Raw genomic sequence first — 55,751 nt, forward strand, 5'->3', positions numbered from 1 at the left:
GGGGGGGGGCCGCCCCCCGCGCCCCGCCCCCCCGGCCGCCCCCCCCCGGCCCCCGCCGGGCGGGGGGGGGGGGGGGGGGCCGCCGCGGGGCGCCCCCCCCCCCCCCCCCGGGCGGCCCCACGGCGGTGGCCAGGTACAGGCCCGACACCAGCCAGGACGTGGCGTCGGCGCCCACGCCGAAGTGGTGGGCGATGGGCACGAGCGCGATGGCGATGATCGAGGAGTTGATCGGGTTGAGCAGCGAGCCGACCGAGACCGCCGTGACGAAGCGGGGGCCGAAGGCGGCCTGGCCGGGCTCGCTGTCGGGCCGCGGCGGCGCGGTCACAGCTGGTACTTCTCCTCTAGCTTCTCGTAGATGTCGATCTTGTAGTCGATGGCGGCCAGGTCGTCCTTGAGCTGGTCGATGCGCTTGGCCACCTCCTCGCGGTGGGTGAGCAGGATCTGCTTGCGCTCGGCGGTGGTGCTCTCGCCGGCGCGGACCAGCTCGGCGTAGCGGCGGACGTCGGCGATGGACATCCCGGTGCCGCGCAGCCTGGTCAGGAAGCGGATCCAGGCCAGATCACGTTCGGTGTAGCGGCGGTGCCCGTTGCCGCCGCGCGGCGGCGTCTCCCGCATCAGGCCGGCTTTCTCGTAATAGCGCAGCGCGTGGGCGCTGAGGCCGGTCTCGGCTGCGACTTCCGCGATCGTCAGGCTCTGACTCATACCGATCATTGTCGCCCTTCGAGCGCGATCCAAGTCAAGTGCATTCGCTGGAATTCCGGTGAATGCGGGTTCGGACTTGACGGAATGGGACCGGCTACCTCCATACCGCCCGGTCACCGCCAGGCGGCGCGTTGACGCGTTTTCCGGCGGCTGAACATGATTCATCCGTAGCGCCGGACGAAATGGTGGTGCCAATGGCGAAGAGCGAATTCGTGAGATTCCTCGGCGACCTCCGGGAGAATCCGCAAAGACGCGCTGAGTATAGCGCGAGAAATCTCAGTCAATTGTTGTTCCACGCCTCCGACGAGGGCTTCCGGTTCACCGCCGAGGAGCTGGTGTCGGTGGTCGGGGCCCTGGAGATCGAGGTCATCGTCGCCAAGGACGGCGAGTCCGTCGACGGCGGCAGCACGCTCTGGCGGCACATGTGGGGCAGGCGTTACCTGGACTACCTGCTCGATCACGTGGTGGCCAGGTTCGGCGAGGAGGAGCTGCGCGGGTTCGCGGCCGACGAGAGGCGGCCGGTGGCATGAGCGGGACGAACCTGATCGCGTTCCTGCGCCTGGCGGGCTCGCGCCCCGACGTGCTGGAGTCGCTGAAGGCCAAGAGCAAGGCGGAGGTCATCGCCGCCGCGGCCGGGCACGGGCTGCCGTTCTCCGAGGCCGACTTCAACGGCGTGGTGTGGGAGCTGGAGGAGCGCCTGGCCGACCTGCGCGGCGACGCCTTCGACGCCACCTTCCCGCTCTGGCGGACGATGTGGGGGCAGCACTACCTGGAGTTCCTGGTCGGCGACCTGCTGCCCGCGCTGGAGCGGGCCCGGCTGCTGGAGCCGTCGTGAGCGCCTACGACTACATCGTGGTGGGCGCGGGCAGCGCCGGGTGCGTCCTGGCCAGGCGGCTGCTGGACGCGCTGGGCTGCCGGGTGCTGCTGCTGGAGGCCGGCGGCCCGGACGACGCCGAGTGCGTGCACCGGACCGACGTCCCGTCGATGACGTCGATGTGGGGCTCGCCGGAGTTCGTGTGGGACTACGCCAGCACCCCGCAGCGGGAGCTGGGCGGCCGGGTGGTGCCCATCCCGCAGGGCCGCGTGACGGGCGGCGGCAGCTCGGTCAACGCCATGATGTACGTGCGGGGCAACCGCCGCGACTTCGACGGCTGGGCCGCGCTGGGCAACGACGGCTGGTCCTACGACGAGGTGCTGCCCTACTTCAGGCGCTCGGAGGACTACCCGGGCGGCTCGCCTGAGTACCGGGGCGGCGGCGGCCCGCTGAAGGTCGTGGACTACGGCTCGCCGTCGGACGCCTCGCGCGCGTTCGTCCGGGCGGCGATCGCCCGCGGCCGCGCCGACGGCACGGGCGACTACAACGGCCCGCGGCAGGAGGGCCTGGCCTTCTTCTACCAGTCCACCCGGGACAAGGACGGCCGCCGGTCCAGCACGTCGGAGGCGTTCCTGGCGCCGGTGCTCGGCGAGCCGGGTCTCACGCTGGAGACCGGCGCCGTCGTCACCCGCCTCACGTTCGAGGGCGGCCGGGCCGCCGGCGTGGAGTACGTCAAGGACGGCCGTGCGCAGCGGGCCACGGCCGCGCAGGAGGTCGTCGTGGCCTGCGGCGCGCTGGGCTCGCCGGCGCTGCTGTTGCGCTCGGGCCTCGGCCCGGCCGCGCACCTGCGCGAGCACGGCGTCGAGGTGGTCGCCGACCTGCCGGGCGTGGGCGGCAACCTGCAGGACCACGTGCTGTTCGGCATCGGCTACGAGAGCCTGCGCGAGCTGCCCTTCCCCGAGCTGCTGGCCGAGGCGGGGCTGTTCACCAACGTCCTGGGCGGCGACGGGCCGGACCTGCAGTTCTTCTTCGGCCCGGTGCAGTTCATCGACGACCGGTACAGGACGGACGGCCCGGGGTTCACCTTCGCGCCGATCCTGCTGCAGCCGCAGAGCAGGGGCGAGGTGCGGCTGCGCCCCGGCGACCCGCTGCGTCCGCTGATCGACCCGCACTACCTGGAGGCCGCCGCGGATCTGCGGCTGCTGACCGAGGCCGTCGTCCTGGCCAGGGAGCTGGTCTCGGACGCGGCCTTCGACTCCCTGCGCGGGCGGGAGCTGGCCCCCGGCCCCGGCGTGACGAGCCAGGCCGCCCTGGCCGAGTACGTGCGGGCCAGCGCCTCGACCGTGTGGCACCCGGCCGGCACCTGCCGGATGGGCCGCGACGACGAGGCGGTCGTCGAGCCCGACCTGCGGGTCCGTGGCGTGGACGGGCTGCGCGTGGCCGACGCCTCGGTCATGCCGGTCATCACCCGGGGCAACACCAACGCGGCCACGATCATGATCGCCGAGAAGGCCGCCGACCTGGTCGCCGCATCGGCGCGGAGGTGAGCTGAGATGACACAGAGCTTCGACTTCGTCGTCGTCGGCGGCGGCACGGCCGGGTCGGTCATCGCCGCCCGGCTGAGCGAGCTGCCCGGGGCCAGCGTGCTGGTCCTGGAGGCGGGCGACACGAAGGTCACGGACGCGGTCGAGGACCCGAGCCGGTGGAACGAGGTGCTGCTGACCGAGCTGGACTGGGCGTACATGAGCGAGCCGCAGCCGGGGCTCGGCGGGCGCCAGGTCTACTCGGCGGCGGGCCGCGGCCTGGGCGGGACCTCGAACGTCTACCACATGATCCACACGCGTGGCCGTCCGGCGGACTTCGACGCCTGGGCCTACGACGGCTGCCCCGGCTGGTCCTTCGCCGACGTCCTGCCCTACTTCCAGCGCCTGGAGGGCCAGCGGGACGCGACCAACCCCACGGCGGGCCACGACGGCCCCATCAAGATCGTCAACGCCCGGGACATGGGCAACCCGGTCTCCCAGACGTTCGTGGACGCCTGCGTGGAGCTGGGCTACCCGCAGGTCGAGGACTTCAACGCCGACAGCTTCGGGGTGAGCTGGCACCACGTCGACATCGACATGGACATCGACGCCGGCAAGGGCACCCGCTGCGGGGTGCGCGCCTCCTACCTGGAGCCGGCGCTGGAGCGGCTGAGCGTCGAGGTGGGGGCGCTGGCCACCCGGCTGCTGTTCGAGGGCGAGCGCTGCGTGGGCGTGGAGTACCTCAAGGGCGGCGAGCTGCGGACCGTCCGGGCCGCGCACGAGGTGATCGTCAGCGCGGGCGCGATCCAGTCGCCCAAGCTGCTGCAGCTGTCCGGCATCGGCGAGGCCGGGGCGCTGGCCGCGCTCGGCATCCCGGTGGTCGCCGACCTGCCCGGCGTGGGGGCCAACTTCCACGACCACCCGCTGGTCATCGGCCCGATCGGGTACATGGAGGAGGCCGCGCCCGACCCGCGCGGGCAGGTCACCGAGGTCGGCCTGTTCTGGGGGTCGGAGCCGGGGCTGCCGGTGCCCGACATGGAGATCTGCCTGGTGCACCGGGCGCCGTTCGGCGACCAGTTCTTCGCCAACGTCATCAAGCGGGTGGAGACCGGGCAGCCGCTGACGCCGGTGCGCGAGCTGGTCGACCCGAAGATCGTGCTCACCCTGCCGGGGCTGGTCCGCCCGCTGTCACGGGGCAGCGTACGGCTGGCCGGCACCGACCCGACGGCCTACCCGCGGGTCAGCGCGAACTACTTCGCCGAGCGCTCGGACCTGGAGCGCACGGTGACGATGGTGCAGATCGCCCGCGACATCTACGCCAGCTCGGCCTTCCGGCGCGACTGGGGGCTGACCGAGGTCGCCCCCGGCCCGGACGTGCGCACCCGGGCGCAGCTCACCGCCTGGGTGACGGAGAACGTCGGCTCGTACTACCACTTCGCCGGCTCCTGCAAGATGGGCTCCGACAGCCTGGCCGTGGTGGACACCCGGCTGCGGGTGCGCGGCGTCGAGGGGCTGCGCGTCGCCGACGCCTCGATCATGCCGACGATCGTCTCGGCCAACCCCCACACCACCACCGTGATGATCGGCGAGCGCGCGGCCGAGTTCGTCGCGGCGGACTTCCTCCCGGCCCGACAGGAGGCCACCCGATGATCCACCAGTTCATCTTCGGCGCCCCCAAGCCCGGCTTCACCGTCCAGCAGTTCCAGGACTACTGGGTGAACGTGCACGCGGTGAAGTACGCGAGCAAGATCAAGCAGATCAGGCAGTACCTGGTCGACACCCGCATCCCCTTCGACGGCGACGTGGGCCGGCCGGCGCTGCCGCACCAGGGCATCGCCGAGATCTGGCTGGCCGGCGCCGAGGAGCAGCTCGCCTCGCTGCAGAGCGAGGAGTTCCTCCAGGGCGCCCGGCTGGACGAGCCCAACTGGGCGGCGTTCTGGTCGACGATCGTGGTCGACACCGTCGCCCACGAGCTGGTGCCCGGCCCCAGGCCGCGGCCGGACAGCTGGGTGAAGGTCACCACGCTGATCAAGCGGCGGCCCGGTATGCCGCTGGACACCTACCGCAAGCAGTCCCTGGAGTCCTACGCCGCCGCGGTGGCCGGGCTGCCGGGCCTGCGCAGGCACCTGCACTGCCACACCGTGGACGGCGCGTACACCTTCGGCGAGGCCGGCTTCGACGCCGTGGACCAGCTCTGGTTCGACGACGTGGACGCGCTGCGCGCCGCGCTGGCCTCGGCCCACCACGCCCGCCGGGTCAAGCCGGAGCTGGAGGCGATCGCCGACCCGGCCCACGTGTTCTCCATGACCTGCAAGGAAAACTGGATCATTCCCGGGGAGTCGGCATGACCAAGCGCGTTCTCGTGATCCTCTCGGAGTTCGGCTACTGGGGGGAGGAGCTCGTCGGCCCGCTGTCGGCCTTCGACGAGCGCGGCTACGACGTCGTGTTCGCCACGCCGACCGGCAAGCAGCCGCACGCCCTGCCGCCCAGCATGGACCCCGACTACGTCGACCCGCCGCTCGGCCGCTCGGTCACCACGCCCGAGGTGGCCAAGCTGACCCGCGACCTGGACGAGTCGGGCCGCCTGGCCAACCCGCTCAACCTGTCGGCCTGGGCGCCCGAGCGTCCCTACACCAGCAGCCCCGACTACCTGCGCCGGCTGGAGTCCTACCACCGGGCGGTGGCCAAGCTGGAGGCCGAGCTGGTGCCCTACGACGCGGTGCTGATCGTGGGCGGCAGCGGGCCGATCGTGGACCTGGCCAACAACGAGCGGGTGCACGAGATCGTGCTGGCGTTCGTGCGGGCGGGCAAGCCGGTGGCCGCGGAGTGCTACGGCGTGGCCTGCCTGGCCTTCGCCCGCGACTGGGAGGACCGCAAGAGCATCATCTGGGGCAAGCACGTCACCGGCCACTGCAAGGAGTACGACTACAAGGACGGCACCGGGTTCCTCGGCGTGCCCGACTTCAACATGGGGCCGCCGCCGTACCCGCTGGAGTACATCCTGCGGGACGCCACCGGGCCGCAGGGCCGCTACATCGGCAACTTCGGCAGGGAGACCTCGGTCATCGTGGACTTCCCGTTCGTCACCGGACGCTCCACGCCCGACTCGTTCCTGACCGGGCAGAAGATCGTCGAAGTGCTCGAGGGCGGCCTGCGCCGCTTCGGCTGGTGATGGCGGGCCATGGCCAGGGACGGCAACACCGCGATCATCGAGCAGTTCCTCAGCGACGGCATCACGTACATGTTCGGCAACCCGGGGACGGTCGAGCAGGGCTTCCTCGACGCGCTGGAGGGCTTCGAGGACTTCCACTACATCCTCACCCTGCAGGAGACGGTGGCGGCCGGCATCGCCGACGGCTACGCCCGCGCCACGGGCGGCCCCGCGCTGCTGCAGCTCCACAGCGGCGTGGGGCTGGGCAACGCGATCGGCATGCTGTACCAGGCCAAGCGGGGGCACTCCCCGCTGGTGGTGGTCGCCGGTGAGGCCGGGGTCGGCTACGACGCGATGGACGCCCAGATGGCCGCCGATCTCGTGGCCATGGCCCGGCCCGTCACCAAGCACGCCATGCGCGTGATCGACCCGGGCTCGGTGCTGCGGGTGCTGCGCCGGGCGGTCAAGCTGGCGATGACGCCGCCGCGCGGCCCGGTGTTCGTGGCGCTCCCGCTCGACGTGCTGGACCAGCCCAACCACGAGCCGGTCCAGCCGTCGGTGGTGCCGCACTCGGCCGCGCTGCCCGCCCCGGAGCTGGTCCGCCGGGCCGCCGAGCTGCTGTCCGGCGCCCGGTCGCCGATCATCCTGGCCGGCGACGGCGTGTCGGTCTCCGGCGCGCAGGCGGAGCTGACCCGGGTGGCCGAGCAGCTCGGCGCGGACGTGTGGGGCGTGGAGTTCTCCGAGGCGAACATGGACGGCCGCCACCCGCTCTTCCGCGGCCAGCTCGGCCACATGTTCGGCCAGGTCAGCGCGGACGCCGTCAAGGACGCCGACGCCGTGCTGGTGGTGGGCACGTACCTGTTCCCCGAGGTGTTCCCGTCGCTGAGCAGCCCGTTCGGCAAGGACGCGCGGATCGTGCACATCGACCTGGACTCGTACGAGATCGCCAAGAACCACCCGGTCACGCTGGGCCTGGTGGCCGACCCCCGGCTCACGCTGGCGGCGCTGTCGGCGGAGCTGGAGGGCACGCTGAGCCGGGCCGACCGGCAGGCGGCGGCGGCCCGGCTGGCCCGGCGGACGGCCGCGCAGCAGCAGCGGGTCGGCCCGGCGCCGGCCGAGGACTCGATACTCGACGCGTTCATGCGCGAGCTGGCGGCGCGGACCCCCGAGGACGTGATCGTCTTCGACGAGGGGCTGACCGCCTCCGGCGTGATCGGCTCCTACTTCCCGCCGCGCGGGCCGGGGAGCTGGTTCCTGACCCGCGGCGGCTCGCTCGGCGTGGGCATCCCGGGGGCGATCGGCGCCAAGCTCGCCCACCCGGACCGCACGGTGATCGGCTTCACCGGCGACGGCGGCAGCATGTACACCTTCCAGGCGCTGGCCACCGCCGTCCGGTACGACATCGCCGCCAAGTTCGTGATCTGCAACAACCACAGCTACCGGCTGCTGGACAACAACATCGAGGAGTACTGGCGCGGCCGGGGCATCCCCGGTCACCGCTTTCCTCGCTCCTTCGACCTCTCCCATCCCGACCTCCAGTTCACCGACCTGGCCAGAGGCTGCGGCGTGGACGGGCTGCGGGTGGAGAAGGCCGACCAGATCGAGGAGGCCGTCGAGCGGCTGCTCGGCCACGACGGCCCCTTCCTCATCGACCTCGTCACCGAACCGGGGAGGCCATTGTGAGCGGCATCGAGCCACGGGCCGGCGCGGCGCTGAACGGCCGCAAGGTCGCCGTCCTGATGGAGAGCGACTACGTGGAGCCGGAGATCTTCTACTACGAGCGGCGCTTCGCCGAGGCCGGCGCCGAGGTGCACTTCATGACCCGCCTGTGGGGGCAGCCGTCGATCACCTTCACCGGCCACGAGTGGCGGGTGCCGTTCACCGTGGACCGCGGGTTCGAGGGCATCAGCGACCGTGAGCTGCGCTCCTACGCCGCGGTGATCGTGCCCTCGGGGATCGTCTCGGACCGGCTGCGCTACACCGACGACGTCAACCGGCTGGCGCCGGCCACCGCGTTCGTGCGGCGGGCGCTGGAGGAGCCGTCGATCATCACGGGCGTGATCTGCCACGGCCTGTGGCTGATGGCCGCCGCCCCCGAGACGATGCGCGGGCGCAAGGTCGTCGCGCACAACAACCTCGTGGGCGACGTGCGGAACATGGGCGCCGAGTACGTGGACCAGGACGTGGTCATCGACGGCAACCTGATCACCGGGCGCAGCGTGTACCACTGCCATCTGTTCGCCCACACCATCATCGGCCAGCTCGCCGAGACGCTGTAGGAGCAACGATGAACTTCACCTTCATGGACACCGTGGCCGGGCGGGTCGAACGGTTCGACGCCGGCTCCGGCTCCTTCCGGCTGGCGACCATCGACGGCCGCACGGTCGAGGTGCGCCTGGACGGCGAGGTCTCGGCCGAGGTGCTGCGCAACCTGGGCGAGCCGTACGTGGACGCGGGCGACCACGTGCGCGACATGCTGACGCCGGGCCGCCACCTGTTCGTCTACGGGATCTTCTACCCCGAGGGCGAGGAGCCGGTCTTCTCGGCCAAGCGGCTGATCTTCCTGGGCCGCGGCGCCGGCGAGTACCGGTTCGAGCAGCCCGACTGGTGGATCAACCAGCTCGACGAGATCGCCGCGTTCTACCGCCGCGCCCAGTTCGGGCAGGGGCCGGTCGACTTCCGCGACTACCGGACGATCCTGCGCCTGGGCGGCGACAAGACCGCCAGCCACGTGCAGGAGACCGACACGATCTCGCGGCTGGTGTACGGCATGGCCTCGGCGTACCTGCTGACCGGCGACGACGCCTACCTGGAGGTCGCCGAGCGCGGCACCCGCTACCTGCGCGAGCACATGCGCTTCGTGGACCCCGAGAACGACGTCGTGTACTGGTACCACGGCATCAAGGTGGACGGCGAGCACGAGAAGAAGCTGTTCACCTCGGAGTTCGGCGACGACTACGACGCCATCCCGATGTACGAGCAGATCTACGCCCTGGCCGGCCCGACGCAGACCTACCGCGTCACCGGCGACAAGCGCATCGCCTCCGACGCCGACGCCACGCTGCGGCTGTTCGAGAAGTTCTTCCGCGACCACCGGCGCGGCGGCTACTACTCGCACGTCGACCCGATCCTGCTCAGCCCGCACCACGAGTCGCTCGGGCCGAACCAGTCGCGCAAGAACTGGAACTCCATCGGCGACCACGCCCCGGCCTACCTGATCAACTACTACCTGGCCACCGGCGACGAGCGTCACCTGGAGATGCTGGAGCGCACCTTCGACACGATCGTCGAGCACTTCCCTGAGCCGTCGAGCCCGTTCGTCAACGAGCGCTTCCACGACGACTGGAGCCACGACCTGACGCACGGCTGGCAGCAGGACCGCGCGGTCGTCGGGCACAACCTGAAGATCGCCTGGAACCTCATGCGCATGCACGGCGCCCGCCCCAAGGACGCCTACCGCGACCTGGCCGAGCACCTGGCCCGAACCATGCCGGCGGTGGGCAGCGACCAGCAGCGCGGCGGCTGGTACGACGTCGTCGAGCGGCACCGGGCCGAGGGCCAGCGGTGGCACCGCTTCGCCTGGCACGACCGCAAGGCGTGGTGGCAGCAGGAGCAGGCGATCCTGGCGTACCTGATCGTGGCCGGCGAGCTGGGCGGTGAGGACCACCTGGAGCAGGCGCGGCAGGCGGCGGGCTTCTACAACGCCTTCTTCCTCGACCACGACGAGGGCGCGGTCTACTTCAACGTGCTGGCCAACGGCCTGCCGTACCTGCTCGGGACCGAGCGGTTCAAGGGCAGCCACTCGATGAGCATGTACCACTCCTCCGAGCTGTGCTATCTGGCGACCGTGTACACGCGGCTGCTGGTCACCCGGCAGCCGCTCACCCTGCACTTCAAGCCGGGCCCGGACGCCGACCGCATCCTGCGCGTCGCGCCCGACCTGCTGCCGGCCGGGCGGGTGCTGCTGACCGAGGCCGAGGTGGACGGCAAGCCGTACGAGGTGCTGGACCCGGTGGCGATGACCGTGGAGCTGCCGGAGTCCACCGAGGCGCTGCGCGTCAAGGTGACGCTGACCCCGGTGCAGGAGTGAGCGTGCCGGCCATGGAGATCACGACGGACACGATCGGCCCGGTCACCGTGATCGGGCTCACCGGCCAGCTCGACAGCAGGTCGGCCCCGGCGGCGCAGGAGCGCATCCTGTCGCTGCTGCCGGACAGCCGGCCGGTGCTGCTCGACCTGACCGGCGTCAGCTACCTGTCCAGCGCGGGCCTGCGCACGATGCTGCTGGTCTACCGGCAGGCGCGGACCCTGGACAGCTTCATCGCCCTGGTGGGCCTGTCGGCCGAGCTGCGCGGGGTGATGGCGGCGACCGGGTTCCTGCGCTTCTTCGTCGTCGCCGACTGCGTGGCGGACGCGCTGGAGATCGTCCGGGCCGCCGAGCCCCGGGAGGAGGCCACATGAGTGTGGAGACGCAGGGCGTGCCGGGCCGGATCGACTCCTTCCCGACGGCCGAGCTGGAGGGGTTCGGGGTGCGGGCGGGCCATCCGATGCCGTTCGGCGCCACGCTGGTGCCCGGCGGGGTGAACTTCTCGGTCTACTCCAGCGGCGCGAGCGCGGTCTCGCTGGTGCTGTTCCGGCGCGGGGAGCGGGAGCCGTTCGCCGAGCTGCCCTTCCCCGGCGAGTACCGGATCGGCGGCGTGTGGGCCATGACCGTGTTCGGCCTGGACCACGAGGGCGTCGAGTACGGCTACCGCGTCGCCGGCCCGGAGACGCCGGGCCCCGGCGACCGGTTCGACCCGGGCAGGATCCTGGCCGACCCGTACGCCAGGGTCATGTCGGGCCGCGACGTGTGGGGCGCCGACGTCGACTGGGACGACCCCTACCCCTACCGGTCGGTGCTGGTCTCCGACGACTTCGACTGGGAGGAGGACCGGCCGCTGCGCGTCGCGCCGGAGGACCTGGTCGTCTACGAGCTGCACGTGCGCGGCTTCACGGCGGACCCGTCCTCGGGGGTGTCGGCGCCGGGCACGTACGCGGGGCTGATCGAGAAGATCCCCTACCTGAAGGCGCTCGGCGTCAACTGCGTGGAGCTGATGCCGGTCTTCGAGTTCGACGAGTTCGACATGAGCCGGGTCAACCCGGTCACCGGCGAGCGCCTGTACAACTACTGGGGCTACTCCACGCTGGGCTTCTTCGCGCCCAAGGCCGGCTACGCGGCCACCGGCCGGTACGGCATGCAGTCCGACGAGTTCAAGAACCTGGTCAAGGAGCTGCACCGGGCCGGGATCGCGGTGGTGCTGGACGTGGTCTTCAACCACACGGCCGAGGGCAACGAGAACGGCCCGACCATCCACTTCCGCGGCCTGGACAACGGCACGTACTACATGCTCACGCCGGAGGGTTACTACTACAACTTCAGCGGCACCGGGAACACCTTCAACTGCAACCACCCGGTGGTGCGCGACTACGTGCTCGACTGCCTGCGTTACTGGGCCGGCGAGTACCACATCGACGGCTTCCGCTTCGACCTGGCCGCGATCCTGGACCGCGGCCAGGACGGCGCGCCGCTGGCCAACCCGCCGCTGATCGAGACGCTGGCCCACGACCCGCTGCTGCGCGACTGCCTGCTGATCGCCGAGGCGTGGGACGCCGGCGGCCTGTACCAGGTGGGCTCCTTCCCCGGCTACCAGCGCTGGTCGGAGTGGAACGGCCGCTACCGCGACGCGCTGCGCCGCTTCCTGAAGGCCGACCCCGGCTCGGCCGGCGAGCTGGCCACCCGGCTGGTCGGCTCGCCCGACCTGTACGCCTCCCGCGGCACGCTGGCCTCGGTCAACTTCGTCACCTGCCACGACGGGTTCACGCTGGCGGACCTGTTCGCCTACAACGGCAAGCACAACGAGGCCAACGGCGAGGACAACCGCGACGGCAGCGACGACAACCAGAGCTGGAACTGCGGCGCCGAGGGCCCGACGCGGGACGCCGAGGTGCTGGCGCTGCGCGGGCGGCAGGCCAGGAACGCGATGCTGCTGCTCCTGCTCAGCCAGGGCATCCCGATGATCCTGGCCGGCGACGAGGTCGGCCGCACCCAGCAGGGCAACAACAACGCCTACTGCCACGACGGCCCGCTGTCGTGGTTCGACTGGGCCCTGACCGAGCGAAACGGCGGCCTGCTGCGGTTCGTGCGCGAGTGCGTCGCCTTCCGCGCCGCGCACCCGATGGTGCGCGACCGCCGCCACCCGTGCGGCGACGAGGGCGCCGGGCTGCCGCGGGTGTCCTGGCACGGCGAGCGGGCCGGCGAGCCCGACTGGTCGCCGGACAGCACGCTGGTGGCGATGCTGCGCAGCGGCCCGGCGGCCGGCGGCGGCGAGGAGCACCTGTACCTGGCCGCCAACACCCACTGGCAGGCGCGGGAGCTGGAGCTGCCCGCGCTGCCGGACGGCGCGGTGTGGCACCTGTTCGCCGACACCGCGGCCGCCGCCCCCGGCGACGTCCACTCACCGGGCCAGGAGCCGCCGCTGGCCGACCAGCGGCGGATCGTCGTCGGCCCGCGGGCCGCGGTCGCGCTGGTCGGCCGCGCCCATCCCTGAAATCCCCGAAGGAGATCCCATGTCGTTCAACGCGATCCTGACCCACGACGGCAGCACCGCACTGATCACGCTGGAGGGCGAGCTGGACGCCCTGACCGCCGAGACCTTCAGGAGGGAGGTGGAGCGCGCGGCCGAGGCCGCGGCCGAGCTGCTGGTGCTGGAGATGTCGCAGCTCAGCTACATGTCCTCGGCGGGGCTGCGCGGGCTGGTGTTCGCCCGGCAGAAGCTGGCCGACGACGTGCGCATCGTGCTGGTCGGCGCCAACGACGCCATCGAGCAGACCATCCGGCTGGTCGGCTTCCACCACAGCGTGGACTTCAGCGATGCGATCCCCGAGTAGGCAGGCGATGCAGCGGCTCAGGCTCCCCGCCGAGCCCGAGTCGCTGGACGAGCTGATGGCCTACGTGCAGACGCTGAGCGCGCTCGGCGGCCTGACCCGCACGCGCGCCCACTGGCTGCGGCTGGCCGCCGAGGAGCTGATCGTCAACATCATCACGCACGGCCACCGCGACCGGACGGGCGAGCTGGAGCTGACCGGCGGGGTGGAGCCGGGCCGGGTGTGGCTGCGCCTGACCGACTCGGCGCCGCCGTTCGACCCGACCGCCTACGAGGCCGTTCCCGACCTGGAACGGCCGCTGGGCGAGCGCCGGCCGGGCGGGCTGGGCGTCTACCTGGCCCGTACGGTCGCCGACCAGGTCCGCTACGAGTACAGCTCGGGTCGTAACCAGACGACCATCATCATGAACCGCGTCTAGGAGGTACCGATGGATGCGGAGGTGACCCTCGTCGTCAGTGGCCCATCACCAGCAGCGGAAGAGCTGTGCCTGCTGCTGGCCGCCGACGGCGCTCCCGTGGCCAGGCGCACCCCCGAGCAGCTGCTGGCCGAGGCGCCTCCGCCCACCGGTCTGCTGCTGGTGAACGCGAGCCTCGACGTGGAGGTCGTGCGCGAGGTGACGCGGGTCGTCCAGGCCGGCGCGCGGCCTCCCGTCGTGGTCGCGTTCACCGACGGCGACCTGCGTCAGCTCGAACCGCACGTGCTGGCCGGGCTGGACTACGTCGTCCCGCCCTTCGTGCCGGAGCTGCTGCACCGCAGGCTGCGGGCGGGCCAGGTGTTCGGCCGCTTCCCGGGCGCCGAGGAGGAGGCGCTGCTGAAGTACGAGCGCGAGCTGCAGATCGGGCGGGAGATCCAGGCGGGTTTCCTGCCCGACGCGCTGCCGGCCCGCGCCGGCTGGCAGCTCACCGTCCGGTTCCAGCCGGCCAGGGAGGTCGCGGGGGACTTCTACGACGCCCTGGAGCTGCTGGGCGGGTCGCGGATCGGGCTGGTGGTGGCCGACGTGTGCGACAAGGGCGTCGGCGCCGCCCTGTTCATGGCCCTGATCAGGACGCTGCTGCGGCACACGGCCGCCCATGTGGGGACCGGCGAGGCCGACCCCGTCCAGGACGACGCCACGCCGCTGCTGCGCGCGGTGATCGCGACCAACGACTACCTGACCGCCAACCACCTGCGCCAGGGCTACTTCGCCACGCTGTTCTTCGGCGTGCTCGACCCGGTCACCGGCGCGCTGGTCTACATCAACTGCGGGCACAACCCGCCCATCATCCGCCACGCGGGCGGCGGCCACACCCTGCTGCGTCCCACCGGGCCGGCGCTGGGGCTGGTGCCCGACTCCGTCTTCGAGGTCGGCAGGGCCCACCTGGACCAGGGGGACCTGCTGTTCGCCTACACCGACGGCGTGCCCGAGGCCAGGGACGAGTCCGGCCGCTTCTTCAGCGAGGAGCTCATGCTGACCCTCGTCTCGCAGCCCGCCACCGGCGCGGACGACCTGCTGGACAGGCTCGAACGGGAGATCAGCGCGCACATCGGGTCCGCCGAGCAGTTCGACGACATCACCATGATCGCCCTACGTAGGACACCCACGGGGAAGTACGGACAATGAACGAGATCGCCGGAATCGCACTGGCGGGCGGACAGGGTCTCAGGGCCCGGCCGCTCACCCTGGAGGCCCCCGGCCACCTGCGGAGCAAGGCCACGGTCTGCTTCGCCGGACGGCCGGTCATCGAATGGCAGATCATGGCCCTGCGCGACCAGGGGGTCAGCGACTTCTACCTCATCGCCAACGGCCGGGAGAACCGCTACCAGGCCAAGGACGTGCTCGGCCACGGCGAGGGGCTGGGCGTGCGGGTGCGCTACTCGCGGCCCCGGATGGACTGGACCAACACCGGTTCCGGCGAGGCGACGCTGAGCAGCCTGGACTACTGGCAGCTCGACGGGCTGGCGCTGGTCTTCCCGACCGACTCGCTGTTCGAGTTCGACCTGGAGGAGCTGGTCCGCCGCCACCGCGACAGCGACGCGGTGGTCACCGTGGCCGTGGTCGAGCGGCCGGCCGAGGAGGTGGCGGGCAAGTACGGCACGATGGTCACGGACGCCTCCGGGCGGATCCGGCGTTTCGTGGAGAAGCCACCGCTGGCCGAGGTGCAGGCCCTGGCCGCCGACCCGGCCCGGGTGCCCGTCAACGCCGGGCTCTACCTGGTCGACTGCGGGCGGCTGCGGAAGCTGGCCGGGGAGCCGGGGCTGGCCGAGCTGGCCCGCCACCGGCTCGACTGGGGGCACGACCTGCTCCCGTGGCTGGTGGAGGCCGGGCACCGGGTCGGCATCGCGCCCATCGCCAAGCTGGGCGACCTGGGCAACCTGCGCGACTATCTCGGCACGCTGACCGACGCGCTGAGCGGCGGCTACCCGCACGTGCTCAAGGGCATGCTGCGGGCCTGCCCGGGCAACGTGCGCATCCACGAGTCCTCGCTGCGCCAGCGGGACGCGACGTCGGGCATGACGCTGGCCGAGAAGATCAGCGCGGGCCTGGTCAGGATCGGGCCGAACGTGCACATCGGCCGGGACGTCGAGATCGGCCCCGGCGTGGTCGTCTCCGACTCCGCGATCGGCGACGGCGTGGACCTGCACACCGGGTGCCGGTTGCAGCGGGTGGCCTGCCTGGACGGCGCGATCATCGGGCCCTGGGCGCGCCTCACCGACACGCACGTGGGGACGATGGCCAGGGTGGAGTCGTTCGTGGACTGCGTGACCGTGCTGAGCGGCTACAGCGCGCTGGGCAACGGAGTGACGGTTCAGGCCGGCGTGCGGCTGTCCGGGGTGACGGTGTACCCGGGGCTGACCGTGCCGGCGCACTGCGAGGCCGCCGCCGGCACCTCGATCGAGACCATCGCCGACCTGCAGGACGCGTGACACATGACTGAGACGCTGGTGTTGACCGAGATCTCCGAGATCGCCGCGGGCCGGGTGCCCGTCGTCGGCGTCCGGCCCGTCGTGGCGGGCGGGTGCCGGCCCGCGCGAGCGGTGCCGGGCGAGCCGTTCGAGGTGTCGGCGACGCTGTTCCGGGAGGGGCACGGCGTGGTGGGCGCGAACGTCGTGCTCACCGACCCCGACGGCAAGCAGGCCGCCTGGATCCCGATGGCGGCCGTCGCCCAGGGCTCCGACCGGTACGCGGCCGAGGTGGCCGCCCACCGGGAGGGCGAGTGGACGTTCCGGGTGGAGGCGTGGAGCGACCCGGTGGCGACCTGGCTGCACGTGGCCGAGGTGAAGATCCCCGCCGCGATCGACGTGGCCGTCACGATGGAGGCCGGCGCCCGGCTGCTGACCAGGGCCGCCGCCCAGCCGGAGGTGCCGCCCGCCGACGCCCGGCTGCTGCGCGTGGCCGCCGCGACGCTGCGCGACGGCGAGCTGGACCCCGAGGCGCGGCTGGCGATCGCGCTGGCCGAGCCGGTGCTGCGGACGCTGGCCCGCCGGCCGCTGCGCGACCACGTGACGGCCGGTGAGGACCTGCCGCTGCTGGTGGAGCGCGAACGGGCGCTTTATGGGGCCTGGTACGAGTTCTTCCCCCGCTCCGAGGGCGCCGTGGTGGACCCCACGGGGTGCCGGCCGCCGCGCTCGGGCACCTTCCGGACCGCGGCCGAGCGGCTGCCCGCCGTCGCGGCGATGGGCTTCGACGTGGTCTACCTGCCGCCGATCCACCCGATCGGCCGGACCAACCGCAAGGGGCCGGGCAACTCGCCGATCGCCGGGCCGCACGACCCCGGCTCGCCGTGGGCGATCGGCTCGGCGGCGGGCGGGCACGACGCCGTCCACCCCGACCTGGGGACGATCGACGACTTCGACTTCTTCGTGGCCAGGGCCCTCGAGCTGGGCCTGGAGGTGGCGCTGGACTTCGCGTTGCAGTGCTCGCCCGACCACCCGTGGGTACGGGAGCACCCGCGGTGGTTCGAGCACCGGCCCGACGGCAGCATCGCCTACGCCGAGAACCCGCCCAAGAAGTACCAGGACATCTACCCGATCTCCTTCGACGCCGACCCCGGCGGCATCCTGGCCGAGTCGCTGCGGGTGCTGCGCCACTGGATGGGCCACGGGGTGCGGATCTTCCGGGTGGACAACCCGCACACCAAGCCGGTGTTCTTCTGGGAACGCCTGATCGCCGAGATCAACCGCACCGACCCGGACGTCGTCTTCCTGGCCGAGGCGTTCACCCGGCCGGCGATCATGCACACGCTGGCCGCGGTCGGCTTCCAGCAGTCCTACACCTACTTCACCTGGCGCAACGCCAAGCCGGAGCTGGAGAGCTACCTGGGCGAGCTGGCCGGGGAGGCGGCGGCGTACATGCGGCCGAACCTGTTCGTCAACACGCCCGACATCCTGCACGCCTACCTCCAGGAGGGCGGCCCCGCCGCGTTCCGGGTGCGGGCCGCGCTGGCCGCGACGGCCTCCCCCGCCTGGGGCGTGTACGCCGGGTTCGAGCTGTGCGAGCGCGAGCCGGCCGCGCCGGGCAGCGAGGAGTACAAGGACTCGGAGAAGTACCAGTACCGGCCGCGCGACTGGTCGGGGGGCGGCACGCTGGCGCCCTTCCTGGCCGCGCTGAACCGGATCCGGCGCCGCCATCCGGCCCTGCGCCTGCTGCGCAACCTGCGCTTCCAGCACGCCGACGACGACGCCGTGCTCTGCTTCGCCAAGCAGGCGGGCGAGGACACCGTGATCGTCGTGGTCAACCTCGATCCGCACCACGTGCGGCAGGCCACGGTGACGCTGGACCTGCCCGACCTCGGGCCGTCCTTCCGGGTGCGCGACGAGCTGACCGGCGAGGTCTACCAGTGGGGGGCGCGCAACTTCGTGCGGCTGGACCCGTCCGGCCAGCCGGCGCACATCCTGACGGTGGAGCGGTGATGGACGTCCTGACCGGCGGGGGGCCGTCCGTGCTGGGCGAGCTGGACCTGCACCTCATCGGCGAGGGCAGGCACGAGGAGCTGTGGCGGGCGCTGGGCGGGCGCACCCGGACGGTGGGCGGCGTGGCGGGCGTGTCGTTCGCCGTGTGGGCGCCGGGCGCGCGCGAGGTGCGGCTGGTGGGCGACCTGAACGGCTGGGACGGCGCCGGGCACGCGCTGCGCCGGGCGCCCGGCGGCGGCCTGTGGGAGCTGTTCGTGCCCGGGGCCGGCGACGGCTGCCGGTACATGTACGAGATCACCGGCGCGGACGGCCGTACCCGGCGCAAGGCCGACCCGCTGGCCCTGGCGGCCGAGCACCCGCCGCGCACCGCGTCGGTGGTGTTCACCTCGCGGCACCGCTGGCGCGACGGCGCGTGGCTGGCGGCCCGCGGCGACGGCCCGGCCCGCGAGGCGCCCATGAGCGTGTACGAGCTGCACCTGGGCTCCTGGCGGCGCGGCCTGACCTACCGCGACCTGGCCGAGCAGCTTCCCGGGTACCTGCGCGGCATGGGCTTCACCCACGTGGAGCTCATGCCGGTGGCCGAGCATCCCTTCGGCGGCTCGTGGGGCTACCAGATCTCCTCCTACTACGCGCCGAGCTCCCGCTACGGCACCCCGGACGACTTCCGCGCCCTGGTCGAGGCGCTGCACCTGGCCGGGATCGGGGTGATACTCGACTGGGTGCCGGCGCACTTCCCGCGCGACGACTGGGCGCTGGCCCGCTTCGACGGCGGCCCCCTGTACGAGCACCCCGACCCGCTGCGCGGCGAGCACCCCGACTGGGGCACGCTCACCTTCGACCTGGGCCGCCCGCAGGTGCGCAACTTCCTCATCGCCAACGCCCTGTACTGGTGCGAGGAGTTCCACGTCGACGCGCTGCGCGTGGACGCCGTCGCCTCGATGCTCTACCTGGACTACTCCCGCCCGGACGGCGCCTGGCGGCCCAACGCGCACGGCGGCAGGGAGCACCTGGAGGCGATCGCGTTCCTGCGGGAGCTGAACGACACCGTCCACCGGCGCTGCCCGGGGGTGCTGACGATCGCCGAGGAGTCCACGGCGTGGGAGGGGGTGACCCGGCCGGCGTCCGCGGGCGGGCTGGGGTTCGACTTCAAGTGGAACATGGGCTGGATGCACGACACGCTCGGCTACATGCGGCGCGACCCGGTGCACCGGCCGTACCACCATCACGCGCTGACGTTCGGGCTGACGTACGCGTACGCGGAGGACTTCGTGCTGCCGCTCAGCCACGACGAGCTGGTGCACGGCAAGGGCTCGCTGGCCGGGAAGATGCCGGGCGACGAGTGGCAGCGGCTGGCGAACCTGCGCGCGTACCTGGCCTTCATGTGGGCGCATCCGGGCAAGAAGCTGCTGTTCATGGGCCAGGAGTTCGCGCAGCGGAGCGAGTGGTCCCATGACCGGGAGCTGGACTGGGCGCTGCTGCGCGACCCCCGGCACAAGGGCGTGCGGGACCTGGTCAGGGACCTGAACCGGCGCTACGCCGCGACCCCCGCGCTGTGGCGGCTGGACTGCTCCCCCGGCGGCTTCTCCTGGATCGACGCCGACGACGCCGGTTCCAGCGTCTACTCCTTCGTGCGCTGGGACCGGTGGGGGGCGCCGCTGGTGTGCGTGAGCAACCTGTCGCCGGCGCCGCGTCACGGGCACCGGCTGGCGCTCCCCTCCGGCGGGCGCTGGCACGAGGCGCTCAACACCGACGCCGCCTGTTACGGCGGCGGGAACCTCGGCAACCTGGGCTCGGTCACCTGCCCGGAGGGGGGTGCGGTCGCCGAGGTGCTGCTGCCGCCGCTGGCGACGCTCTGGCTGGTCCCCGGGGAGCCCGGAGGGGAGGCGTCAGGGCGTCAGCAGTGAGGCGGCCGGTGGCGGAGGAGGCGTCAGAGCGTCAGCAGTGACGCGGCCATGGCCTTGTTCACGGCGTCGAGGCGGGAGGTGGCGTCGAGCTTGGTGAAGATGTTGCGCAGGTGACGCTTGACCGTGCCTTCGGCGATCATCAGCCGGGTGGCGATCTGGGCGTTGCTGAGGCCCTGGGCGGCCAGGGACAGCACGCTCAGCTCCCGCTCGGACAGCTTGCCGGCGCGCGGCCGGCCGGACATCATCAGGCTCTCCCGCGACACCGACAGGACCACCCGCTCGGCGTCCGCGCAGACGCCGCGGATGGCCTGCACCAGCTCCTCCCGGCCGACGCTCTTGAGCAGGTAGCCGCGCACGCCGTGGGCGATGAGCTCCTGCACCAGCACCGGGTCGTCGTACATGCTCAGCACAATGACGCGGGAGCGGGGCGAGACCCGGTGGATGTGGGTGGTGGTGCGCACGACGCCGTCGCCGGGCATCTCCACGTCGAGCACCACGACGTCCGGCCGCAGCGCCTCGGCCGACTTCACCGCCGCGCGCGCGTCCCCCGCGGTGGCGACGACACGAAGGTCGGGTTCGAGCTCCAGCGTCTGCTTGAGCGTCTCCCGCAGGATCGTGTGGTCGTCGGCGATGAGGACGTCAATGCTGCCTTCTCTTTGCATCCGATGTTTCCTTCGGCCGCTCGTCCCGGACAGCCCGGACAGGGGCACGGAAGACGACCTCGGTGCCCTTCCCGGGGGTGCTCTCTATGGTCACCAGGCCGCCCAGAGCGACCCCGCGCTCGCGCATGGAGGTCAGGCCGTTCCCATGTTTCGCGCGCCAGCCCGAGAAACCCCGGCCATTGTCCCGCACAATTGCTGTGATCCGGTCGTGCACAATCTTGACGCACACTTCGAGCAGGTCGGCGGCCGCGTGGGAGATGCTGTTGGTAATGGCTTCGCGTAATATCAGGAATAACTCGTCCCGAATGCGCGGAGGCAGGCCGTCGACATCGCCGATAAGGGTGATGCGGTGCTCCAGCCGCGGGTCCACAATGGTAGTCATGAGCCGCACAAGCGCTTGCTCCATTCCCGGCCAATGGGCGTGAACGCGCAGGTCGGATATGACGTCGCGGATTTCCTGGTGAGCTCGCAGCAGCGCGGCCTTCGCCTCCTTCACATGCACCGGGAAACCGTCCGTACCACGTGCGTGACCGATTTCGGCGAGCTCCAGCTGCCGGCTCGCCACGCTGATCTCGTGGCCCACCCGGTCGTGCAGGTCGCGGGAAATTCGCCGCCATTCCCGGGCGTCGCCGCGGCCGCCGTCCATTGACCCGGCCAGGGTCCCCGCGGAGCGGTCCGTACTGGCCTTGAGCCGGGCCACCATCAGGTCGAGGAGCTCTTCCGCCAACTCCGCGCACTCGCCCGCGGCGGCCCCGGAAGTTGATTCTTCAATTTCGCCGCACAGCTGTGCCAAGATCGCAGCCTTATGGGCCTCGATCCGTTCGGCTATCACAACCGTGGGCTGGATGTTGCACTGCACTGGTCATCCCCCGTAGTGTGTGTCGCCTTACTCTGTCACCGGCGCAGATCCCCGCATCATATGATCACATGATTCCGGTGGATGCAAGAGTGCACTCCAGACTCATCGGGCGGCAAGTGCATTACCCGCACACCTGACTGGGGCCGCGTGTGATGTAATACCGGGTTATCGATGAGCACCCGGTAGATGCCTCCTGGAGTACTCCCTTTAATACTCCAGGACAGCTCCGCTGCCACCTTGGTGTTACTCTCTTGTGCGAACCAAAACTTAACTGCGATCCTGACCGCGTTCGCCATTACGGATCTTCTCTAATGCAGGTGAGGGGCGGTCATGAGAGAACTCGCGGTGAACGAGCGCGAAGAGTTCGCGGAATTCTTCGGTACGATATTCGGTTCGCTGCCGCGCTCCGACCAGCGTAGCGCGGCCGAGTCGTACGTGCTGGGGCTGCTGCACGCGGGCGGGCGCAAGTCCATCCAGCGCATCGCCGACGAGGTGGGCGGCCCGCACAACGGCCAGTCGCTCCAGCAGTTCGTCAACCAGAGCCGCTGGGACCCGCGCCCGGTCCGCCGCACCGTCGCCGACGTGCTGGCGACCGGCGCGCCCCCGGCCGCGTGGCTGGTGGAGGAGGTGGCCTTCGCCAAGCACGGCCGCTGGTCGGCGGGCGTCGAGCGCCAGTACGTGCGCGGCCTGGGCCGCACGGTCAACTGCCAGGTGGGCGCGGCCGTGCTGATGACCTCCGGCGAGGCCGCCGTGCCGGTCAACTGGCGGCTGTGCCTGCCGCAGTCGTGGGAGGCCGACCACGACCGGCGGGCCCGCGCGCACGTGCCCGACCAGGAGCGGCACCGGCCCTTCGGCGAGCACGTGATCGACCTGGTCGACGACCTGACGCTCGACTGGGGCACGCCCGTCGCGCCGCTGGTGGCCGACCTCACCCACGTCCGGGGCGTCGCCGACCTGCTGCGCGGCCTGGAGGACCGCGGCCTCGACTACGTCGTCGAGGTCGAGGCCCGCCACCGGGTCAGGGCCTCGATGAGCGTGGTGCGCGGGGGCGGCCCGCGGGCCCGCGTCTCGCTGGCCGAGGCGGCGCAGGCCGCGGCCGGGGCGGAGCGGCGCACGGTGGCCTGGTGGGAGGGGCCGCGGGGGCGGTCGCTGCGTTCGCAGTTCGTCCTCCTGCCGGTCTCCGACGAGCAGGCGCGCTCGCGCAGGGTGCTGGTGGAGTGGCCGCTCGGCCGGCCGCGGCCGCGCGCGTTCTGGCTGACGAACATGTCCGTGCCGGCGCAGGAGCTGGTCGCGCTGGCCAAGTCCCGCTGGCGGGCCGCCCACGCCATCGGCGAGCTGGCCGGGGGCTTCGGGCTCTTCGACTACGAGGGCCGTTCCTTCCACGGCTGGCACCACCACGTCACGCTGGCCTCGGCCGCCTACGCCTTCGACGTGCGCTGGCGGCTGGCCGCGGGCGCCGAGCCCGCGCTGCTGCCCGCGTGAGCACCCGCACGACGTACGAGGAGTCACACCGCTCGATGAAGCCGAAAGCAGACAAGCAAGTCACCTGGGTCGAGCTCTTCTTCGACCTGGTCTTCGTGTTCGCCGTCACCCAGCTGTCCGACCTGCTCCACCGCGGCCACGGCTGGGGCAGCGTGGGGCAGGCCGTCGTCGTGCTGGTGCCGACGTACTGGGCCTGGGTGGGCATGGCGGTGCACGCCAACACCCGCGACGTCAACAACACCCCCGACCGGCTGGGCATCCTGGCGCTCAGCCTGTGCGGGCTGTTCATGGCGCTGGCCACCCCCCTGGCCTACGAGGAGCGCGGGCTGATGTTCGGCGCCGCCTACTTCGCCCAGCGCTCGCTGCTGGCCGCGCTGTACTTCCGCGGCCGGCCGTTCGAGCTGGTCAACCCGTTCACGCTCTCGGTGTGCGTGACCGGGCCGCTGCTGCTGGCCGGGGGCCTGCTCGACAGCGGCACCCGGGTGTGGGTCTGGGCCGCGGCCGCCGCCATCGACCTGGCCGCGCCGGTGCTGACCCGCAGCCACCTGGTGCGGGTCAACTTCCACCCCCATCACTTACCCGAGCGGTTCGGCCTGTTGCTGATCATCGCGATGGGCGAGCCGATCCTGGCCATCGGCGCGCAGGCGTCGGCGGCGCGCCCGCTCGCCGTGGGCTCGATCGGCGCGGTCGCCGCGACGTTCGTGCTGGCCTGCGCGCTGTGGTGGGTGTACTTCATCTTCGCCGCCGAGTCGCTGCCCAAGGCCCTGGACGAGGCCGTGATCCGCACCGACCTGATCCGGCGCGTCTTCTCCTACGGCCACCTGGCCTTCATCGGGTCGATCATGGCGATGGCGGTGGGCATGGCCGAGGTCGTCTCCCATCCGGGCCAGGTCTTCGCCGCCCCCGTGACCGCGCTGCTGTTCGGCGGCTGCGCCCTGTACTTCGCGACGTTCTGCTACGCCCGCTGGCACATCTTCGGCAAGTGGTCGGGGCCGCAGCTCGCCATGCCGGTGGCCAGCCTGGCGATCATCCCGATCGCGTTGCAGGCGCCGGCGCTGCTGTCGGTGGCCGCCCTGGTGCTCGTGGTGATGACGTTCAACTTCCTGGAACATTCGCGGGCCAGATCCGAGTCCGACGCCTTGACTTAGCGCGCGCTCTAACCGGCAAGGTGAGGGCGGCGGCGCCGGTCGTGCGGGCCGCCGCCAGGACCTGAGCCGGGTGGACAACTGAGGAGCGTCATGAAGAATCCCGCTGTTCGAGTCGCGGTCGCCTACCTGGTGTCCGCGGTCGTCGGCGCCGTGATCATCGGCTCGTTCGTCGGAGCGCTGCACCACCCGGTTCCGCACGGGGTGCCGCTCGCCGTGGTCGGCCCCGACGCCGCCCGCCTGGAGCAGGCCGCGGGCGGGGCCGTGGACGCGCGCCCCTACGCCGACGCGGCCGGCGCGCGGACGGCGGTGCTCCGGCGCGAGGTCGAGGCCGCCTACCTGGCCGGCGAGGGCCGCCTGCTGGTCGCCAGCGCGGGCGGCGACACGGCGGCCCCGCACTTCACCGCCCTGATGCAGCGCGCCGCCGGACGGCCGCTCGCGGTCGAGGACGTGCGGCCGCTGGCCGAGGGCGACTCCTCCGGCGTGTCCGGCATGTTCTACGTGCTGGGCCTGCTGCTGACCGCGCTGGCGACGACCGTGCTCACCATGCGCATGCAGCCGATGATGCACCGGGGGCTGCGGCTCGCGGCGCTCGCGCTCGGCGCGGTGACCGGCGGCCTGGCGCTCACCTGGGTCGTCGACGGGCTGCTCGGCGCGCTCACCGGCGCCCCGCTCGGTCTCCTGGCCGTCTCCGCTGCGGTGATCTTCCTGGTCTCGGTGGCGGTGAACGGCCTGATGCGCCGCTTCGGGCCGCGCGGCGTGATCGCGGCGGCCGTGCTGTTCATCCCGATCGGCCTGCCGGCCAGCGGCGGCCCGTTCGGCGCCGCCTTCATCGAGCCCTGGTACGCGGCGCTCGGCTACGTGCTGCCCACCCGGTCGGCGCTCGAACTGGTGCGCAGCGTGGTCTACTTCGACGGCGCCGCCGTGGCCGTCCCGCTGACGGTGCTCGGCCTGTGGGCGGTGCTCGGCCTGGCGCTGATGGCGCTGCCGCCGCGTCCGATGCCCCGGCCGGCCGCGCCCGCCACGCCCGCGGTGCCCGTCGCCGGGGCTCATTGAACACCGACCGGCCACCGGCCCCTTGACCGGCGCGGCCGCGGGTGCGGGGGTCCGCGCCCGTGGTCGCGCCCTCATCCGCGGCGGGTCAGGTGGCCGGGGGCAGCGCGAGGACCAGCCGTACGCCGGGCCGCAGCGGCTCGGCGCGCACCGATCCGGCGTGCGCCTCGGCGATCTGGCGGACGATGGCCAGGCCGAGCCCCGAACCCGGCAGGGAGCGGGCCGACTCGGCGCGGTAGAACCGGTCGAACACGAACGGCAGGTCGTGGGCCGCGATGCCGGGGCCCTGGTCGGCCACCGACAACGAGCCCGCCGCGTCCACCCGTACCAGCACCACGCCGCCGGGCGGGCTCCACTTGATCGCGTTGTCCACCAGGTTGGAGACCGCCCGTTCGACCGCGTCGGCGTCGGCCGTCACCAGGCACTCGGCCAGCTCGCCGCGCAGCCGTACGTGCGGGGCGCGGGCCGCGGCCCTGGCCAGCACGCGCCCGGCCACCAGGTCGAGCCGGACGTCCTCCAGGTGCAGCTCGACGTCGCCGTGCCTGGCCAGCTCGACCAGGTCGTTGACCAGCACCCGCAGCTCCTCGGCCTGGACGCGGGCCTCGTGCACCAGGGCCGGGGCCTGCGGGTCGGCCGTGCCGCGCCCCTCCTCCAGCAGCTCCAGGTTGGTGGTGAGGCTGGTCAGCGGCGTGCGCAGCTCGTGGGAGGCGTCGGCGACCAGGCGCCGCTGGGCCAGCACCGACTCGCGCAGCGCGTGCGTCATCGTGGTGAACGAGCCGGCCAGGCGGGCCACCTCGTCCCGTCCGGCGCCCATGCCCTCCAGCCCGTCGGCGGTGAGGGTGCCGGTGGCGGTGACCCGCTCCACCACGGCGGTCAGCCGGGCGACGGGCCGCAGCGCCCGGCCGGCGAGCAGCCGCGCGCCCGCCGCCGCGACCAGCGCGCCGCCCAGCGTCAGCGCGGCCAGCAGCAGCTTCAGCGCGTTCAGCGTCCGCTCGTCGCGGTTCAGCGGGAACGCCGTGCGCACCAGGACGCCCTTGCCCAGGTTGAGCGGGGCCGTGTAGAGCCGGTAGCGCACGCCGTCGTAGGCGACGTCCCGGAAGTAGGGGGGCAGCTTGCCGTACGCGACCGCCTCGTCCTGCTCGGCCAGCGGCACGAACCCCTCGGTCGGGCCGGTCACCAGCGGGTCGGGGCAGAACTGCAGCAGCGTGTTGCCCACCGGGAGCGGGGTGGCGGGCAGCGGCGAGTCGGCGGTCTTCAGCGACTCCAGCAGCCGCGGCGCCTGCCCGGCGGCCAGCACCAGCTCCCCGTCGTGCTGGCCGGCCAGCCCCGCCGCGGCCGCCGGGTAGACCACCAGCGAGACCGCCAGCAGCGCGGCGGCCACCACGGCGGCGACCGTCAGCGCGACCCTGGTGCGCAGCCTCACCGCTCCTCCCGCAGCACGTACCCCAGGCCGCGGACGGTCTGGATCAGCCGCGGCTCTCCCCCGGCCTCCAGCTTGGCCCGCAGGTAGCTGATGTAGACCCACAACGCGTTCGAGGACGGCCCGAAGTCGTACCCCCAGACCGAGTCGAAGATGACCTCGCGGCTGAGCACCCGGCCCGGGTTGCGCAGGAACACCTTCAGCAGCGTGTACTCGGTCCTGGTCAGGTCGAGCGGCCGGCCGCCGCGGCTGGCCCGGCAGGCGGCCGGGTCCAGCTCCAGGTCGGCGTGGCGGAGCAGCCCCTGGGCGGGCGCGCTGCGGCGCAGCAGCGCGCGCAGCCTGGCCCGCAGCTCCTCCAGCGCGAACGGCTTGACCAGGTAGTCGTCGGCGCCCGCGTCCAGGCCCGCGACCCGGTCGCCGACCAGGTCGCGGGCGGTGAGCATGAGGATCGGGGTGCGGTCGCCGGCGGCCCGCAGGCGGCGGCACACCTCCAGGCCGTCCAGGCCGGGCATCATGATGTCCAGCACCACCGCGTCCTGACGTCCGCCGCCGGCCGCCTCCAGGGCGCGCAGGCCGTCGGCGGCGACGCTGACGTCGTAGCCCTCGCGGGTGAGCGCGTGGGTCAGGGAGCGGCGGACCGCCTCGTCGTCATCGGCAACAAGGACGTGCATGGTGCCACTCTCCCCTCCGCACCCCCGGCCGAGGAAGATCGGTGCCGGTCTCTATGCGGGCTCGGAGGCGGCCAGCGCGCGCTTGACGTTCCGCAGCGCCTGCTCCAGCCGGTCCGGCGTGACGCCGAGGTGCGCGGCCACCGCGCCGAACCCGGCCGAGTCCGGGTCCACCCGGCCCTTCTCGCTCAGGGCGTCCAGCTCCTTGACGGCGCGCAGGGCGCGGTCGTGGCCGACGCCCAGCTCGGCCGCGAGCGCCTTGGCGAACGCCTCCCGGGAGATGCCGTGGTCCTTCTCGCCGAATTTCCCGCGTTTGTCGCTCTTTTCGGGACCGCAGCCGGGCTTGCCGTCGCGCGGCTTCCCGCCGCCGGGGTCCCGCTCGGTCCTGACGTCGATTTTCACGTGGGTCTTCAGGTCGGCCCCTGCATCGGCCCGCACGTCGGCGGGCGAGCACGTCGACGAGACCTGGGCACACGGGCCGGCCGCCGCGGCCGGCACCGCCCCCGAGGCGGCCAGCGTCAGGGCCGCCGCCGTCCCGAGGGCCAGCGCGGTCTTTCGTGGGTTCATGTCGGTTGCCCTTCTGGCGGCCGGTCCCCGGTGGCCCGGCCCGCTGCGGCCACTCAACCGCGGCCGCCTTCACCCCACCGTCGGGAAACCTTAGAAACGCCACAGAAGCGCGCGCCGCCGCGTCCCGCGCGCCGAACCTCCGCCCCGCGAACGCGTCCCGGCGGCGGGGCATTGTGGCGGGCGCCCGGGGAAGAGACCCATCCGCCCGGCGGAAGGGAAGGCGAGGACCCCGTGAGACTTCTGGTGATCTGCAACCGGCAGGCCGGCGGCGTCGGCGACGACGGCACGCGGGAGGTGCTGCGGCTGCTGCGGGCGGAGGCCGACGTGCGGGTCTGCGACGGCGACGCGCAGGAGGCCGTGCGGTCGCACGACGACCGGGTCCCGGTGGTGATGGGCGGCGACGGCAGCGTGCACGCGCTGGTCGCCGCGCTGCTGGAGCACGGCCGCCTGGACGCCGGCCCGGTCGGGCTGATCCCCATGGGCACCGGCAACGACCTGGCCCGCACGCTGGGCATCCCGCTCGACCCGGCCGAGGCGGCCCGCGTCGTGCTGGCGGGTCACGAGCGGCCCGTGGACCTGCTGATCGACGACGACGGCGGCATCGTGGTCAACGCGGCGCACCTCGGCGTGGGCGCGCACGCCGCCGAGCGGGCCGCGCCGCTGAAGCCGCTGCTCAGCCGGGCCGCGTACGCGGTGGGCGCGGTGCTGGCGGGCGCCGGGACGGGCGGCTGGCGGCTGCGGATCAGGGTGGACGGCGCCCAGGTGTGCACCGGCCGCCGCCGCGTGCTCATGGCCGGCGTCGGGAACGGCGCCACGATCGGCGGCGGCACGCCGCTGGCCCCGGCGGCCCGGCCCGACGACGGGCTGGCTGAGGTGGTGGTCTCCTACGCCACCGGACCGCTGGCCCGGCTGGCCTTCGCCGCCGGGCTGCGCCGCGGCCGGCACCCCGCCCGCCCCGACGTGCAGACCTTCCGGGGCAGGCGGATCACCGTGGCGGGCGGGCCCGTCCCGGCCAGCGTGGACGGCGAGCTGGAGCAGGTCGCCGAGCGGCGCACCTGGATCGTGCGGCCGGCCGCCTGGCGGGTGCTGGCGCCGCCCGCGTCCTGACCGGTCAGTGCTCCGGATGCAGGGACTGGCCGAGGTACATGGCGGTGAGCATCGTGAACAGGTACGCCTGCAGGAACATGACGAAGATCTCGAACGCGGTCAGCACGCACGTCATGAACACGCCCAGCACGCCCACCGCCACGCCGCCCACGGTCGGCCGCTCCACCAGGAACCAGTAGCCGACCGCGCTGAAGAAGGCCAGCAGCGTGTGCCCGGCGAACATGTTCGCGAACAGCCGCACGGCATGGGTGAACGGCGCGGTGACGAAGATGTAGAACAGTTCGAGCGGCGCGTACAGGGTGATCGCCAGGGCCTTGGGCAGGCCCTCGGGGAACATCGCGTTCCTGAGGTAGCCGGCCAGTCCCTGGTGCCTGAAGCCCAGGTAGAGCTTGAGCAGGTAGACCACCCCGGCCAGCACCCACGGGAAGGCGACGTGGGCGGTGACCGGGAACTGGAGCAGCGGGATCACACCCATCACGTTCCAGAGCAGGATCAGCAGGAAGAGCGTGAGCAGCAGCGGCATCCAGCGGTCGGCGTCCGCGCCCAGCGACGGGCGGGCGATCTGGTCGCGGACGAACAGGTAGGCGTACTCGCCCGCGTTCTGCAGGCCGCGCGGCACCAGCTTGGGCCGGGAGAAGGCGCCCCAGGCCAGCGCGCACACCACGAGCACGCCGACGACGGCCAGCAGCACCGGCTTGGTGAGCCAGAGCGGGGCGCCGTCCCACAGGGCGGGGTAGTCGAACAACTCCGGTCCGGGCGGGCGGAAGTCGTCGGAGGGCATGACGCAGCTCCTCTTGAGAGGTTGCGGGGGTGGGCGGGGGTCAGAGCCAGCCGCGGGACTCGGCCGTGCGGACGGCCTCGGCGCGGTTGCGGGCCCCGGTCTTGGTGATCGCCGAGGACAGGTAGTTGCGTACGGTGCCCTCGGTCAGGAACAGGATGCGGGCGATGTCGGCGACGGTCGCGCCGCCGGAGGCGGTCCGCAGCACCTCGGCCTCGCGCTGGGTGAGCGGGCTCGGCCCGACGGTCAGGGCCGACACCGCCAGCTTCGGATCGATCACCGTCTCACCGGCCATCACCCGGCGCACGGCCGCGGTCAGCTCGGCCACCGGCGCGTCCTTGACCACGAACCCGGACACGCCCGCGTCGAGGGCACGGCTGAGGTAGCCGGGCCGGCCGAACGTGGTGACGATGACCACCCGGTGGCCGCGCAGGCGTTCGGCGACCTCCAGGCCGGACATGCCGGGCATCTCGATGTCGAGCAGGACCACGTCGGGGCGGTGCTCGGCCACCGCTGGCTCGACCAGGTCGCCCCGGCCGACCTCGGCCACCACCTCGATGCCGTCCTCCAGAGCGAGCAGCGCGGCCAGTCCGCCACGGACGAGGTCCTGGTCGTCGGCGATGAGGACGCGGATCATGGGATCTCCAAGGGCACTCGCGCGTGCAGCCGATAACCGCCGCCGGGCAGCGGACCGGCCTCCAGATGGCCGCCGACGGCAACGATCCGCTCAGCCAACCCCATCAGCCCGTTGCCGCCAATCCCCCGAGGCGCCACTCCGCCGGCCCTTGCCCCCTCGCCCCCAGTCCCTTCAGCCCAGCCCCCCTCGGCACCCGCCGCACCTCCTGCGGCTCCGGTGCTGGCGACGCCACCCCTGCCGGCAGAACCTCCGCCGGCCGTTGGCCCGGCCGCCTCGCCCCCGGACCAGGGCACTGCGGCTCCGGGGGTGGTGGTTTTGTCGCTGGTGGCCGCGGCTCCGATGGGGCCGGGGCCGTCGTCGCGGATTTCGACGGTGGCGGTGTGGTCGTCGACGGCGAGGTCGATGCGGCAGTTGCGGGCGCGGCTGTGGCGTACGACGTTCGTGGCGGCCTCCCGTACGGTCCAGGCCAGCAGCGTTTCGGCGGCGGCCGGGACGGGGCCGCCGGCGGGCGAGACCTCCAGCCGGATCCCGGCCAGGTCCAGGCTGTGGGCCGCCGTGCGCAGCTCGCCCGACAGGGACGGGGCGCGGTAGCCGGCCACGGCGTGGCGCACCTCGTCGAGCGCCTGGCGGGCGGCGCGTTCAACGTCGGCCATCTCGCGGGCGGCCCGTTCCGGGTCGGTACGGGCCAGCCGGGCGGCGAGCTGGCTCCTGATCGTGATCGAGGTGAGCGTGTGGCCGAGCGTGTCGTGCAGGTCGCGGGCGAAGCGCAGGCGTTCGTTGTCCACGGCGAGCCGGGCGACGTGGGCGCGGGCGGCGTCGAGCCGGGCGACCATCTCGCCCAGGTGCTTCAGGCTCGCCACCGTCACCGCCTCGACCAGGATCACCAGCGGCACCCACCAGACCTGGTCGAACGGCCGCCCGTACGCCGTCAGCGCGGCCACCACCGCGACCGTCGTCACCGCCGCCGACACGACGAAGGCGACCCGCGAGAGGCAGGCCGACAGGGCGCTGACCACGAACACGAACCCGACGTACGCCCACGGCGCCCGCAGCACCGGCAGCAGCGCCAGCGCGGCGGCCACCAGCCCCACCGGCGTCCAGGTCAGCGCCGCCGCGCCCAGGGCGCTGAGCGCCCGCCACATGATCCGCAGCCAGCACGCCGTGAAGACCGCGACCGCCACGACCACCCACACCACCGCGAGCACGCCGGGACGCGCGGAGAAGAACGACCACAGCGGCCACCCCAGCAGCAGCAGCCACCCGCACGACCCGGCGCGCGCCGCCGTCCGGCCCCGGCTGAACTCCACCTCCCGCACCGCCGCGTCACCCGTCACAGGGCCCGACGGTAACGCGCGGCGGCCGCCGTGGGCCGCCGGGGCCGGTCGTCCTTGAGTTTCAGCATGGGACCAGCCTGCTGGGAGTGGCGGCGCCGGGTGTAGTGCCGGTCGTCAGAGACGCGTCCATGACAAACGTCATGGACGGCTCCGGCCGGGAGCGGCTGGGGCGGCGGCGCGCCGGGGGTGGGGTGGACGGTTCGTCAGCACGAGCACGCCCGCGGTGACGAGCCCCGCGGCGTGCAGGCACAACGCGGGGACGATGCCGACGACCTCCCCGAGCACCCCGGCCGACGCCATGCCGAGCAGCGAGGTGACGGCCTGGGCGCTGGCGAGCAGCCCGATGAGGCCGCCCCGGCGCTCGTCGGTGGTGGCCGTCTGGTCCAGCGTGGTGAACCCGGCCATCGCCGCGGCCGCCGGGAGCCCGGCCAGCGCGATCAGCACGAGGGCGGGCCACAACGCGTCGAGGGCGAGGGGGTAGGCGAACAGCGCCAGGTCGAGCAGGCCGAACGCGACCGTGCCCCAGCCGAGGAGCAGCCGTGGCGCGGGGTCGCGCCGGTGCAGGGCCACAGCCAGCCCGCCGACCAGCCCGCCGACCGCCTGCACCGACAGGAACAGCCCGTACGCGTCGCCCTGGCCGCCCAGGACGTCGGCCACGAAGGGGGCGGCGAGCGTGGCGAAGATCCCCTCGCCCACCCCTGTGATCAGCATGTATCCCGCCCGCAGCCGGACGCCGGGGTTCCCCATGGCCAGCCGCAGCCCGGAGGCCCACTGGGCACGGACGGACGGCGCCCGCGCCACGACCGGCGACCTGGCCGGGACGCGCAGGGTCGCCTGCAGAACCGCGGAGATCACGAAGCTGGCCACGTCGAGCAGGACGATGGCGGGCAAACCGCCCGCCGTGACGGCGACGCCGCCCAGCATCGCCCCCAGCAGCCGGGCGAGCTGGCCGCTCTGGCCGTGCAGGGCGTTGGCCCGGACCAGCCCGGACGCGGGCACGAGCTGCGGGACGAGCGCCCGTTGCGCCGGGGCGAGCAGGGTGCCGAGCACGCCGGTCCACAGGGCGACCGCGTACACGATCCAGACCTGGGCGGGGCCGCGTACCGCCAGCAGGGGCAGCAACCCGAGCCCGAGCAGCACGTCGGTGACGACCAGCAACCGGCGGCGGTCCCAGCGGTCGGCCAGCACCCCGGCCACGGACCCGAGCAGGACGTGGGGCAGCCGTGAGACCAGCAGCATGATCGCGGTGGACAGGGTGGACCCGGTCAGGCGGTAGACGTGGAACGCCAGCCCGGTGCTGATCACCCAGTCGCCCGTCTGGGACACGACGGACGCGACCAGCAACCGCCCGAACCCCCGCCCGCCGCCGGGCCCCACCCACCCGCCACCGCCCCGCCCCGGCCACCACCGCATCCCGGCCCTGGCCTCCCGACCCGGCGGCTCCTCAGCCGTTTGCCCACCGGCCCGGCCGGCCGCCGCGGCCGGGGGGCGTCGGTCAGTCACCGGAGGCCGTCGGGGCGAGCGGGATCACCATCTGCGTCACCAGCACGGGCCGGGCCCCTTCGGGACGGGCCGCCGCGTCGTCCACGCGGGCCATCAGCGGCCGCAACAGGTCGGCGACGGCCTCGCCGAGCGCCGTGATCTCCTGCGGGGTGACGTAGAGGTAGGTGTTGCCGATGCCGCCGACCCCCCGCCAGGGCTCCTCCTCGCCCCGCCGCGCCTCCTGCCACTCCGCCAGCCGCGAGAGCGCCCGCTCGGCCAGGACCTGCTCCAGCAGGCTGCGGGCGGCCGACCGCTCGGACCCGGTCACGTCGTCATCCCACACCTGGACGCTCGCGGTCACCTTCCAGGGCCGCTCCCGCTCGTCGCGCGCCTCGGCCTGCTCCACCAGGCCGTACTTGGCCAGTTGCCGCAGGTGGTAGGAGGCCAGCGCCTGGCTGATGCCGACCTCGCGGGCGGCGTCGGCGGCGGTGGTCGCCCCCGACCGCAACAGCAGCTCGTGCAGCGCCAGCCGGACCGGATGGGCGAAGGCCCGCATCGCGGCCGGATCGTCGAGCACCAGCCGCCGCCCCGAAGATTCCAAAGACATGCTTGGAATGTTCCGCCACCCGCCCCGGCGATGTCAAGGATTCCTTTGGAATACCGTCGGCGGTTACCTCCGGGGTAATCGACGGCGTTCAGGCGGGCCGGGAGACTGGGGGTATGAAGAGGGACACGCGGGACATCGTGCAGGAGTTGTTGCGGCGGATCGGCGAGGGCGATCCCGAGCGGACGGCGGAGTTGTTCGCCGAGCCGGTCGACTGGCAGCTCAGCTGGCCCGCCGAGGGGCATCCGGCGGTGCCGTGGATCCGGCCCCGGTCCGGGCGGGCCGAGGTGGCCGAGCACTACCGGTCGCTGGGGGCGCATCACGTGCCGGAGCTGAACGGGACCACGGTGCGGCAGATCCTGGTCGACGGGGCGGACGCCGTGGTGCTGGGGCAGATCGTGCAGACCGTGCGCGCGACCGGCGTCTCCTACACGTCGCCGTTCGCGCTGCACCTGACCGTCGAGGACGGGCTGATCACGCGCAGCCACATCTACGAGGACAGCCTGACGGTCGCGCAGGCCATGACCGTCAAGGGGTGATCCCCCGGGAAGGCCGGTGGCGGGCGCGCACGACGGCGGGCCGCGGAAGCCGGTGACCGGCACGCACGACGGCGGGCAGCTCGCTGCGTCCGATGATCCGTGTTCGGCAATGTCTGTCACCGTTTTGGCCCTTGACCAGCGGACGGACCGCTCCGTCCCACGCCGCGCGGGTTACGGTGATCGCGACAGTCCGTACGGCCGGAGGGATGGGATGGACGGCCGCGCCCCGCTCCCCCTGCGCGTCAACGGCCGGCCGCACGAGCCGCCGGCGGACCCGCGCGTGTCCCTGCTCGACTTCCTGCGCGAGCACCTCCGGCTGACCGGCACGAAGAAGGGCTGCGACCAGGGGGCCTGCGGCACCTGCACCGTCCTGGCCGACGGCCTGCGGGTGTACGCGTGCCTGCTGCTGGCCGTCCAGTGCGAGGGGATGGAGATCGTCACCGTCGAGGGCCTGGCGGACGACGCGGTGGGCGCGCGGGTGCAGGAGGCGTTCGTCCGGCACGACGCCCTGCAGTGCGGATACTGCACCCCCGGCCAGGTCTGCTCGGTCGCCGGCCTGCTGGCCGAGCTGCGGGACGGCGTGCCCAGCGCCGCCACGCCCGACCTGACCGCTCCCCCGCGCGAGCTGACCGACGCCGAGCTCGGCGAGCGCATGGCGGGCAACCTGTGCCGGTGCGGGGCGTACCACCACATCGCCGCCGCCGTCCGGGAGGTCGCCGCGACGTGAGGGAGTTCGTCTACCTGCGGGCGGCCGACGTGGCGGAGGCCGTCGCGATGATGGCCGCGACGCCGCCGGACGGCGGCCCGGCCCGCTACCTGGCCGGCGGGACGAACCTCGTCGACCTCATGCGGGAGGAGGTCGAGCGGCCGGGCCGGGTGGTGGACATCTCGCGCCTGCCGCTGTCGGCCGTCGAGGACCTGCCCGGCGGCGGGCTGCGGCTCGGCGCGCTGGCCGGCAACACCAAGGTCGCGGCCGACCCGCGCGTTCGGCGGCGCTATCCGGTGCTCGCCCGGGCCATCCTGGCGGGCGCCTCGCCGCAGTTGCGCAACCGCGCGACCGTGGGCGGCAACCTGCTGCAACGTACGCGCTGCCGCTACTTCTACGACACCGCCGCCGCCTGCAACAAGCGCGTGCCCGGCGCGGGGTGCGACGCGCTGGAGGGGTTCAACCGCGCGCACGCCGTCCTGGGGGCGAGCCCGAGCTGCGTCGCCGTCCACCCCTCGGACATGTGCGTGGCCCTGGCCGCCCTCGACGCGACCGTCAACCTGACCGGGCCGCGGGGGGCGCGCAGCGTGCCGTTCACCGGCTTCCACGTGCTGCCCGGCCGGACGCCGCAGGTGGAGACCGTGTTGCGGGACGGCGAACTGGTCACGAGCGTGGACCTGCCGCCCCCACCGCCGGGGCGCGGGGCGTACGCGAAGGTCAGGGACCGGGCCGGGTTCGCGTTCGCGCTGGTGAGCACGGCCGTGCTGCTGCACGTCGAGGACGGCCGGATCGTGTTCGCGCGGGTCGCGCTCGGCGGGGTGGCGCACAAGCCGTGGCGCGCCCACGCCGCCGAGGACCTGCTGACGGGCGCGGTCCCGGACGCCTCCGCCTTCGCGCGGGCCGCCGGCGTGGCGCTGGCCGAGGCCCGTCCGCTGCGGCACAACGCCTTCAAGCCGGTCCTGGCCGCACGGCTGCTCCGCCGCACGCTCGCCGGACTCGCACGCCCGTCGTAGATCGGCCGCGCGACGCGAATCGGCCACAGGACGCGGATCGGCCAGGCGGCGTGAATCGGCCAGGCGGCGTGGATCGGCTGCGCGCCGGGCGGCCCGGGCGAGTAGGTCTGGTAGCCATGACGCTGATGACGTTCTACCCGCCCGTCGAGCCCTACGAGAGCGGCCTGCTCGACGTCGGCGACGGCCAGGAGATCTACTGGGAGACCTGCGGCGACCCCGGCGGCAAACCGGTCGTCCTCCTCCACGGCGGCCCCGGCGGCGGGCTGCTGCCCGTGCAGCGCCGGTTCTTCGACCCCGGCGCCTACCGGATCGTCCTGTTCGACCAGCGCAACTGCGGGCGCAGCCGCCCGCACGCCGCCGACCCCGGGGTGTCGCTGGAGGCCAACACGACCTGGCACCTGGTCGCGGACATGGAACTGCTCAGGCGGCGGCTCGGGATCGACCGGTGGCAGGTGTTCGGCGGCTCGTGGGGCGCGACCCTGGCCCTGGCGTACGCGCGCCGCCACCCGAGCCGGGTGACCGAGCTGGTGCTGCGCGGGGTCTACCTGGCGAGCGCGGCCGACGAGGCGTGGGCGTTCACCGGCTCGGGGGCGGCCCGGCTGTTCCCGGCGGAGTGGACGGCCTTCCGCGACGCGATCCCGCGGGCCGAGCGGGACGACCTGCTCGGCGCCTACCACCGCCGCCTGTTCGACCCGGACCCGGAGGTGCACCTGCCGGCGGCGCGGGCGTGGGCGGCGTGGGAGCTGGCGGCCAACACGCTGCTGCCCGCGCCTCCCCCTCCGCTGACGGACCGGGAGGTGCTGGGCTTCGCCCGGATCGAGGCGCACTACTTCACCCGGCGCTGCTTCCTGCGGGAGGGCGAGCTGCTCGACGTGGCGGCGATCCGGGAGATCCCCTGCGTCATCGTCAACGGCCGCTACGACATGAAGACGCCGCCCGACGCCGCCTGGGAGCTGCACCGCGCCTGGCCGGAGGCCGAGCTGCGGATCGTCGAGGACGCCGGCCACGGCGGCGCCGAACCCGGCACGCTGCACGAGCTCGTCAGGGCCACCGACGGCTACCGTCCGAACGCCCGTGCACCACAGGATTCATGATCTACAATACGAACTTGTAGTGGTTTTGCAGGACTTGCTGGTCTTGCACACTTCTGCTCACCGTTGTTGACATGTCACCTCGTTCGCAGCCTGCCGCGGAGCAAGACGTGATCCGGATCGCCGTGATCGACGACCACGAGCTGATCCGCCATGGGCTGGAGTACCTCCTGCACCGGCACGAGGACCTGCAGGTGGTGCTGCGGGGCTCGTCCGTCGGGGACCTGCGCGGCTTCGACGCCGGGTACGACGTGCTGATCCTCGACCTCTACCTGGCCGAGGACCGGCCGTGCCTGGCCGCGGTCAAGGAGCTGGCGGCCGTCACGCGGGTCCTCATCGTGTCGGCCTCCGGACGGCCCGCCGACGTGCTGGCGGCGATCCGCTGCGGCGCCAACGGGTACGTCACCAAGGACGCCCCCTCCGAGCTCATCGTCGCCGCCGTGCGCACGGTGGCCGCGGGCGGCTTCTACCTGTCGGCGGGCCTGGCCGACATCCTGCAGAGCGAGCTGGACGACAGCGCCCGCCCGCCCGCGGGATCCGGCGCCCAGGAGGAAGGCGAGGGCGGCGAGGCCCCGCCCCGGCTGTCGGCCCGGGAGGAGGAGACCCTCTCCTACATAGCCCAGGGCTTCACCCACGCCCAGGTGGGCCGCCGGATGGGCCTCAGCAAGGCCACGGTGGACACCTACGTCGAGCGCATCAGGGCCAAGCTGCAGGTCGGCAACAAGGCCGAGCTCACCCGCGCGGCGCTCAACCGGCTCGAACGCCGCGACCGGCCGTGAGCCCTCCGCGACCGCCGCGCCCGCCCGGCACGGCGGTCGCCGGCATGGAGCGCGGCCGGGCCCTCACCATGGTGGTCGTCCGGGTGGGCGCGCTGGTGTTGTGCGGGTCGCTGGAGGTGCTGGGCGACGGGCGGTGGCTGACGCTGGGGCCGCTGCCGTACCTGCTGGGGGCGATGGGCGCGGTCAGCCTGCTGGTGTGCGTGGTCACGGCGGCCCGCGCCGCGCTCCCGCCCCGCTGGCTGCTCTGCGTGGACCTCGGCCTGGTGACGGCGGCGGTGCTCGCCGCCGGTCACCACGCGGGCTCGCGGGTGACCGACGGCTGGCCTGGCACGGTCCTGCCGTACGTGCTGCTCGTCGGCATCATGGCCGGCATCTCCTTCCGCACGTTCCCCGTCGTGCTGGCGTGGACGGCGGCGCTGGGCGGCGCGCTCGTCCTCGGGTACGTCCAGTCGGACCTGGCCTGGTGGGCCGGGCTGCCGCACGTCGCCGGGCTGACGACGAACGCCACGATGGCCGCGTACGTCATGCGCATCCTGTTCAGGACCGCCGGCGACCTGGACCGGGCCAGGGCCGAAGAGCTGCGCCGCTCGGCGCGGGTGGCGGAGGAGTCGCAGTGGCTGCGCGCCTTCCTGCGCGGCGACGACGGCGATCCGGCCGAGGACGTCGTGGCCGCCCTGGAGGAGGTCGTGCGGCAGGCGGTCGGCAGCGGGCTGCGGGTGGAGTTCAACGCGGGCCGGCTGCGTTCGGCGCCGGAACGCGAGGGCATGCCGGCCGAGGTCGTCGAGGCGCTGAGCGGCATCCTGCGCGAGGCGCTGACGAACGTGCGCAAGCACGCGGGCGTGCGGCACGCCGTGGTGCGGGCCGAGTGCCGGTCCGGGACGCTGGCGCTGAGCGTGCTCGACCACGGCAGCGGCTTCGACCCGGACGCGCCGACGACCGGTCTCGGCATCGCCCGTTCCATCCGGGACAGCGCCCGCGCGGTGGGCGGCAGCGCCGACGTCGAGGCCGCTCCCGGCGAGGTTGGCGGCATGCGATCACACCGGACGGCGGTCCTGCTGGCGGCGGCGGCTCTGGCCCTGCTCCCGGTCACGGGGGCGCACGCGGACGACGGCCCCGCGGACGCCCGGCCGGCCGGCCGGACCTGCTCCGGCACGGCCTGCGACGGCAAGGACCCGGCGCTGACCGGCTGCACGGCGGGCTCCTCCACCGTGGCGTCCAAGTGGGTCCGGGCCTTCGGCGGCTACCTCGAACCGCGGTACGGCCCCGGCAAGGGCGGCACCTGCCAGGTCAACTGGGCCAGGTTCACCAAGCGTGGGCAGGGCGCGGACTACAACGTGTGGGTGGAGCGCAGACCGGGCGTGCGGGCGGCCGCGGGCGACGACAAGAGCCTGACCCAGTACTCCGGCGGCGACGAGGGCACCGGGGTCATCTACTCCGACCAGGTCTGCGCGCCCGAGGTCCCGGCGCGGGCCTGCGTCGAGCCCGCCCGTGCCCGCCGCGCCGCGAGCTCGGCCGTCTGCGCGGACGCCGTCTGACCCGGCCCGCGCGGGTCAGCCGAAGCCGTTGGGGCACAGGAAGCTCTTGATCGAGCCGGGCGCGCTCGCCACCAGCGCCGGGCGGCCCTCCAGGGAGCAGAAGTTGCTGCCGATCTGGGCGTCGAGGAACCGGGACGCGTTCCGCCGCGCGATCAGGTCGATGGCGCCGACGCTCGGGGAGGACAGCTCGGCGGCGACCCACGAGCCGACGCATCGTTTGCGGGCGACCACGGCGTCCTGCGGCAGGCTGCCGCCGTTGAGCGCGGCGGCCTCCCTCAGGATCGAGCCCGAGGAGGCGCACGGCAATGTGCGGGGCCTGCTCTTGGTGGGCGTCTCCTCGGGCGTCTTCTCGGGCGTCTTCTCCGGCGTTTCGGTCTCGGTCGGGGTGTCCTCCGGGGTGTGGGTCTCCTCGGGGGTCTCGCTCTCCTCCGGCGTGTCCGTCGGGTCCGGGTCCGCGGAGGTGGCGGGCGGGTCGGTGTAGGAGGAGGTGGGCCCGTCGTCCGTGGACGGCAGCGCCTCCGGCGTGCCGGCCGCGTTCAGCGCGAACGCCGCGCCGACCGCCACCACGGCGACGACCGCCACCACCGCGGCCCCCACCGGCCACAACCGCGCCCGCCCGCCGGACGACGGCGGCCCCAGCGGTCCCTGCCCGCCGGACGACGGCGGCCCCAACGGTCCCTGCCCGCCGGGCGGGGGCGGCGTCAGGGGCAGTGTGCCGGGTGGAGGCGGCGGGGGTGTCAGAGGGAGCGTGCCGGACGGGGGCCGGGGCAGGAGGAGCGTGCCCGACCGGAGCGCGTCGAGCAGCTCCGCCGCCCCGGGACGCGCCGCCCTGTCCTTGGCGAGCGCCGCCCGGACCAGGTCGCGCACCTCCTCGGGCACCCCCGACAGGTCGGGATCGACGCTCATGACCCGGTAGGCGAGCACGTCGGGCGCCCCCAGGCCGAACGGCGGCCGCCCGGTCGCGGCGTAGACCATCAGCGCGCCCCAGGCGAAGACGTCGGCGGCGGCGTCGGCCTGGTCGCCCCGGTACTGCTCGGGGCTGATCCAGCCGGGCGAGCCGATGAGCGCGCCGGTGCCGGTCAGCCCGCTCTCGTCGAGGGCGCGGGCGATCCCGAAGTCGAGCACCTTCGCCCCGGACGCGGCCAGGATCACGTTGCCCGGCTTGAGGTCGCGGTGGACGATCCCGGCCCCGTGGATGTCGGTGAGCGCCTCGGCGATGTCCACCCCGAACGCGACCAGGTCGTCCGGCGGCAGCGGCCCGTGGTCGCGTACGTGCTCGGTCAGCGTGGGGCCGGGCACGAACTCGGTGGCCAGCCACGGCGGCGAGGCGCCGGTGTCGGCGGACAGGACCGCGACCGTGCAGCGCCCGCGCACCCGCGACAGCACCTCGACCTCGCGCACGAACCGGTCGTGGAAGTGCGGGTCGGCGGCCAGCCCCGGATGGATGACCTTGACCGCGACCCGCCCGCCGTCGGGCGCGACCCCGGCGTAGACCACGCCCATGCCGCCCGCGCCCATGCGGCCCACGATCCGGTAGGGACCGATGCGCTCGCGTTCGTCCATCTCCAGGGGGCCGAAGCCGCCGGGGTCGCTCATCGTGCTCCCGATCGCCGGATCTTCGCAACAGCGACGATCTTATTGACACATCGGTGTAAACCGCGCCCCCCTCAGGCGGTTGCTTCGTCGAGGAGCTCCAGGAGGTGCCGGTAGGTCTGGCCGGTGGCGCGGGTCAGGCCCAGCTCGCAGGTGCGGTTGACCGAGGCGTGCGCGGCGCAGCCCGCCTCGGCCACGGACGCGGCCTCGGCGCGGGTGGCCGAGGCGGTCAGCTCGGGGTGCAGCAGGCCGCGGTCGCCGGCGAAGGCGCAGCACTGCCAGCCGTCCGGGATCACGACCCGCTCGGCGACCGCCTCGGCCAGGCAGGTGACGGCGGCGTCCAGGCCGAGGCGGGTGGAGGAGCAGGTCGGGTGGAGCGCCAGCGACGGCACGCGGCGCGGCTGCGGCAGGCGGGGCAGGACGTGCTCGGCGGTGAAGGCGACCGCGTCGACGACCCGGAGGCCGGGCACCAGGTGGGCGTAGCCCTCGGTGCAGGAGGCCGCGTCGCTCACCACGGGCAGCCTGCCGCCGTCGGTGGCGCGCGCGAGCACGTCACGCACGCGCTCGCCCATGGCCTCGTGGCCGTCGACGAAGCCCTTGGACGACCACGGGGTGCCGCAGCACAGGCTGGCGATCTTCTCCGGGACGTGCAGCGTCAGCCCGGCGCGGGCGGCCAGGCGCTGGAAGGCGGTCATCACGCCGGGGCCGCCGTCGGCGGGGGCGAACAGCGTGTTCAGGCAGGACGGCAGGTAGACGGCGTCGGCGTCGTCCGCCGGGGACGGGCGGCGCCTGGTGCCGCCGCGCGGCAGGTCGCGGCTCCACCGCGGGACGTCGTCCGCCCCGGCCAGGGCGCGGGCGGCGCGCGAGGCGGTCTCCGGGAGCGCGGGCGGGACCGCGGCGGCGGTGTCCAGGGCCAGGTTCATGGCGCGGGTGACGCCGTCCCAGTGCTTGGCGGCGCTCTTCCAGCCCGCGCGGGCGGCGCGGCCGTGGCGCTCGGCGCGCAGGCGTTTGGTCAGGTCGCCGGTGTTGATGAGGACGGGGCAGGCGGTGGCGCACATGCCGTCCACGGCGCAGGTGTCGACGGCGTCGTAGGCGTAGGCGTCCGCCAGCTCGCGGGCCAGGGCGTGGTCGCCGGCCGCCTGCGCGGCGGCCAGCTCGCGGCGCAGCACGATGCGCTGGCGCGGGGTGGTGGTCAGGTCGCGGCTGGGGCAGACGGGCTCGCAGTAGCCGCACTCGACGCAGCGGTCGACCTCGGGCTCGACGGTGACGACGGTCTTGAGGTCGCGCAGGTGGGCCTCGGGGTCGTCGGTGAGGACGACGCCGGGGTTGAGCGTCCCGGCCGGGTCGCACAGGCGTTTGACCTCGCGCATCACCTCGTACAGCTCGTCGCCGTACTGGCGGCGCACGAACGGGGCCATGACGCGGCCGGTGCCGTGCTCGGCCTTCAGCGTGCCGCCCCTGGCCAGGACGGCCTCCACCATGTCCTCGGTGAACTCGGCGTAGCGGTCGAGGTCGGTGGCGAACCGCTCGTTGAGCATGAAGTGCAGGTTGCCGTCCTTGGCGTGGCCGAAGACGACGCTGCGCTCGTAGCGGTGCTGGGCGAACAGGGCGGTCAGGTCGTCGCACAGGTCGGCCAGCGCGGGCACGGGGACGGCGACGTCCTCCAGCAGGGCGGTCGTGCCGCTGGGGCGGGCGCCGGCGACGGTGGCGTACAGGCCCTTGCGGATGTGCCACAGCGCGGCCCGGCCGCCGGCCTCCCTGCTCAGCCGGGCGGGGGCGGCCAGGCGCAGCCCGGCGAAGACCCGCTCGGCGGCCCGCTCCCGCTCGGCGAGCAGCTCCGCGTCGGACTCCTGCCATTCGACCAGCAGCGCGGCGTGCTCGGCGACGGTCATCGCGCGCAGCGTCTCGTCGGCCTTGGGGTCGGTCCGGGCGACGCGCAGGGACTCGGCGTCCAGCAGCTCGACGGCGGCGGGCCCGGCCGCGACCAGCTCCGGCACCGTGGCCATCGCCTCCCGCAGGGTCGGGAAGACGAGCAGGCCGGTGGCGGCCAGGCGGTGGGCGGGGACGGTCCGGAAGACGGCCTCGGCGACGAAGCCGAGGGTGCCCTCGCTGCCGATGACCAGGTGGGCGAGGATCTGCGCCGGGTCGTCGTGGTCGAGGAAGCTGTTCAGTCCGTAGCCCATGGTGTTCTTCAGCGAGAACTGCTCCTGGACGCGCCGCACCGAGCCGGGGTTGCCGCGGATCCGGTCGCGCAGCCTGGTCAGGCCGTCGGCGAGGTCGGGTTCCAGGGCGCGCAGCCGCTCGTCGGCGTCGGGGGCGCCGGTGTCCAGGACGGTGCCGCTCGGCAGCACCAGCGTCATCGACTCCAGCGTGCGGTAGGTGTTGGCGTGCGTGCCGCAGGTCATGCCGCTGGAGTTGTTGGCCACGACGCCGCCGATCGTGCAGGCCGACTCGCTGGCCGGGTCGGGGCCGAGCTTGCGCCCGTACGGGGCCAGGCGGGCGTTGACCTGCCGCAGCACGGCGCCGGGCTGGACCCGTACGCGGGCGCCGTCGTCGAGCACCTCGATCGAGCGGAAGTGCCGGCGGGTGTCCACGAGCAGGTGCTCGCTGACGCCCTGCCCGCTGAGGCTGGTGCCGCCGGAGCGGAAGGTCAGCGGCAGGCCGGTGCGCAGCAGCGCGGCGACCTGGCCGGCGCTCTCGGCCACCAGCACGGCCTGCGGGGTCAGCAGGTAGTGGGAGGCGTCGTGGGCCATGCCGAGCCGGTCGCTCGCGCGGGCGCGGGTGATCCCCGGGACGGCCGTCTCGACCGCCGCCAGGACGGCGGCGTCCGGCGCGTTCAGCCGTCGCGGTTCACGGTGGGTCATGCTCGTGCTCACTTCCAGGTTCATTGCCGGGGATCGATGTGGATCTTGGGCCCCGGGCCGGCGCCGGGCGGTCGCCGTCCGGCCAGCACGCCGGCCGTCTCGGCGAGCCCGACCGTGGCGGCCACCAGCGGACGGGCGTCCACCGAGCCGCCGGCGTAGGCGTCGATGGCCCCGGCCAGCCCCGCCGAGCCGCCCAGGACGCCGACCGCGGTGACGTCCTTGAGCACCAGCTCGCGGGTGTCGAGCGTGGACGGCGTGCCGGCCAGGCCGATGTAGACGACGCGGCGGGCCGGTTCGGCCAGGCCGAGGGCGAGGGCGGGCATCGCGGCGGCGTTGGTGGCGTCGATGACGGCGTGCCAGGGCAGGCCGGGCAGCGTCGCGCGGGTATGGGCGTGCCGGAACCCCAGGCCCGCGGCCAGGCGCAGGTCGGGCTCGGCGCGGCCCATGAGGTGCACCTCGGCGCCGCCGGCGCGCGCGAACAGCGCGGCCAGCAGGCCGATCGTGCCCGTGCCCAGAACCAGCAACCGCTCCCCCGCCTCCAGCCCCGCCGCGCGGACGGCGCGTAAGGCGTTGCCACCGGGCTCGACCAGCGCGCCCGAGGTAGCGTCCACCGTATCGGGCAGCCGGTGGAGCGCCGCGACCGGGACGGCGAGCCGCTCGGCCAGCGCTCCCGCGGCGCCCCGGCTGATGCCCAGCTCGGCCAGGTCGGGGCACACGTGGTGGCGGCCCTGGCGGCAGCGGTCGCAGCGCCCGCAGCCGAGCATGGTGTCGCCGACGACCCGCCGCCCCAGCCACGCCGGGTCCACGCCCGCGCCCAGCTCCGCGACGCGCCCGCACCACTCGTGGCCGGGGCGCAGCGGGTAGCGGGAGCGGCCGGTGCGCAGGTAGCTCATCCCGCCGCTGAACAGCTCCATGTCGGTGCCGCACACGCCGGCGCGCTCGACGTCCACGACCACCTGGCCGGGCCCCGCCGAGGGGGGCTCGACCTCCTGGACCTCGGCCGCGCCCGGCCCGGTCAGGACGAGCGCCCGCACTACCGGGGCTCCACGACCCGCTGGCGCTGGCTGCCGAGCCCGTCGATGCCGAGCTCCATGACGTCGCCCGGCCGCAGCCAGATCTGCGGGTCGTGGCCCATGCCGACGCCGGGCGGGGTGCCGGTGTTGATCAGGTCGCCGGGCTCCAGCACCATGAACTGGCTCAGGTGGTGCACGATGACGTACGGGTCGAAGATCATCGTCTTGGTGCTGCCGGTCTGGCGGCGCACGCCGTTGACGTCCAGCCACATGCCCAGGTTGCGGACGTCGGCCAGCTCGTCGGGGGTGACCAGCCAGGGGCCGGCCGGGTTGAACGTCTCGGCCGACTTGCCCTTGCTCCACTGGCCGCCGCGTTCCATCTGGAAGGCCCGCTCGCTGACGTCGTTGACCACGCAGTAGCCGGCGATCGCGTCCGCGGCCTCCTCGACCGAGTCCAGGTAGGAGGTGCGGCGGCCGATCACGATGCCGAGCTCCACCTCCCAGTCGGTCTTGGTCGAGCCGCGCGGGATGCGCACCTCGTCGTCCGGGCCGACCAGGGTGTTGGGCGACTTGGTGAACAGGATCGGCTCGGCGGGCACGGCCTGGCCGGTCTCGGCGGCGTGGTCGCTGTAGTTCAGGCCGATGCACAGGATCTGGTGCGGGCGGGCGATCGGCGCGCCGACGCGCTCGCCGGCGAACGCCTGCCGCGGGCCGGCGGCCACCCGCTCGGCGAGCAGGGCGGGGCCGCCCGCGGCGAAGAAGCGCTCGTCGAAGTCGGGGGTGAGGTCGGAGACGTCGACGTAGTGGTCGTCGTCCACGCGGACGACCGGCTTCTCGGCGCCGGGCGCGCCGATGCGCATGAGGTACAAGGGGATCTCTCCGGTTCTGTACAGGTCAGGGAACGGGCTGTGCGGGTCAGGGGAGGTGGTGGCCGGCGACGACGGCGCGGATGGCCGGCACGTCCTCGACGAGCACGCTCAAGGGGGTGCGGTAGGCCAGGCCGCTGATGCTGACCGCGCCGCTCGGCACGGTGGGCGAGGTCAGGTACGCCGGGACCGCCACGCAGTTGACGCCCGGCTCGTTCTCCTGGTCGTCGGCCGCGTAGCCCTGCTCGCGGACGCGCACCAGCGCGGCGTGCAGCTCCTCGGCGGTGCCGACCGAGCGTTCGGTGGGCCGCTCCAGCCGCCGGTCGCCCACCCAGGCACGCACCGCGGCCTCGTCCCGCAGCGTCCCGGCCAGCAGCATCTTGCCGACGGCGGTGCAGTGGGCCGGGTTGCGCCCGCCGACGACCGAGGTCAGCCGGACCGCGCCGGACGGCGGGTCGAGCTTGGACCGGTAGACCACCGACGTGCCCTCCAGCACCGCGTAGTGCACGGTCTCGCCGTAGCGGTCGCACAGCGCCTTGAGGATCGGGGTGACCCGGACATGGTCGGGCCGGGCCTCGTGGTGGGCGAAGGCCATGCGCAGGAACTCGTCGCCGAGCACGTACCGGCCGTGGCCGTTCTGGACGGCGAGCCCGGCGCGGCGCAGCGCGGCCAGGGCGCGGTGGGCGGTCGGCTTCGGGCTGGAGACGGCGCGGGCCATCTCCTCCAGGCCGATCCCGTCGGGGTGCCGGGCGAGCTCGGCCAGCACGGCCAGCACGCGGTCGGCCCCCACCAGCTTGGCGTCACCGTCGGACATGTTCCGAAGGTTAGACCACCGTTCCGGAAAACGGAAGTTCGCCGCGATCGGGCGCGGCATTGACGCAACCAATCGGTTGCCATACTGTGGCAACCGATTGGTTGCTACTACTGGGAGGCCGCAATGAGTGTTCCTGTCGCGACCGTCGAGGCCGCCCCGCCGCGCCTCGGCGGCAGACAGCGGTTGATCGCGTTCGTCCTGCTCGGCGCCGGTTTCATGCTGGCGGTCGACTTCTCGATCCTGAACGTCGCCCTTCCCCAGACCGGCGCGGGCGTCGGGCTGAGCCCGGCCCAGTGGCCCTGGATCACCTCGGCGTACGCGCTGCCTGCGGCCGGGTTCACCCTGGTGTTCGGCCGGACGGCCGACCTGTTCGGCCGGCGGAGGCTGTTCCTGGCCGGCATGGTCGTGCTGGCCGGGGCCTCGCTCCTCGGCGGCCTCGCCGGCGGGCCCGCGACGCTCCTGACCGCCCGGGTGCTGCAGGGCCTGGCCACGGCGATGACGGTCCCCGCCGCGCTGTCGCTGCTCACCACCACCTTCAAGGAGGGCCCGCTGCGCGCCCGCGTCCTCGGGCTGAACGGCGCCCTGCTGTCCGGCGGCTTCACCGTCGGCGCGCTGCTCGGCGGCGCGCTGGTCAGCCTGCTGAGCTGGCGGGCGGCGTTCCTGTTCAACGTGCCGGTGGCGGTGGCGATCGTGGTGCTGGCGCCGTTCCTGATCCGCGAGAGCGTGCTGCCGGAGCGGGTGCGGCTCGACCTGCCGGGAGCGGTCACCGTGACCGGCGGCCTGCTGGCGGTGATCTACGCGGCCGTCGAGAGGAACCTCCTGGCGGCCGTCGCGGGCGTGCTGCTGCTGGGCGCGTTCTGGCTGATCGAGCTGCGCGCGCCCGCGCCGCTCGCGCCGGTGCGCATCCTGCGGCGGCCCACGGTGAAGTGGGGAAACTTCGCCGGGTTCGTCATCTTCACGATGGAACCCGCCATGATCTTCCTGGTGACGATCTACCTGCAGCGGGTGCTGGGCCTGTCGCCGCTGGTCACGGGCCTGGTGTTCGGCATCCCCGGGCTGGCCTCGGTGGTCGCCGGGGTGATCGCCGGGCGGTTCGTCGGACGCCACGGCAGCCGCCGCGTCCTGGTCGCGGGCATGACGGTCCAGGCGCTCGCCACGCTTCCCGCCGTCTTCCTCGGGACCGGCTGGACCGTGCCGGCGATCCTGGTCCCCGCGCTGTTCGTCGGCTTCTTCGGGCACGTCACCGCGATCGTCGCCTACACCGTCACCGGCACCTCGGGCCTGCCGGACGAGGAGCAGGGGCTGGCGACCGGGCTGACGTCGATGACGCAGCAGGTGGCCGTCACCGTCGGCATCCCGCTCCTCGGCGCGGTCGCCGCCACGCGCGCCGGGGAGGTGGCCGGCATCCGCCTGGCCCTGCTGGTGGACGTCGCGGTGACGCTCGCCGCCGTCGTCCTCGTCTCCTACGGCCTGCGCCGGCACCCGCGGCCGGAGCAATGACCGTCCACCCGCCGCCACGAGGTGTGGCACCCTTTTCCCTGCTGCATATGGAGGTCGTCATGGGATTCCCCGATCGGGTCGAGCGCACCGTCGAGCTCGCCCACCCGCCAGGCAAGGTGTGGGCGGCGCTCACCACTCCCGAGGGGCTGGCCGCCTGGTTCGGCCAGGAGGCGGCGATCGAGCTGCGCCCCGGCGGTCCGGCGCGGATGAGCTGGAGCGACGGGCACACCGTCGACCTGCGCGTGGAGCGCGTGGAGGAGCCGTCGGTGTTCGGCTTCACCTGGCCGGTCTTCGGCATGCCGGAGGGCGACCCGCGCCGCACGTACGTCGAGTTCACCCTCGAACCGGCCGGCACGGGCACCCGGCTGACCGTCGTCGAGACCGGCTTCGCCCAGTTGCCGGACGACCACCACCGCAAGGCGTACGACGCCCACGCCGAGGGGTGGGCGAGCGAGCTGGGCGAGCTGGCCGGGCACCTTGACGCCGCCTGACATCGAGGCGGTGGCCGAGCAGGTCTTCGTCGCCCTGGCCGACCCGAGCCGGCGAGCCGTCCTGGCCGAGCTGGCCGCCCGGGGCCCGGCCACGGCGACCGACCTGGCCGCCCGCCTGCCGATCACCCGGCAGGCGATCGCCAAGCACCTGACGCTGCTGGGCGAGGCCGGTCTGGTGACGGCCGAGCCCGGTGAGCGCCGCCGCGTCCGCTACCGGCTGCGCTCGGCTCCGATGCGGGTGGCCCAGCAGTTCCTGGCCGCGCTGGCCAGCGACTGGGACGGCCGCCTCGACGCCCTGCGCGACCACCTCGACGGCTGAGCGCCCGTCCCCTCCCCCGCTCACGCGGCCCGGCGGGGACGGGTGAGCCAGGAGAACGACCCGGCCATCACGAGCGCGACCAGCCCGCCCGCCACCATCGCGGCCGAGACCGAGAAGGCGTCGACGACCGTGCCGCCCAGGAGCGCGCCGAGGGCGAAGGTCGCCTGGAACGACGAGGTGAACACGACGGTCGCCGCCTCCGGCGCGTTCGGCGCGGCCCGCAGGAACCACGCCTGGGAGCAGACCGGCACGCCCCCGTAGGCCAGCCCCCACACCACCAGCAGCACGACCGCGCCCGCCGGCGACGTGCCGGCCAGGGGCAGCAGCGCGGTGGCCGCCGCGATCAGCCCGCCGCAGACGGCGAAGGTCAGACGGGGCGCGGTGGCCACGGCCCGGCCGGCCAGGAAGTTGCCCGCGACGCCCGCCGCGCCGTAGGCCAGCAGGACGGCGCTGACGGCGGCCGGCGGCAGGCGGGTGACGTGCTCCAGGAACGGCGTGACGTAGGTGTAGGTGCCGAAGTGCGCCAGCACGACGAGGAACGTGCCCAGCAGGGCGATCCCGGTGCCGCGTACCCGCAGCAGGTCCAGCAGCACGCGCGCGCCGGTGACCTGACGGGCGGGCAGCGGCGGCAGCACGCGCAGCAGCGCGACCAGCACGAGGACCGAGAGCCCGGCCAGCACCAGGAACGCCGCCCGCCAGCCCGCCAGGTGGCCGATGAAGGTCCCGGCCGGCACGCCGAGCACCGAGCCCAGCGGCACGGCCGAGAAGATCACCGCCGTCGCGGTGCCCACGGCGGCCGGCGGCACCAGCCGGGACGCCAGCCCCGCCGCGATCGACCAGAAGCCGCCGATGGTGAGCCCGACGAGCACCCGCGAGGCGAGCACCACCCAGTAGGCCCCGGCCACGGCCGCCAGGACGTCGGCGGCGGCCAGCACCGCCATCAGGACGCAGAGCATCACCCGGCGGTCCAGCCGGGCGGTGGCCACGGTCAGGACGGGCGCCGCGACGGCGGCCACGAAGCCGGGCAACGTCATGGTCAGCCCCGCCGTGCCGTCGGTGACGCGGAAGTCGGCGCCGATGGTCGTCAGCAGGCCGATGGGCAGGATCTCGCTGGTGACGATGGCGAAGATGCCGAGGGTGATCGAGGCGACCGCGAGCCAGGAGATCAGCGGCGGGCGCGGCGGGGCGAGGGTGGTGGTTGCCATGGTTCCGTTCCAGGACAGGGGTTGATCTACGGCGAACCAGCCAACCAGGCACGACGTCCCCGGCACCGGCCGATTTCGGACCACACCGTCAACCCGCCCCGGACCGGGCCGTCAGTCGGCGTGGACCGCACCGTCACCCCCCGGGCCGGGCCGTCAGTCGGCGTGGAGGGCGGTCCGCAGGCCGGCGAGCAGGTCGGGGGTCGCGGCGCCCGGCGTCCTGAGCCGGACCGACAGCAGCCGCCCGTTCCACCGGGCCGGGACGCGGTACCGGCCGGAGACGGGCAGCCCGAGGTCGTGGCCGAGCCGCAGCCCGGCCCCGCCGTGCTGGAGCGCGACCGGCAGCAGGCCGTCGAAGGCCAGGCTGCCCACCACGACCCCGCCCTGCGACAGGTGGAACGCCGAACCGGCGGGGCCCGTCGTGTGGACGACGTCCACGGACTGGCGGCCGGCCGGCAGCGGGCGGTCGGCGGTGAGCTCCAGCGGCTCCCCGGCGCGGGAGAAGGTGAAGGCCAGACGGCCTCCGGTGACGTACAGGGCGAAGCCGCCGTTCCAGTCGCCCAGCGCGAACAGCACGCCTTCGGGCTCGCGGGCCGCCTCGATCTCGGCCGTCCAGCGGAAGCCGCCGAACAGCAGCGGCAACGACTCGTCGCACACGGGCGAGGCCCCGGGCCGGAACGTGCGGTCGTCGCCGGGCGGCCAGGCCGGCCCGATGAGCGCGCCGAAGCGGGCCACGAGGTCGTCGTACAGCGGCAGGACGTGGTTGCGCCCGGCCTCGCGGTCCCACAGCCGCCGCAGCTCGGCGACCACCTCCGGATGCCCGGCGGACACGTCGGCGGACTCGGAGAAGTCGGCCGCCAGGTCGAACAGCGCCCAGTGGTCGGCGTCGAGGTCGCGGCTGCCGGTGAGCAGTTCCTCCTCGTCCGGGACGCCCGTGGAGACGTGGTCGGTGGTGACCTTCCAGCGGCCGTGGATGAGGGAGCGCGAGCCCAGCATCTCGAAGTACTGGGTCGTGCGCGGCGCGGGCGCCGCGGGGTCGCCGAAGGTGGCCAGGAAGCTGGCCCCGTCGACCGGCTGCTGCTCGATCCCGTCCACGACGTCCGGCGCGCGGATGCCGATCGCGTCCAGCAGGGTCGGGAACAGGTCGTTGACGTGCACGATCTGGTCGCGCACCGCGCCGCCGCCGCCGATCCCCGCCGGCCAGTGCACGATGAGCGGCGTACGGGTGCCGCCGAGCCAGGTGTAGCGCTTCCACAGCCGGAACGGTGTGTTCCCGGCCCACGCCCAGCCCCACGCGTAGTGGTTGTAGGTGCGCGGCCCGCCCCAGTCGTCGTGGTGGGCCAGGTTGTCCTGCGGGGACTCGCGGATGCCGGCGGAGAAGCGGTGCTCGTTGACGCTGCCGTCCACGCCGCCCTCGGCGCTGGCGCCGTTGTCGGAGAAGATCACGACGATGGTGTCGTCGAGCCGCCCGGTCTCCTCCAGGTGGGCGATCAGGCGGCCGAGCTGGGCGTCGGCGTGGGTGAGGAAGCCGGCGAAGACCTCCTGCTGGCGGGCGTAGAGGCGGCGCCGGTCGGCGGTGAGGCCGTCCCAGGCGGGCACCCAGTCCGGGCGCGGGGTGAGCACGGTGCCGGGCGGGACGACGCCCGTCTCGGTCTGGCGCCGGAAGATCTCCTCCCGCCAGGCGTCCCACCCCTGGTCGAAGCGGCCCCGGTAGGGCCGGCTCCACTCGGGCGGGACGTGGTGCGGGGAATGCGTGGCGCCGAGTCCGAGGTAGAGGAAGAAGGGTTTGCCCGGGGCGGCGTGGCGCTGATCGTCGAGGTGGCGGACGGCCTGCGTGAGGAGGTCCTCGGTGAGGTGGTAGCCCTCCTCGGGGGTGGCGGGCGGCTCCACGTGATGGTTGTCCCGGACGAGGTTGGGCGCGTAGTGGTTGGTGTCGCCCTGCAGGAAGCCGTAGTAGCGCTCGAAGCCCTGGCCGAGCGGCCAGTGGCCGAACGGGCCGGCGGCCGAGCGCTCGTAGCGCGGCGTGAGGTGCCACTTGCCGATGGCGATGGTGGAGTAGCCGTGGTCGCGCAGGATCCGGGGCAGGGTCGCGGCCGAGCGCGGGATGCGGGCGGTGTAGCCGGGGTGGTCGAGCGGGAGGTCGGCGAGGAAGCCCATGCCGACGGCGTGGTGGTTGCGCCCGGTGAGGAAGCAGGCGCGCGACGGCGAGCACAGGGCGGTCACGTGGAACCGGTTGTAGCGCAGGCCGCCGGCCGCGAGCCGGTCGATGTGCGGCGTGGCGATGCCGGAGCCGAAGCAGCCGAGCTGGGCGAAGCCGGTGTCGTCCAGGACGACGGCGAGGACGTTCGGAGCGTGCTCCGGCGGGCGGCCGGCCCGGCGGAAGATCGGTTCTGCGGTCACGGCGAGGCTCCTGCCAGGAGAGGCGTACGGTTCTGGACAGCAGACGGCACGAGAGTAAGACAGGTTGTCTTAATCCGCGACGATACCTCGGTGATCCGGAAAAGGTGGGAATGCAGGCCAAAGAGAAAATTCTCCTGGCGGCCGAACGGCTCTTCGCCGAGCGCGGGCTCGACGTCTCGCTCCGGGAGATCGCCGTCGCGGCCGGGCAGGGCAACCATTCGGCGGTCCAGTACCACTTCGACGGCAAGGCCGGCCTGATCGACGCCCTGTACGCCCACCGCATGACCCCCCTCAACGAGCGCCGCCGCGAGCTGATCGGCGACCTGCGCGCCCGCGGCCTGGAGGAGGACCTTCCCGCCCTGGTCACCGCGTACCTGGCCCCGCTGGCCGAGCATGTGCTCGCCCACCCGGGCGCGAGCTGGTACCTGCGCTTCACCAGCCGTTACGTGCTGTCCGGCGGCTACCGTTCCTGGCCCTACTCCAGCGACCACCATCCCGGGGTCGCCGAGCTGGCCGCCCTGCTGCGGCGGCGGCTGCCCGGCCTGACGCGGGAGCGGCTGCGGGTGCTCAACCTGCACGTCGTCGTGGTGCTGGCCGACCTGGAGCAGCGCCTGGGCGACCCCGCCTTCGACGCCGGGCGGGCCGCGGCGGCCGTCGCCGACCTGCGCGTCACCGCCCAGGCCCTGCTCACCGCCTGACGTGCGGCGAGACGGGCGGCCGGTCCCGCCGCCCCGCAGGTTCCCGGGCACGCGGAACGCCCGGGGCGACCGCCCCGGGCGTTCCGGTCACGCTCAGGCCAGGTCGAACCGGTCGAGGTTCATGACCTTGTCCCACGCCGCGACGAAGTCACGGACGAACTTCTCCTCGGCGTCGTCGCTGGCGTAGACCTCGGCGACCGCGCGCAGCTCGGAGTTCGCCCCGAAGACCAGGTCGGCGCGGGTGCCGGTCCACCGCACCTCGCCGGTGGCGGCGTCGCGGCCCTCGAAGACGTTGGCGTCCTCGGTCGGGTGCCACGTCGTGCCCAGGTCGAGCAGGTTGACGAAGAAGTCGTTGGTCAGCCTCCCCGGGGTCGTGGTGAGGACGCCGAGCGTCGACTGCCGGTGGTTGGCGCCCAGCACCCGCAGGCCGCCCACCAGGACGGTCATCTCCGGCGCGCTCAGCGTCAGCAGGTTGGCCCGGTCGAGCAGCAGGTACTCGGCCGGCAGGCGGTTGCCCTTGCCGAGGTAGTTGCGGAACCCGTCGGCGACCGGCTCCAGCGCGGCGAACGACTCCACGTCGGTCTGCTCCTGCGTGGCGTCCGCGCGTCCCGGCGTGAAGGGCACCTGGACGTCGAAGCCGGCCTCCTTGGCGGCCCGCTCGACGCCCGCGCACCCGGCCAGCACGATCAGGTCGGCCAGCGAGACCTGCTTGCCGCCGGTCTGGGCGCCGTTGAAAGCCTTCTGGACGCCCTCCAGCGTGCCCAGCACGGTCGCCAGCCGGTCGGGGTCGTTGACCTCCCACGCGCTCTGCGGCTGCAGGCGGATGCGCGCGCCGTCGGCGCCGCCGCGCTTGTCGCTGCCGCGGAAGGAGGAGGCCGAGGCCCACGCGGTGGAGACCAGCTCGGACACCGACAGCCCCGTGGCGAGGATCTGCTCCTTGAGGGCGGCGACGTCGGCCGCGTCGACCAGCTCGTGCGTCACCGGGGGCAGCGGGTCCTGCCACAGCAGCGGCTCGGCCGGGACCTCCGGGCCGAGGTAGCGGGCCAGCGGGCCCATGTCGCGGTGGGTGAGCTTGAACCAGGCGCGGGCGAAGGCGTCGGCGAGCTCGTCGGGGTGCTCCAGCCAGCGGCGGGTGATCTGCTCGTAGATCGGGTCCACGCGCAGGGCCAGGTCGGTCGTCAGCATCGTCGGGGCGTGCCGCTTGGCCGGGTCGTGGGCATCGGGCACGGTGCCGGCGCCGGCGCCGTCCTTCGGCCGCCACTGGTTGGCTCCGGCAGGGCTCTTGAACAGCTCCCACTCGTAGCCGTAGAGGATCTCCAGGAAGCTGTTGTCCCAGGTCGTGGGGGTGGTCGTCCAGATGCCCTCAAGGCCGCTGGTGATGGCGTCGCCGCCCTTGCCGGTGCCGTAGCTGTTGCGCCAGCCGAGGCCCATCTGCTCGATCGGGGCGGCCTCGGGGTCGGGGCCGACGTTGTCGGCGGGGCCGGCGCCGTGCGTCTTGCCGAAGGTGTGGCCGCCGACGATGAGGGCTGCGGTCTCCTCGTCGTTCATCGCCATGCGGCGGAAGGTCTCGCGGATGTCGCGGGCCGCCGCCAGCGGGTCGGGGTTGCCGTTGGGGCCCTCGGGGTTGACGTAGATGAGGCCCATCTGGACCGCGGCCAGCGGGTTCTCCAGCTCGCGGTCACCGGTGTAGCGCTGGTCGCCGAGCCAGGTGGACTCGGGGCCCCAGTAGACGTCCTCGTCGGGCTCCCAGGCGTCCTCGCGGCCGCCGGCGTAGCCGAAGGTCTGGAAGCCCATCGACTCCAGGGCCACGTTGCCGGTGAGGATCAGCAGGTCGGCCCAGGAGATCTTGCGGCCGTACTTCTTCTTGACCGGCCACAGCAGGCGGCGGGCCTTGTCCAGGTTGCCGTTGTCCGGCCAGCTGTTGAGCGGCGCGAAGCGCTGCTGCCCGGCCCCGGCGCCGCCGCGCCCGTCGCTGATGCGGTACGTGCCCGCGCTGTGCCAGGCCATCCGGATCATGAACGGGCCGTAGTGGCCGAAGTCGGCCGGCCACCAGTCCTGCGAGGTCGTCAGCACCTCGGCGATGTCCCGCTTGACGGCCGCGAGGTCGAGGGTCTTGAACTCCGCGGCGTAGTCGAAGCCCTCGCCGAACGGGTTGGCCACGGCCGGGTTCTTGGCCAGGATCTTGACGTTGAGCCGCTCCGGCCACCACTGGCGGTTGCCGCCGCCCTGGGTGGGGTGCGGGGCGCGCTCGTGCGCGACCGGACAGCCGCCCGAGTCCTCCGACTTGGCGTCTGTGACGATCGCATCATGGTTCTCAGACATGGGAATCCTTCCGGACGAGGCGGAATCTGGGTGCTCAGGAACTGCTGCCGGTGGAACAGGCGGGGCACAGGCCCCAATAGATGACCTCGGCCTCGTCGATGGCGAAGCCGCGGTCGTCGGAGGCGGTCAGGCAGGGGGCGTGGCCGACGGCGCAGTCGACGTCGGCCACGGCGCCGCAGGACCGGCACACGAGATGGTGGTGGTTGTCCCCGACGCGGCCCTCGTACAGGGCCGAGCTGCCAGGGGGGTCGAGGCGGCGGACGAGCCCCGCGGCGGCGAGCGCGTGGAGGGCGTCGTACA

51 protein-coding genes and 1 pseudogene (1 of these 52 running past the window's edge) are annotated in these 55,751 nt (G+C 73.5%); 31 read left to right on the forward strand and 21 right to left on the reverse strand.

Going from position 1 to position 55,751, the window contains the following annotated elements; genetic code table 11:
* Positions 1 to 325 (reverse strand): annotated as a pseudogene (locus ACIBQ8_RS49335) (hypothetical protein); the annotation flags it as partial.
* Positions 322 to 702 (reverse strand): MerR family transcriptional regulator, encoded by a 381-nt coding sequence (locus ACIBQ8_RS49340; protein WP_352330857.1) that lies wholly within the window; start codon positions 700 to 702, stop codon positions 322 to 324. The gene ACIBQ8_RS49340 and the pseudogene ACIBQ8_RS49335, both read right to left, overlap by 4 nt.
* Before the next feature lie 284 nt (positions 703 to 986).
* Between ACIBQ8_RS49340 and ACIBQ8_RS49345 the strand changes: the two genes are divergently transcribed.
* From ACIBQ8_RS49345 to glgB, 17 genes are read left to right on the forward strand one after another with little or no spacing between them, the layout of a single operon-like run.
* Positions 987 to 1,232 carry a hypothetical protein gene (locus tag ACIBQ8_RS49345; protein ID WP_387682278.1) on the forward strand — a complete coding sequence of 82 codons (246 nt, stop codon included), beginning with the start codon at positions 987 to 989 and terminating at the stop codon, positions 1,230 to 1,232.
* Positions 1,229 to 1,537, forward strand: coding sequence for a Nif11-like leader peptide family natural product precursor (locus tag ACIBQ8_RS49350; protein ID WP_397179061.1), 309 nt, complete (start codon positions 1,229 to 1,231; stop codon positions 1,535 to 1,537). The genes ACIBQ8_RS49345 and ACIBQ8_RS49350 overlap by 4 nt, the downstream gene beginning before the upstream one ends.
* Entirely contained in the window at positions 1,534 to 3,063 is a 1,530-nt protein-coding gene (locus ACIBQ8_RS49355; RefSeq protein ID WP_397179060.1) for a GMC family oxidoreductase, read from the forward strand. Before ACIBQ8_RS49350 ends, ACIBQ8_RS49355 begins: the two co-directional genes overlap by 4 nt.
* A gap of 6 nt (positions 3,064 to 3,069) precedes the next feature.
* A complete protein-coding gene (locus ACIBQ8_RS49360; RefSeq protein WP_397195677.1) occupies positions 3,070 to 4,689 on the forward strand; it encodes a GMC family oxidoreductase in 1,620 nt (539 codons plus the stop codon).
* The gene (locus ACIBQ8_RS49365; RefSeq protein ID WP_397195678.1) at positions 4,686 to 5,387 is read left to right on the forward strand and encodes an EthD domain-containing protein; all 702 of its coding nucleotides are present in this window, start codon (positions 4,686 to 4,688) and stop codon (positions 5,385 to 5,387) included. Before ACIBQ8_RS49360 ends, ACIBQ8_RS49365 begins: the two co-directional genes overlap by 4 nt.
* The gene (locus ACIBQ8_RS49370; protein ID WP_358297542.1) at positions 5,384 to 6,211 is read left to right on the forward strand and encodes a type 1 glutamine amidotransferase domain-containing protein; all 828 of its coding nucleotides are present in this window, start codon (positions 5,384 to 5,386) and stop codon (positions 6,209 to 6,211) included. Before ACIBQ8_RS49365 ends, ACIBQ8_RS49370 begins: the two co-directional genes overlap by 4 nt.
* 9 nt (positions 6,212 to 6,220) lie before the next feature.
* On the forward strand, positions 6,221 to 7,873 hold the full coding sequence (locus ACIBQ8_RS49375; RefSeq protein ID WP_397179057.1) for a thiamine pyrophosphate-binding protein: 1,653 nt from the start codon (positions 6,221 to 6,223) through the stop codon (positions 7,871 to 7,873).
* On the forward strand, positions 7,870 to 8,469 hold the full coding sequence (locus ACIBQ8_RS49380) for a DJ-1/PfpI family protein (protein WP_397179056.1): 600 nt from the start codon (positions 7,870 to 7,872) through the stop codon (positions 8,467 to 8,469). Before ACIBQ8_RS49375 ends, ACIBQ8_RS49380 begins: the two co-directional genes overlap by 4 nt.
* A gap of 8 nt (positions 8,470 to 8,477) precedes the next feature.
* A complete protein-coding gene (locus tag ACIBQ8_RS49385) occupies positions 8,478 to 10,280 on the forward strand; it encodes an AGE family epimerase/isomerase (RefSeq protein WP_397179055.1) in 1,803 nt (600 codons plus the stop codon).
* Between the two features lie 11 nt (positions 10,281 to 10,291).
* Positions 10,292 to 10,651: an STAS domain-containing protein gene (locus ACIBQ8_RS49390; RefSeq protein WP_358010729.1), complete on the forward strand. Its 360-nt coding sequence runs from the start codon at positions 10,292 to 10,294 to the stop codon at positions 10,649 to 10,651.
* A complete protein-coding gene (gene glgX, locus ACIBQ8_RS49395; protein ID WP_397195679.1) occupies positions 10,648 to 12,777 on the forward strand; it encodes a glycogen debranching protein GlgX in 2,130 nt (709 codons plus the stop codon). Before ACIBQ8_RS49390 ends, glgX begins: the two co-directional genes overlap by 4 nt.
* A gap of 19 nt (positions 12,778 to 12,796) precedes the next feature.
* Positions 12,797 to 13,117, forward strand: coding sequence for an anti-sigma factor antagonist (locus ACIBQ8_RS49400; protein ID WP_352329001.1), 321 nt, complete (start codon positions 12,797 to 12,799; stop codon positions 13,115 to 13,117).
* Positions 13,101 to 13,532, forward strand: coding sequence for an ATP-binding protein (locus ACIBQ8_RS49405; RefSeq protein WP_397179053.1), 432 nt, complete (start codon positions 13,101 to 13,103; stop codon positions 13,530 to 13,532). Before ACIBQ8_RS49400 ends, ACIBQ8_RS49405 begins: the two co-directional genes overlap by 17 nt.
* 9 nt (positions 13,533 to 13,541) lie before the next feature.
* Entirely contained in the window at positions 13,542 to 14,714 is a 1,173-nt protein-coding gene (locus ACIBQ8_RS49410) for a PP2C family protein-serine/threonine phosphatase (protein ID WP_397179052.1), read from the forward strand.
* Entirely contained in the window at positions 14,711 to 16,018 is a 1,308-nt protein-coding gene (locus ACIBQ8_RS49415) for a sugar phosphate nucleotidyltransferase (protein WP_397179051.1), read from the forward strand. Before ACIBQ8_RS49410 ends, ACIBQ8_RS49415 begins: the two co-directional genes overlap by 4 nt.
* A gap of 3 nt (positions 16,019 to 16,021) precedes the next feature.
* Positions 16,022 to 18,004, forward strand: coding sequence for an alpha-1,4-glucan--maltose-1-phosphate maltosyltransferase (locus ACIBQ8_RS49420; RefSeq protein ID WP_397195680.1), 1,983 nt, complete (start codon positions 16,022 to 16,024; stop codon positions 18,002 to 18,004).
* Positions 18,004 to 19,908, forward strand: coding sequence for a 1,4-alpha-glucan branching protein GlgB (gene glgB / locus ACIBQ8_RS49425; protein WP_397195681.1), 1,905 nt, complete (start codon positions 18,004 to 18,006; stop codon positions 19,906 to 19,908). Before ACIBQ8_RS49420 ends, glgB begins: the two co-directional genes overlap by 1 nt.
* 23 nt (positions 19,909 to 19,931) lie before the next feature.
* Here the strand turns inward: glgB and ACIBQ8_RS49430 are convergent, their stop codons facing one another.
* Together ACIBQ8_RS49430 and ACIBQ8_RS49435 are read right to left on the reverse strand one after the other, a co-directional pair.
* Positions 19,932 to 20,570 (reverse strand): response regulator transcription factor, encoded by a 639-nt coding sequence (locus ACIBQ8_RS49430; RefSeq protein WP_358297574.1) that lies wholly within the window; start codon positions 20,568 to 20,570, stop codon positions 19,932 to 19,934.
* Positions 20,548 to 21,429, reverse strand: a complete 882-nt coding sequence (locus ACIBQ8_RS49435; protein ID WP_397195682.1) for a sensor histidine kinase — start codon at positions 21,427 to 21,429, stop codon at positions 20,548 to 20,550. The genes ACIBQ8_RS49430 and ACIBQ8_RS49435 overlap by 23 nt, the downstream gene beginning before the upstream one ends.
* Before the next feature lie 330 nt (positions 21,430 to 21,759).
* On the opposite strand from ACIBQ8_RS49435, the gene ACIBQ8_RS49440 reads away from it, so the two are divergent.
* From ACIBQ8_RS49440 to ACIBQ8_RS49450, 3 genes are all read left to right on the forward strand, one after another.
* The gene (locus ACIBQ8_RS49440; protein WP_397179047.1) at positions 21,760 to 22,911 is read left to right on the forward strand and encodes an IS701 family transposase; all 1,152 of its coding nucleotides are present in this window, start codon (positions 21,760 to 21,762) and stop codon (positions 22,909 to 22,911) included.
* Between the two features lie 35 nt (positions 22,912 to 22,946).
* Positions 22,947 to 24,059, forward strand: coding sequence for a low temperature requirement protein A (locus ACIBQ8_RS49445; RefSeq protein ID WP_397179046.1), 1,113 nt, complete (start codon positions 22,947 to 22,949; stop codon positions 24,057 to 24,059).
* Positions 24,060 to 24,149: 90 nt separating this feature from the next.
* Positions 24,150 to 25,112, forward strand: coding sequence for a hypothetical protein (locus tag ACIBQ8_RS49450; protein ID WP_397195683.1), 963 nt, complete (start codon positions 24,150 to 24,152; stop codon positions 25,110 to 25,112).
* Positions 25,113 to 25,197: 85 nt separating this feature from the next.
* Here ACIBQ8_RS49450 and ACIBQ8_RS49455 read toward each other — a convergent pair whose 3' ends face one another.
* The 3 genes from ACIBQ8_RS49455 to ACIBQ8_RS49465 are packed head-to-tail and all read right to left on the reverse strand — an operon-like array spanning position 25,198 to position 27,764.
* Positions 25,198 to 26,532, reverse strand: coding sequence for a sensor histidine kinase (locus ACIBQ8_RS49455; RefSeq protein WP_397195684.1), 1,335 nt, complete (start codon positions 26,530 to 26,532; stop codon positions 25,198 to 25,200).
* Positions 26,529 to 27,200 carry a response regulator transcription factor gene (locus ACIBQ8_RS49460; RefSeq protein ID WP_397195685.1) on the reverse strand — a complete coding sequence of 224 codons (672 nt, stop codon included), beginning with the start codon at positions 27,198 to 27,200 and terminating at the stop codon, positions 26,529 to 26,531. Before ACIBQ8_RS49460 ends, ACIBQ8_RS49455 begins: the two co-directional genes overlap by 4 nt.
* Before the next feature lie 51 nt (positions 27,201 to 27,251).
* A complete protein-coding gene (locus ACIBQ8_RS49465) occupies positions 27,252 to 27,764 on the reverse strand; it encodes a hypothetical protein (RefSeq protein ID WP_397195686.1) in 513 nt (170 codons plus the stop codon).
* Positions 27,765 to 27,995: 231 nt separating this feature from the next.
* On the opposite strand from ACIBQ8_RS49465, the gene ACIBQ8_RS49470 reads away from it, so the two are divergent.
* Positions 27,996 to 28,871 carry a diacylglycerol/lipid kinase family protein gene (locus tag ACIBQ8_RS49470; protein ID WP_397179042.1) on the forward strand — a complete coding sequence of 292 codons (876 nt, stop codon included), beginning with the start codon at positions 27,996 to 27,998 and terminating at the stop codon, positions 28,869 to 28,871.
* Between the two features lie 4 nt (positions 28,872 to 28,875).
* On the opposite strand, the gene atpB is transcribed toward ACIBQ8_RS49470, so the two are convergent.
* From atpB to ACIBQ8_RS49495, 5 genes are all read right to left on the reverse strand, one after another.
* Positions 28,876 to 29,652, reverse strand: coding sequence for a F0F1 ATP synthase subunit A (atpB, locus tag ACIBQ8_RS49475; protein ID WP_397179041.1), 777 nt, complete (start codon positions 29,650 to 29,652; stop codon positions 28,876 to 28,878).
* 40 nt (positions 29,653 to 29,692) lie between these two features.
* Complete coding sequence (locus ACIBQ8_RS49480; protein ID WP_397179040.1) at positions 29,693 to 30,286, reverse strand: response regulator; 594 nt, start codon at positions 30,284 to 30,286, stop codon at positions 29,693 to 29,695.
* Positions 30,283 to 31,620, reverse strand: coding sequence for a sensor histidine kinase (locus ACIBQ8_RS49485; RefSeq protein ID WP_397195687.1), 1,338 nt, complete (start codon positions 31,618 to 31,620; stop codon positions 30,283 to 30,285). Before ACIBQ8_RS49485 ends, ACIBQ8_RS49480 begins: the two co-directional genes overlap by 4 nt.
* 138 nt (positions 31,621 to 31,758) lie before the next feature.
* Positions 31,759 to 32,964: an MFS transporter gene (locus ACIBQ8_RS49490; protein WP_397195688.1), complete on the reverse strand. Its 1,206-nt coding sequence runs from the start codon at positions 32,962 to 32,964 to the stop codon at positions 31,759 to 31,761.
* Positions 32,965 to 33,115: 151 nt separating this feature from the next.
* Entirely contained in the window at positions 33,116 to 33,709 is a 594-nt protein-coding gene (locus tag ACIBQ8_RS49495; protein ID WP_397195689.1) for a winged helix-turn-helix domain-containing protein, read from the reverse strand.
* 113 nt (positions 33,710 to 33,822) lie between these two features.
* On the opposite strand from ACIBQ8_RS49495, the gene ACIBQ8_RS49500 reads away from it, so the two are divergent.
* The 6 genes from ACIBQ8_RS49500 to ACIBQ8_RS49525 all read left to right on the forward strand — a co-directional run bounded on the left by ACIBQ8_RS49500 (position 33,823) and on the right by ACIBQ8_RS49525 (position 39,369).
* The gene (locus tag ACIBQ8_RS49500; RefSeq protein WP_397195690.1) at positions 33,823 to 34,245 is read left to right on the forward strand and encodes a nuclear transport factor 2 family protein; all 423 of its coding nucleotides are present in this window, start codon (positions 33,823 to 33,825) and stop codon (positions 34,243 to 34,245) included.
* 211 nt (positions 34,246 to 34,456) lie between these two features.
* Positions 34,457 to 34,972: a (2Fe-2S)-binding protein gene (locus tag ACIBQ8_RS49505; RefSeq protein ID WP_397179035.1), complete on the forward strand. Its 516-nt coding sequence runs from the start codon at positions 34,457 to 34,459 to the stop codon at positions 34,970 to 34,972.
* Complete coding sequence (locus ACIBQ8_RS49510) at positions 34,969 to 35,964, forward strand: FAD binding domain-containing protein (RefSeq protein WP_397195691.1); 996 nt, start codon at positions 34,969 to 34,971, stop codon at positions 35,962 to 35,964. Before ACIBQ8_RS49505 ends, ACIBQ8_RS49510 begins: the two co-directional genes overlap by 4 nt.
* A gap of 122 nt (positions 35,965 to 36,086) precedes the next feature.
* Positions 36,087 to 37,058: a prolyl aminopeptidase gene (pip, locus tag ACIBQ8_RS49515; protein ID WP_397195705.1), complete on the forward strand. Its 972-nt coding sequence runs from the start codon at positions 36,087 to 36,089 to the stop codon at positions 37,056 to 37,058.
* Positions 37,059 to 37,165: 107 nt separating this feature from the next.
* Positions 37,166 to 37,834, forward strand: coding sequence for a LuxR C-terminal-related transcriptional regulator (locus tag ACIBQ8_RS49520; protein ID WP_397179033.1), 669 nt, complete (start codon positions 37,166 to 37,168; stop codon positions 37,832 to 37,834).
* The gene (locus ACIBQ8_RS49525; RefSeq protein ID WP_397195692.1) at positions 37,831 to 39,369 is read left to right on the forward strand and encodes a DUF2690 domain-containing protein; all 1,539 of its coding nucleotides are present in this window, start codon (positions 37,831 to 37,833) and stop codon (positions 39,367 to 39,369) included. Before ACIBQ8_RS49520 ends, ACIBQ8_RS49525 begins: the two co-directional genes overlap by 4 nt.
* Positions 39,370 to 39,384: 15 nt before the next feature.
* On the opposite strand, the gene ACIBQ8_RS49530 is transcribed toward ACIBQ8_RS49525, so the two are convergent.
* The 5 genes from ACIBQ8_RS49530 to ACIBQ8_RS49550 form a co-directional block, all read right to left on the reverse strand.
* Positions 39,385 to 40,965 carry a serine/threonine-protein kinase gene (locus ACIBQ8_RS49530; RefSeq protein ID WP_397195693.1) on the reverse strand — a complete coding sequence of 527 codons (1,581 nt, stop codon included), beginning with the start codon at positions 40,963 to 40,965 and terminating at the stop codon, positions 39,385 to 39,387.
* A 71-nt stretch (positions 40,966 to 41,036) separates the two neighbouring features.
* The gene (locus ACIBQ8_RS49535; RefSeq protein ID WP_397195694.1) at positions 41,037 to 43,826 is read right to left on the reverse strand and encodes an FAD-binding and (Fe-S)-binding domain-containing protein; all 2,790 of its coding nucleotides are present in this window, start codon (positions 43,824 to 43,826) and stop codon (positions 41,037 to 41,039) included.
* A gap of 20 nt (positions 43,827 to 43,846) precedes the next feature.
* Complete coding sequence (locus ACIBQ8_RS49540; RefSeq protein WP_397179029.1) at positions 43,847 to 44,860, reverse strand: zinc-binding dehydrogenase; 1,014 nt, start codon at positions 44,858 to 44,860, stop codon at positions 43,847 to 43,849.
* Entirely contained in the window at positions 44,860 to 45,708 is an 849-nt protein-coding gene (locus ACIBQ8_RS49545) for a fumarylacetoacetate hydrolase family protein (protein WP_397195695.1), read from the reverse strand. The genes ACIBQ8_RS49540 and ACIBQ8_RS49545 overlap by 1 nt, the downstream gene beginning before the upstream one ends.
* A 46-nt stretch (positions 45,709 to 45,754) precedes the next feature.
* On the reverse strand, positions 45,755 to 46,519 hold the full coding sequence (locus tag ACIBQ8_RS49550; protein WP_397195696.1) for an IclR family transcriptional regulator: 765 nt from the start codon (positions 46,517 to 46,519) through the stop codon (positions 45,755 to 45,757).
* A gap of 123 nt (positions 46,520 to 46,642) precedes the next feature.
* On the opposite strand from ACIBQ8_RS49550, the gene ACIBQ8_RS49555 reads away from it, so the two are divergent.
* The 3 genes from ACIBQ8_RS49555 to ACIBQ8_RS49565 are packed head-to-tail and all read left to right on the forward strand — an operon-like array spanning position 46,643 to position 48,829.
* Positions 46,643 to 48,019 carry an MFS transporter gene (locus ACIBQ8_RS49555; RefSeq protein ID WP_397179026.1) on the forward strand — a complete coding sequence of 459 codons (1,377 nt, stop codon included), beginning with the start codon at positions 46,643 to 46,645 and terminating at the stop codon, positions 48,017 to 48,019.
* Between the two features lie 59 nt (positions 48,020 to 48,078).
* On the forward strand, positions 48,079 to 48,510 hold the full coding sequence (locus ACIBQ8_RS49560) for an SRPBCC domain-containing protein (RefSeq protein ID WP_397179025.1): 432 nt from the start codon (positions 48,079 to 48,081) through the stop codon (positions 48,508 to 48,510).
* Positions 48,497 to 48,829 (forward strand): metalloregulator ArsR/SmtB family transcription factor, encoded by a 333-nt coding sequence (locus ACIBQ8_RS49565; protein WP_364335006.1) that lies wholly within the window; start codon positions 48,497 to 48,499, stop codon positions 48,827 to 48,829. The genes ACIBQ8_RS49560 and ACIBQ8_RS49565 overlap by 14 nt, the downstream gene beginning before the upstream one ends.
* Positions 48,830 to 48,849: 20 nt before the next feature.
* Here ACIBQ8_RS49565 and ACIBQ8_RS49570 read toward each other — a convergent pair whose 3' ends face one another.
* A complete protein-coding gene (locus ACIBQ8_RS49570; protein WP_397195697.1) occupies positions 48,850 to 50,034 on the reverse strand; it encodes an MFS transporter in 1,185 nt (394 codons plus the stop codon).
* Between the two features lie 153 nt (positions 50,035 to 50,187).
* Complete coding sequence (locus tag ACIBQ8_RS49575; RefSeq protein ID WP_397195698.1) at positions 50,188 to 52,431, reverse strand: arylsulfatase; 2,244 nt, start codon at positions 52,429 to 52,431, stop codon at positions 50,188 to 50,190.
* Positions 52,432 to 52,541: 110 nt separating this feature from the next.
* Here ACIBQ8_RS49575 and ACIBQ8_RS49580 point away from each other — a divergent pair, with 110 nt between their 5' ends.
* Complete coding sequence (locus ACIBQ8_RS49580; RefSeq protein WP_397179022.1) at positions 52,542 to 53,129, forward strand: TetR/AcrR family transcriptional regulator; 588 nt, start codon at positions 52,542 to 52,544, stop codon at positions 53,127 to 53,129.
* 93 nt (positions 53,130 to 53,222) lie between these two features.
* Here ACIBQ8_RS49580 and katG read toward each other — a convergent pair whose 3' ends face one another.
* Positions 53,223 to 55,451, reverse strand: a complete 2,229-nt coding sequence (katG, locus tag ACIBQ8_RS49585) for a catalase/peroxidase HPI (protein ID WP_397195699.1) — start codon at positions 55,449 to 55,451, stop codon at positions 53,223 to 53,225.
* Positions 55,452 to 55,485: 34 nt separating this feature from the next.
* Positions 55,486 to 55,751, reverse strand: partial view of a Fur family transcriptional regulator gene (locus tag ACIBQ8_RS49590; protein ID WP_352327424.1) — the 3' portion only. 172 nt of this gene lie beyond the right edge of the window; only the last 266 of its 438 coding nucleotides appear in the window; its start codon lies off the right edge, out of view — the gene reads right to left on this strand; it ends in the stop codon at positions 55,486 to 55,488.

It is taken from the genome of Nonomuraea sp. NPDC049646, assembly GCF_044465525.1.
Taxonomy (GTDB): Bacteria; Actinomycetota; Actinomycetes; order Streptosporangiales; family Streptosporangiaceae; genus Nonomuraea.

Excerpts from the sequence above, each read along its gene's own strand:
- glgX (WP_397195679.1), top strand. The coding sequence starts at position 10,648 with ATGAGTGTGGAGACGCAGGGCGTGCCGGGCCGGATCGACTCCTTCCCG.
- atpB (WP_397179041.1), bottom strand. The coding sequence starts at position 29,652 with ATGCCCTCCGACGACTTCCGCCCGCCCGGACCGGAGTTGTTCGACTAC.
- ACIBQ8_RS49430 (WP_358297574.1), bottom strand. The coding sequence starts at position 20,570 with ATGCAAAGAGAAGGCAGCATTGACGTCCTCATCGCCGACGACCACACG.
- ACIBQ8_RS49440 (WP_397179047.1), top strand. The coding sequence starts at position 21,760 with ATGAGAGAACTCGCGGTGAACGAGCGCGAAGAGTTCGCGGAATTCTTC.
- ACIBQ8_RS49555 (WP_397179026.1), top strand. The coding sequence starts at position 46,643 with ATGAGTGTTCCTGTCGCGACCGTCGAGGCCGCCCCGCCGCGCCTCGGC.
- ACIBQ8_RS49405 (WP_397179053.1), top strand. The coding sequence starts at position 13,101 with ATGCGATCCCCGAGTAGGCAGGCGATGCAGCGGCTCAGGCTCCCCGCC.
- katG (WP_397195699.1), bottom strand. The coding sequence starts at position 55,451 with ATGTCTGAGAACCATGATGCGATCGTCACAGACGCCAAGTCGGAGGAC.
- ACIBQ8_RS49420 (WP_397195680.1), top strand. The coding sequence starts at position 16,022 with ATGACTGAGACGCTGGTGTTGACCGAGATCTCCGAGATCGCCGCGGGC.
- ACIBQ8_RS49560 (WP_397179025.1), top strand. The coding sequence starts at position 48,079 with ATGGGATTCCCCGATCGGGTCGAGCGCACCGTCGAGCTCGCCCACCCG.
- ACIBQ8_RS49385 (WP_397179055.1), top strand. The coding sequence starts at position 8,478 with ATGAACTTCACCTTCATGGACACCGTGGCCGGGCGGGTCGAACGGTTC.
- ACIBQ8_RS49390 (WP_358010729.1), top strand. The coding sequence starts at position 10,292 with ATGGAGATCACGACGGACACGATCGGCCCGGTCACCGTGATCGGGCTC.
- ACIBQ8_RS49350 (WP_397179061.1), top strand. The coding sequence starts at position 1,229 with ATGAGCGGGACGAACCTGATCGCGTTCCTGCGCCTGGCGGGCTCGCGC.
- ACIBQ8_RS49365 (WP_397195678.1), top strand. The coding sequence starts at position 4,686 with ATGATCCACCAGTTCATCTTCGGCGCCCCCAAGCCCGGCTTCACCGTC.
- ACIBQ8_RS49535 (WP_397195694.1), bottom strand. The coding sequence starts at position 43,826 with ATGACCCACCGTGAACCGCGACGGCTGAACGCGCCGGACGCCGCCGTC.
- ACIBQ8_RS49500 (WP_397195690.1), top strand. The coding sequence starts at position 33,823 with ATGAAGAGGGACACGCGGGACATCGTGCAGGAGTTGTTGCGGCGGATC.
- ACIBQ8_RS49415 (WP_397179051.1), top strand. The coding sequence starts at position 14,711 with ATGAACGAGATCGCCGGAATCGCACTGGCGGGCGGACAGGGTCTCAGG.
- glgB (WP_397195681.1), top strand. The coding sequence starts at position 18,004 with ATGGACGTCCTGACCGGCGGGGGGCCGTCCGTGCTGGGCGAGCTGGAC.
- ACIBQ8_RS49550 (WP_397195696.1), bottom strand. The coding sequence starts at position 46,519 with ATGTCCGACGGTGACGCCAAGCTGGTGGGGGCCGACCGCGTGCTGGCC.
- ACIBQ8_RS49445 (WP_397179046.1), top strand. The coding sequence starts at position 22,947 with ATGAAGCCGAAAGCAGACAAGCAAGTCACCTGGGTCGAGCTCTTCTTC.
- ACIBQ8_RS49340 (WP_352330857.1), bottom strand. The coding sequence starts at position 702 with ATGAGTCAGAGCCTGACGATCGCGGAAGTCGCAGCCGAGACCGGCCTC.
- ACIBQ8_RS49530 (WP_397195693.1), bottom strand. The coding sequence starts at position 40,965 with ATGAGCGACCCCGGCGGCTTCGGCCCCCTGGAGATGGACGAACGCGAG.
- ACIBQ8_RS49360 (WP_397195677.1), top strand. The coding sequence starts at position 3,070 with ATGACACAGAGCTTCGACTTCGTCGTCGTCGGCGGCGGCACGGCCGGG.
- ACIBQ8_RS49580 (WP_397179022.1), top strand. The coding sequence starts at position 52,542 with ATGCAGGCCAAAGAGAAAATTCTCCTGGCGGCCGAACGGCTCTTCGCC.
- ACIBQ8_RS49570 (WP_397195697.1), bottom strand. The coding sequence starts at position 50,034 with ATGGCAACCACCACCCTCGCCCCGCCGCGCCCGCCGCTGATCTCCTGG.
- ACIBQ8_RS49370 (WP_358297542.1), top strand. The coding sequence starts at position 5,384 with ATGACCAAGCGCGTTCTCGTGATCCTCTCGGAGTTCGGCTACTGGGGG.
- ACIBQ8_RS49460 (WP_397195685.1), bottom strand. The coding sequence starts at position 27,200 with ATGCACGTCCTTGTTGCCGATGACGACGAGGCGGTCCGCCGCTCCCTG.
- ACIBQ8_RS49400 (WP_352329001.1), top strand. The coding sequence starts at position 12,797 with ATGTCGTTCAACGCGATCCTGACCCACGACGGCAGCACCGCACTGATC.
- ACIBQ8_RS49495 (WP_397195689.1), bottom strand. The coding sequence starts at position 33,709 with ATGTCTTTGGAATCTTCGGGGCGGCGGCTGGTGCTCGACGATCCGGCC.
- ACIBQ8_RS49480 (WP_397179040.1), bottom strand. The coding sequence starts at position 30,286 with ATGATCCGCGTCCTCATCGCCGACGACCAGGACCTCGTCCGTGGCGGA.
- ACIBQ8_RS49375 (WP_397179057.1), top strand. The coding sequence starts at position 6,221 with ATGGCCAGGGACGGCAACACCGCGATCATCGAGCAGTTCCTCAGCGAC.
- ACIBQ8_RS49505 (WP_397179035.1), top strand. The coding sequence starts at position 34,457 with ATGGACGGCCGCGCCCCGCTCCCCCTGCGCGTCAACGGCCGGCCGCAC.
- ACIBQ8_RS49465 (WP_397195686.1), bottom strand. The coding sequence starts at position 27,764 with ATGAACCCACGAAAGACCGCGCTGGCCCTCGGGACGGCGGCGGCCCTG.
- ACIBQ8_RS49410 (WP_397179052.1), top strand. The coding sequence starts at position 13,542 with ATGGATGCGGAGGTGACCCTCGTCGTCAGTGGCCCATCACCAGCAGCG.
- ACIBQ8_RS49450 (WP_397195683.1), top strand. The coding sequence starts at position 24,150 with ATGAAGAATCCCGCTGTTCGAGTCGCGGTCGCCTACCTGGTGTCCGCG.